Below are 57,671 nucleotides of genomic sequence, written 5' to 3'. Positions count from 1 at the left end.
CAGATCGCCGGTGGCGACATCTATCCGGCGCTGGAGAAGGGCACGATCGACGCCGCCGAATGGGTTGGCCCGTATGACGACGAGAAGCTCGGCTTCTTCAAGGTCGCGCCGTTCTACTACTACCCGGGCTGGTGGGAAGGCAGCGCGCAGCTGTCGTTCTACGCCTCGGCAAGCGAGTTCGAGAAGCTGCCGGCGCTGTACAAGCGCGCGCTGGAGACCGCGACCTTCGAGGCGCACACCACGATGATGGCCAAGTACGACACCGTCAATCCGCAGGCGCTGGCGCGCCTGCTGGAGAACGGCGTCAAGCTGCGCCCGTTCTCGCGCGAGATCATGGAGGCGTGCTTCAAGGCGACCCAGGACGCCTATGCCGAGGAAAGCGGCAAGAACCCGTCGTTCAAGAAGATCTACGACGACTGGCGCGTGTTCCGCAACAACCAGGCCGCGTGGTTCAATGTCGCCGAGCAGGCCTTCGCGCAGTTCAGCTTCGCCCGCAAGCTGTAAGCGCCCCACGGCGGCTTCGCGCCGCCTGCAAGGCTCGGTCCGCACCGGTAGAATCCTCGGCTTCTGAGAGGATTCTCCGATGCAGACCGGCATACTCTACGCCCTGCTGGCGTACATCATCTGGGGCCTGTTGCCCCTGTACATCAAGTCCCTCCACGGCATCGCGCCCCTCGAGATCCTGCTGCACCGGATGGTGTGGTCGCTGGTCTTCCTCGGCGCCATCCTGGCCATCCGCCGGCACTGTGGCTGGCTGCGCGGGGTCTGGTCCGACCGCCGCCTGCTGCTCGGCTTCGTCGCCAGCGCGGCGCTGCTGTGCGGCAACTGGTTCCTCTATATCTGGGCGGTGTCCAACGATCGCGTCGTCGATGCGAGCCTGGGCTACTTCATCAATCCGCTGTTCAGCGTGCTGCTCGGCGTGGTGTTCCTGCGCGAGCGGCTGCGGCCGGCGCAGTGGGTCTCGATCGCGCTGGCGGCCGCCGGCGTGGTGTGGCTGACCTTCGCCGCCGGGCAGCTGCCGTGGATCGCGCTGGCGCTGGCCGGCACCTTCGGCGGCTACGGGCTGCTGCGCAAGACCGCAGCGCTGGGTGCGCTCGAGGGGCTGTCGCTGGAAACGCTGCTGCTGTTCCCCTTCGCCGTCGCCGCGCTGGGCTGGATGTTCTCGACCGGCGAGGCCGGCTTTGCCCATGCGAGCCTGGGCGTGCAGTTCCTGGTGGCGATGGCCGGGCCGGTCACCGCGGTGCCGCTGCTGTTCTTTGCCGCGGCGGCGCGCCGCATCCCGCTGTCGCTGCTCGGGCTGTTGCAGTACACCGGTCCGACGCTGCAGCTGCTGCTGGGCGTCTGGCTGTACCACGAGCCGTTCCCCGCCGACAAGCAACTGGGCTACGCGATGATCTGGGTATCGCTGGCGCTCTATGCGCTGGAGGGGTTCTGGATGTCGCGGCGGCGCCCGCCGGCGGTGGCGGTCGACTGACCCATTATTGACAGCATCGATGAAACACCTTGCCAATCGCGCATTCCCATTCATCGGCAACATGATCGTGCCCTTCCCGTGCGTGACGAATCGGATCGCCATGCCGGCCCCGGGAGAGAATCGTCGCGATTTCATCGACGCGACGGATGAGAGCGACGATCCGTCTGCGGTGTTCGATTATTGGCGCGAATAGCCTGAGCTGAATAGTCGGCACCGAATCGTCGAACGCCGAACGCCCATGTCCAGCACGCCGGTCCCGCCGCTGCGCAAGATCATCCATTGCGACTGCGACGCCTTCTACGCCTCGGTCGAGATGCGCGACGACCCGTCGCTGCGCGGCCGGCCGATGGCGGTCGGCGGCTCGCCGGACCGGCGCGGCGTGATCGCGACCTGCAACTACGAGGCGCGCGCCTATGGCGTGCGCTCGGCGATGTCATCGGCGCAGGCGGTCAAGCGCTGTCCCGAGCTGCTGATCCTGCGGCCGGCGATGGACAAGTACAAGGAAGCGTCGCGCCGGATCTTCGGCATCTATCGCGAATACACCGAACTGGTCGAGCCGCTGTCGCTCGACGAGGCCTATCTGGACGTCAGCGCGTGCACGCGGCACCAGGGCAGCGCGACGCGCATCGCCGAGGAGATCCGCCGGCGCGTGCGGGAGGAGGTCGGCGTCACGGTGTCGGCCGGCGTCGGGCCCAGCAAGTTCATCGCCAAGATCGCCAGCGACTGGAACAAGCCGGACGGCCTGTTCGTGGTGCGGCCCGAAGCGGTCGACGCCTTCGTCGCCGCCTTGCCGGTCGAGCGCATCCACGGCGTCGGCCGGGTCACGGCGGCCAAGCTGAACCGCCTCGGCGTCAAGACGTGCGCGGATCTGCGGGCGTGGACGCCGGACCTGTTCCATCGGCACTTCGGCAGCTTCGGCGGCCGCCTCTACAACCTGTGCCGCGGCATCGATGAACGGCGGGTATCGCCCGAGCGGGAGCGCAAGTCGATCAGCGTCGAGGAAACCTATGCCGACGATCTGCCCGACCTGACGGCGTGCCTGGCCGAGCTCGAGCCGCTGATCGCGCAGCTGCAGGCCCGCATCGCGCGCGCGGGCGCCCAGCACCTGATCCACAAGCTGACGGTCAAGCTGCGTTTCGCGGATTTTCGCCAGACCACAGTGGAATGCCGCGGCCAGATGCCGGACCGAGACGTCTACGCGCGGCTGCTGGCCGAGGGCCATGCGCGGCGGCGCTTGCCGGTACGGCTGCTGGGCGTCGGCGTGGCGACCAGCGATCCGGACACCGCGCAGCTGGACCTGTTCCGGGACCTGGCCGGGGCGGACGACGGCGAGGGCGATCCATACGAAGCGGCCTGAGCCCGTCCGCCGCCATCGTTACGGCAACTGGTTGCGCATCAGCACCAGCCAGGGCGCATGCGAATTGGTGAAGCCGTCCACCAGCCCGGAATCGCCCAACTCCACCAGCTCCATCGACACCGACTGCTGCAGATTGCCGCCGATGGTCTTGACCACGCGGGCGGTCGCATCTACCTCGACCACGATGTCGCAGTGCATCGGCGTGGTGCCGAAGCCGACCTCGTCGACGCCGCTCAGGTATTTGTCGCGGCCGCGGCCGGCGCACAGGATGTCGCCGGGGCGCGGCATCGCCGGCAGCGGCTCCAGGCGAAAGGCCGGCGCGGGCAGGATGCCGTCGCGCGCGTCGACCACATACATCGAATGCGATTGCCCGGTCAGGAACTGGCGCTCGTTGAGCCCCGCCTGGCGCAGCACCCAGGAAATGAACACCGCGGACCAGGCCCACCGCCCCTCGGTGATCTGCTGGCAATCGACCTGCTTGCCGACGATGGCCCAATAGCGCTGCGCCAGCGCGCAACCTTGCGGCGTCGCCTCCATGCCGGTGCCGTCCGGAAAACCGGCGCAGCCCGGCGCGGCGGTGGTGCCGAAGCTCTCGTCGGTGTCCGCCGACGAGGCATTGAGCGAACCGTTCTGGATCCGCTCCTCGATGCCGTCGGGCAGCGCCGGCGGCGGCGGTGGCAGCGGGCTGCTGACCACGCACGCGGTGTCGTCGCGCCCGATGCGGATGGTCTGGCCACCCCAGCGCTGCCATTCCTGCAGCGCGATCTGCACGATACGCTGGCGCGCCGTGGCGCCCGGCATCGCCGTCGGCGCCTGCGCCTGGGCCTGCGGCAACGGCGCCGCCTGGGGCCGCGCGGTGGGTGGCGGCGAGGGCGGCTGCACGGCGCAGGCGCTCAGCAGGCAGGCGGCAACCGTGCCGGCCAGCGCCGAAACACGACCGCGCAGCGCGGTCGACACAGCCCCCGGTAAACCTGCCAGGCGCTGTGGAAAATCATGTGAGAAACGATGTGAATAACGCTGTGGAAATCCGGGTGGCAAGGCGCGCATCGGCATGACCTGAAAACGGCGGGCTACGACGAGGGATGGGCGCGCAATGGCGCTGGAAGGCCCGCGGAAGGCGGAAAAAACGCGGAAAAACGCGGCAAGGAACGCCGAACCGGCATGCCGCACGAGGCATCGCGACGCCGCTTCGGACGCCGCACGGCCCGGGGGCCGATGCCGGTGGAAAAACGGGGAAAAGCCTGGCGGCTGCGCTGTGGATAACATTTCCCGCCCAGTGCCCCACGCTCGCCTTGCGGCGTCAGGCGGTGGCACGGCGGGACCATGTAGAACCGGGCTGGTCGGTACCGCCCGACAGCTTACTGATTGACGGCGTCCTTGAACTTCTGGCCGGCCTTGAACTTGACCGTCTTGGCGGCTTCGACCTTGATTTCTTCGCCGGTACGCGGGTTGCGGGCCATGCGTTCGCCACGCTCGCCCTGGCTGAACGTGCCAAAGCCGATCAGGCTCAGCGTGTCGCCCTTGGCGACGGCGTCCATGATGGCGTTCAGCGTCACGTTCAGTGCCTGCTCGGCCTTGGCCTTGGTCAGACCATCCACACCCGCTGCGATCGCGTCGATCAGTTCGGTTTTCGTCATGCTTCACTCCGTATCGAGTTGAAAAAACACATTGCCTCCCGCCCGCCCGGTGTGCCGGACGTGGCCCCGGAAAAGGCGCTGCGGGCCACATCATACCGTGTCACGCCAGCCGGTCCCCGCGCGACATTGTTACAGCAACCCTTGACTGGACAAGGCCTGCGGGGGTGGGAGCGGGGATCGGAACGGTTTACGTGCGGTATACGCGGCCATGCAGGCAGCCGTATACCCGGTCGTTTGCGCGGCCGGTTGCGCGCCGGTTGCGCGCCGATTGCGCGGCCGTATACGCCCCGTGGCGGCCGCGGCCTGCCAGGAAGGTGCCATGTGCCGTCCAGAGCGTTCACCGGCCTCTGGGCGGCTCCCAGGGGCTCTGAGGCGCTCTGGTCGCGTTGCGGGCGCGTCCCGGGTGGCGTTCCGCCCGTATACGCGGGTTTGTCGGCAATCGGCTTTCAAGGTTCAGGCGTATACCACGACTCGAACCCTGGTCTTGCCCGGCGGTATACGCCTCGCGGGTATACGCCTTCCGATGCAGGTAAACGCAGCCGGCAGGGTTTACGTCGTTTTTCCCGTTTTTCTTCGCAGCCGACAGGGGGACGTAGTCCCTTTGGTTTAGATAGTTCTTTTGATGTATACGGATAGTAGTAGTAGGTAAACCCACCCCTCTTCTGTGGACAAGTCGGTATACGTCAGTCGAATCAATGGTTTACCGAATGCAGAACCATCGGGACGAAATCCCGGGGCTGGTGGATGACTCCGCCGTTTGGTGAAGGGCCCGCCGAACAGGCTAGGACTTATGCCTGAGGCATCCCCATGCCAGCCCCAGGCGGCCCACATCAAACCCGCGTGCTTATCCACAGAAGTAGGCGGGGTTGTCCACAGAACGGGCCCCGTCGCGACCCCTGTCGAGTGGTATACCTCGGGGAATGGCGTGCGTCCGATGGACCGCTTCTTGCACGTTGCTGCGTTAACCGATCGCCCGCCCCTGCCAGGCGGGTTCAGGCGGAGCCGGGGCGCGCCAGGTATACGCCACGCACCGTCACGCGGCGCGGGTATCATCCCGCATCGCCGGCCGGCAATGCGCCGGCATCGGGCACACGACCAGCAGACAGACCGAACGACGGTAAACAGGATGGATATGGCCGAACAGTCGAAGCGCAAGCAGGACAGCAAGGGGGAAAAGAGCGGCAAGGCGGGCAAGGCCCCGAAGGCGCAAAAGGCGGAGAAGGTCGAGAAGGCCGAAAAAGAGAAGAAGCCCAGGACCGCCAAGGACCGCATCGAGGTCCGCCAGTCCGGCGTGCACGGCAAGGGCGTCTATGCGATCGCGCCGATCGCCGCCGGCGAACGGATCATCGAATACAAGGGCGAGCGGATCTCGTGGGAGACCGCGCTGGACCGGCACCCGCACGACCCGAACGATCCGAACCACACGTTCTATTTCAGCCTCGAGGGCGGCGACGTGCTCGACGCCAAGTTTGGCGGCAACCGTTCGCGGTGGATCAACCATGCCTGCGAACCGAACTGCGAGGCGCGCGAGAAGAAGGGCCGCGTGTTCATCCACGCGCTGCGCGATATCGAACTGGGCGAGGAACTGTTCTACGACTACGGGCTGGTGATCGACGCCCGCTATACGAAGAAGCTGAAGAAGGAGTTCGAGTGCCGCTGCGGCAGCCCGAACTGCCGCGGCACCATGCTGGCGCCCAAGGACCGGCGCTGACGTCTTGCCACCGGGCGGGCCAGCGCCCTTAGCCTGCGCCCGGCGCCTCGCACGGGATCCGGATCACGAAGCGCATGTTGGCGCGTGCCGTGCCGTCGGCGCGCTGGGATTCGAGTTGGGTTTCGCGCTGGGATTCGGTATCGGGCACGTCCTCGATGCTGATGCTGCCGTGATGCAGGCTGATGATCTCGTGCACGATCGCCAGCCCCAGCCCGGCGCCGCCCGGCGTGGCCTCGGGACTGCGTCCGGGAACATGGTCGCCGCGGAAGAAGCGCTTGAACACCTCCTCGCGCCGCGCCGGCGCAATGCCGGGCCCGTTGTCCTCGACCATCACCACCGCCATGCCCCGATGGCCGATCGCCTCGCCGCCGGCGCGCACGGTGATCCGGCCGCCGGCCGGCACGTACTTGACCGCGTTGTCGATCAGATTGTTCAGCGCCTCGCGCAGCAGCAGCCGGTTGCCGCGCACCATCGACGGCGCGGTGCCGGTAAAGGTCGGCCCCGGCAGCGTTTCGAAGCCCAGGTCGATATGGCGCGCCAGCGCCTGCGGCACCCATTCGGCGCCGGTCTCGAAGGCCAGCGTGGCCAGGTCGAAATGCTCGATCGGTCCGAGCCGCTCCAGCGACAGGCCGGGCTCGGCGCGCGCCAGCGACAGCAGCTGATTCGACAGCCGCACCGCCCGGTCCGCGGCCGATTGCAGCTCGCGCAGCGCGTGGCGGGCCACCTCGGCGTTGTCGGCCTCGACCGCCCGGTCGGCATGCAGCTTGACCGCGGTCAGCGGCGTGCGCAGCTGGTGGGCGGCGTCGGCGATGAACTTGCGCTGGGCGTCGAGCGCGTCGCGCAGCCGTGCCAATAGCGCATTGAGCGCGCGGATCAGCGGCTCGACCTCGGCCGGTACCTGGGTCTCGTCGAGCGAGGCCAGCGAGCGCGCGGTCTGCCGGTTCAGCTTGTCGGTCAGGATCTGCAGCGGCACCAGCTCTTCCTTCAGCACGTGCGACAGGATCAGGCTGCCGACCAGCAGCAGCAGGATCAGCGGCACCGACACCGACAGCAGGATTTCGTTGGCCGCGGTCTCGCGCCGGTCCAGCAGTTCCGCGACCTCGACGACGATCGGGCCGCGCGAGGGGGCGGCGGCGGCCTGCGGCACACTGGCCGCGCCGTTCGCCGCGCTGGCGGCCACGCTGTTTGTGATGCTCGCGGCAACGTCCGCGGCAACGTCGATGTCGCCATCGGCCGGCGCGGCCGGCACCGGATCGAGATGCACCGGCAGCCGCACCGCCCGTACCTGCCGCCCGCTGAACCAGGCGTAGAACAGCCGCGCGTCGTGCAGCGTGGTCTGGCCGGTACCGTAGCCAAGCCAGGTGTCCATGCCGCCGATCAGCCCGTCGGGTCCATGGATGCGCCAGTAGATGCGGTCGCTGCCCTCGGCCTCGACCAGGGTCTGCGCGATCGCGGGGATATCGTGTTCGAGCCGGGGACCGGCGATGCGGATCTGCTGCGCGATATTGTTGGCGACGCCGTACAGCGCGCGGTCGAACACCTGCGTGGTGTAGTGGGCCGCGAGCCAGTAGGACAGCGAGCCGCTGGCGAGCACCAGCGCGAACAGCGGCGTGGCCAGCGCGCGCAGCAGGTGGATGCGCAGGCTTTGCGTGGAAGCGAGGCGCACCTGCTGGGGGCCGCCGCTCGGGCCTGTCCCTCCGGTACCGCCCGGGCCGCTCGCGCCGCCGGATGGGCCCTCGCCGCGCGCGCTCCGCAGAGGCGCCTGGAGCCGCCGCACGCCGTGCCTCGCGCTAGGCCTGGCCGCGGCTTTGCAGCAGGTAGCCGAAGCCGCGTACCGTCACGATCTCGACGTCGCTGTCCTCGAGCTTCTTGCGCACGCGATGGACGTAGACCTCGATCGCGGTATCGCCGACGGTGTCGCCGCCATCGCCGGCCGGATGGGCGAAGGTGGCCAGGTGGTCCTGCAGCTGGGCCTTGCTGACGACGCGCCCCTGCCGCTGCAGCAGCAGCTCGAGCACCGCGAACTCGCGCGGCGACAGCTCCAGTGGCTTGCCGTCGAGGAACATGCGCCGGTCGCTGCCCGACAGCCGCAGCCGGCCCAGCCGCACGTCGCGGTCGGGCGCCGCCTCGCCGTGCTGGCTGCGGCGCAGCAGCACGCGCACGCGCGCCTCCAGTTCGGGAAAGGCGAAGGGTTTGACCAGATAGTCGTCGGCGCCGGCGTTCAGGCCGGACAGCTTGTCCTCGAGTTCGTCGCGCGCGGTCAGGATCAGCACCGGGGTGGTGCGGTTGCGCGCGCGGTAGCGCGACAGCAGCGTCATGCCGTCGATGCCGGGCAGGCCCAGGTCGAGGATCACCAGGTCGTGCTGCTCCTTGAGCAGATGCTCGGTGGCATAGACCCCGTCATGGACGACGCGCACCTGGTGGCCCGCCTGGAACAGGCCGGCTTCGACGCCGCTGGCGATCTGGCGGTCGTCTTCGATCAACAGGATGCGCATGGGCGAAAGGTTCGGCTACGGTTCGGCAGGGAATGCTGTGGCGGGCGCCGGAGGGAGCGCGGCTGGCGTCGCGCTTCGGGTGCCGGGGCCCCGCCTGGCCGCCGATTGTACCGCGCGTGGCGCGGGCCTTCCTTTCGATTGGCTTGCGATCCGGGACCACGGCGGGTCCCGGGGGACAACGGGATCGGCGTTGCGGTACGCCGGCGGTTCAGCGCCTGGCGAGTGTCGCCGCGGCCTGCTCGATGAAGCGGGCCAGGTCGATATCGCGCTGGGTCAGACCGTTGGCATCATGGGTCGACAGCGTGATGTCGACGCGGTTGTACACGTTGAACCATTCGGGATGGTGGTCGGCCTTCTCGGCCTGCATCGCCACGCGGGTCATGAAGGCGAAGGCGGCGTTGAAGTCGGCGAAGGTGAAGCGCTTGTGGATCGCGTCGCGGTCGGCGACCGCGCTCCACCCGGGCAGCGACGCCAGCAGCGGCGCGCGTTCCTGTTCGGACAAGGGGGAAAGAGCGGGTGAGGTCATGATGGCAAGGCCCGTAAATGAGGGAATCGGAACAAGGCAGAGCCGGCCCGCCCGACCATCGCGGTCGGACATGCCGGCATTGTTTCATAAAGCGGGAAACGCGGCGGCGTCAGATATCGTCGCTGTCGCCCCAGCCCTCGCGATTGCCCGCCTGCAGCACCAGGTCGCCATCGGCGATGTCGCCCGCGCCCAGCGTCGGCTGCTGGCGCAGCTCGGCGTACAGAGGCGTGAAGTCCGGACGGGTCGCCTCGAACAGCTGTTCGAAGCTGTCGATGACGAAGTAGGTCTTCTGGAAGGTGTCGATGCGGTAGCGGGTCCGCATGATGCGGCGCACGTCGAAGCCGATCCGGTTCGGGCTGGCCGAGTCCAGGCTGTAGATCGACTCGCCCTGGCTCGAGACGATGCCGGCGCCGTAGATGCGCAGGCCCTCGGGCGTACGGATCAGGCCGAACTCGACGGTGTACCAGTACAGCCGCGCCAGCATGTCCAGCGCGCCCATGCCGGCAGCCTTCAGGCCGCCCTGGCCGTAGGCCTGCATGTAGTCGGCGAACACCGGATTGATCAGTAGCGGTACATGGCCGAACACGTCGTGGAAGCAGTCCGGCTCCTGCAGGTAGTCCAGCTGCTCGGGCTTGCGCATCCACCAGCTGGCCGGGAAGCGCCGGTTGGCCAGATGCTCGAAGAAGACCTCGTCGGGCACCAGGCCCGGCACCGCGACCACCTGCCAGCCGGTGGCGGCCATCAGCTTGTCGTTCAGCCGGGCGAAGTCGGGCACGCGGTCGGCGTCCATGCCCAGCGTGTCCAGGCCGCGCAGGAACTCGTCGCAGACCCGGCCGCGCAGCATCGACGCCTGGCGCGCATACAGCTGGCGCCAGACGGCGTGGTCGGCGTCGGTGTAGCGGTGCAGCGGCTGCGCGATCGTGAAGTCGGGGTTCAGGTCCGGGTCGGACAGCAGCCCGGCTTCGAACTGTTCCTTCAGCTTGTCGGTCAGCGTGCCGGTGAAGGCGGGGCTGGCCGCGGCTTGCTGCTCTGGGGTCTGGTCGAGGATCGCTTCCATCTGCTTGTCTCCGGCGATTCGGTGCGGGTCGGGCCCGGTGTCGTTTGCGGTATTGCCGCACGCGGTTGGTCGTGCATGCGGGATTTCTGCAAAGTCTACCGAGATGGCGCTGCAAAGAGCCCGCAAAAACGGCTTGGATTGCCGTTCCGATGCGGGTAATCTGCATAAAACGCAAAACCGATGCAGGATCTTTGTATGCTGAGTCTGGACAACTTCGATCTCGCCCTGCTGGCCGCGCTGCAGACCGACGGCCGCAGCACCCACCAGCAGCTGGCCGAGCAGGTCCATCTGTCGCCCAGCCAGGTGGGCCGGCGCATTGCGCGGCTGGAGGCCGAGGGCGTGATCGCCGGCTACCGCGTGGTGCTGTCGCCGCACGCGCTGGGACTGGGCGTGCTGGTCTTCACCAGCGTCAAGCTGGCCCACCACGGCGACACCGCGATCGAGCGCTTCAAGGAGGAGATCCTGCTGCTCGAGGAGGTGCAGGAGTGCTACTCGGTCGCCGGCGAGGCGGACTACCTGCTGCGTATCGTCGTCACCGACCTGCCCGCGCTGGCCGATTTCACCATGCGCAAGCTGATGCGGGTGCCGGGCGTCGAAAGCGTGCGCTCGAATATCGTGCTGACCGCGCTCAAACGCGAAGGCGCGCTGCCGCTGTCCCATCTGCGCTAGGCCCGTGCGTGCGGCCCGTGCGCCGACCCGTCGGTTGGCTTGCGCGCGGACGTCTCGCATGTCACTCTCGCCAGGTGCCCGCTGATGCACCGCAGCGGGGCCGACCATGCGGAGAGGGACGAGAGATGCGAGACCGGGCCACGGGCTTTGGCGGGGAAGGCGAACAGGACGTCGTGGGCAAAACGGGGATGGAAGACCCGCCGAACAGGGCGAGGACCGATGCCCGCGGACCGGCCCGCCGGCGCCTGTTTCCGCATGTCGTGGCGGCCTGTTCGCTGGCGCTGGGCGCCCACGCCGCGCTGGCGACGCAACTTACCCGCGTTTCGCCGGAAGGCCAGGTCTCCAAGGTCCGCCAGGTCACGCTGCGCTTCGACCAGTCGATGGTGCCGCTGGGTGACCTGCGCGCGACCGCACCGGCCGCCGTCCAATGTACCGGCGCCGCGCCGGCGGATCTGGGCGGCGAAGGCCGCTGGGTCGACGACCGCAACTGGGTGTTCGATTTCGTCCGCGACCTGCCGCCCGGCGTCTCGTGCACGGTCCGGTTGCGCGCGGGCCTGAAGAGCCAGGCCGGCCAGGACTATCGCGGCAAGTCCGAATACCGCTTCGAGACCGGCGGTCCGATCGTGGTGTCCAGCCGCCCCTCCGGCGGCGAGATCGAGGAGGACCAGGTCTTCGCGCTGCGCTTCAACGGCCCGGCCACTCCAGACTCGGTGCGTCAGCATGCGTTCTGCCAGGCGCAGGGCGTCGGCGAAATGATTCCGGTGCGGCTGGTGACCGGTGCGGACCGCGACGCGGTGCTCAAGGCGCTGGGCTGGAAGCCGCGCGGCGCGGACAGCGTGCATCTGCTGGCCTGCCAGCAGCGGCTGCCGGCAGGCGCGAAGATGGAATTGCTGCTGGCGCCGGGCATTGCGACGCCGTCGGGCCTGGCCAGCAAGGAAGGGCGCCGCTTCGAATATCGGGTGCGCGAGCCGTTTACCGCCAGCTTCAGCTGCGAGCGCGAAAACGCGCAGGCGCCATGCACGCCGCTGCGGCCGATCACGCTGGAGTTCTCGGCGCCGATCGCGCGCCGCGCGGCCGAAGCCGTGGTGCTGCGCACGCCGTCGGGGGCCGTGGCGCCGAAGCTGGAGGCCAACCTGGCTGCCGATGCCACGGTCACCTCGCTGCGCTTCGAGCCGCCGTTTGCCGAGAATGCGAACCTGACGCTCGAGCTGCCGTCGTCCCTGAAGGACGAGAGCGGCCGCCCTTTGAGCAACGCCGATCTGTTTCCGCTGCGGGTGGCGACCGCAGCGATGCCGCCGCTCGCGAAGTTCGCCGCGGCGCCGTTCGGCGTGATCGAGCGCTTCGGCGAGCTGCCCAGGAGCCGGACCGACAAGCCGGCCGACGGGTTGGCCGACGGGTTGGCCAATTACCCGCCGCTGCTGCCGGTCACGCTGCGCCATGTCGAGCGTGAACTGAAAGTGCTCGGCGTGCGCGCCGAGGCCGGTATGGTCAGCCGGGTACGGGTCGACGACGATGCCGCGGTGCTGCGCTGGCTGGCGCTGGTGCGGCGCATGCACGAGACCAGCTGGACCCGCGCCGAGCTCGACGCGATCCTCGCCGGCAAGCCGCCGTCGGCGGCCCGCATTCCGCGCAACGCGCCCCAGGTCGAGACGCGTGCCGTGTCGCTGCTGGCCGGGGTGCCGGGCGTGCGCAAGCTGGCCGTGCCGGCCTCCGTCGGCGATGGCGCCAGCCGGCCGTTCGAGGTGGTCGGCATTCCGCTGCCGGAAGCGGGCTTTCATGTGGTCGAGATCGCCTCGCCGAGCCTGGGCGCGGCGCTGCTGGGCAAGCCGGCGCCGATGTATGTGCGGACCGCGGCGCTGGTGACCAATCTGGGCGTCCACTTCAAGGCCGGGCGCGACAACGCGATGGCCTGGGTCACCACGCTCGACGGCGGCAAGCCGGTGCGCGAGGCCAATGTCGCGGTGCGCGATTGCAGCGGCAAGCTGATCGCCACCGCGCGCACCGACGATGCCGGCGTGGCGCGCTTCGGCCGGCTCGGCGCTGACGGCGCCGACGGCGCCAGCGGTTCCGGCCGCTATTGCGAGGACACCGGGCTATCGGGCTACTTCGTGTCGGCCCGCATCGTCGCCGCGCACCCGCAGGCGCGCGGCCAGGCCGACATGGCCTTCGTGATGTCGGACTGGAACCGCGGCATCGAGAGCTGGCGCTTCCATGTGCCGACCGATACCAGCCCCACGCCGACCGTTCGTGCGCATACGGTGTTCGACCGCACGCTGCTGTCGGCGGGCGAGACCGTCTCGATGAAGCACTACCTGCGCGTCGAGACCTCGAACGGCTTCGCACTGCCGCCGGGCGGGGAGTCCGGACAGTTGCCCGACAAGCTGGTGATCCGCCACGAGGGCAGCGGCCAGACTTACGAGCAGCCGCTGCAATGGCGTACCACGGCCACCGGCGGGCGCAGCGCCGAGAGCCGCTTCGCGTTGCCGCCGGCCGCCAGGCTGGGCCGCTATACGGTCGAGCTGGCCGACGCGCGCCAGCGCAGCCATGACAGCGGCGCCTTCCGCGTCGAGGCCTTCCGCCTGCCGGTGCTGACCGGCACGGTGCGCGCCGCGGCCACGGGCGGCGCCCAGGCGCTGGTCGCGCCGAAGTCGCTGCCGCTGGACGTCGAGGTCCACTACGTGTCCGGCGGCGCCGCGGCGGGTTTGCCGGTGCGGGTGTCCGCGCTGCTGCGCGACCGTGTGCCGCGCTTTGCCGATGCCGCCGGCTACAGCTTTGATGCGCCGCGCGCGCCGGACGAGCAGCGCGACGAATCCGACGAGGTAGAGGACCAGGACGCCGGCCAGACCGCCCCGCACGACGGCCAGACGCTGATCGCCGACAAGCGCGCGCTGACGCTGGACGCCAACGGCGGCGGCCGCCTGACGCTGGACACGCTGCCGCCGGTCACCGCGCCGCGCGATCTGCTGGTCGAGGCGGCCTTCGCCGACCCCAATGGCGAGATCCAGACGCTGCGGCAGACGCTGCCACTGTGGCCGGCCGCGGTGGTGGCCGGCATTCGCGCCGACGACTGGGTCGCGGTCAAGCGCCAGGCCACGGTGCAGGGCATCGCGCTCGATATCGACGGCAAGCCGCGCGCCGGCGTGCCGATGGAGGTCCATGCGCGCGCCCGCATCACGACGTCGGCGCGCAAGCGCGTGGTCGGCGGCTTCTATCGTTACGACAACCGTACCGAGGTGCGCGACCTGGGCAAGGTCTGCGAGGCCAGGACCGATACGCGCGGCCGCATGCAGTGCGCGGTGACGCTGGAACAGACCGGCGAGGTCGAACTGGTCGCCCGCGCCCGCGACGATGCGGGGCGCGTCTCCGAGGCGGCCACCAGCGTCTGGGTCACCGGCCAGGGCGAGCTGTGGTTCGGCGGCGAGAACCACGACCGCATCGACCTGCTGCCCGAGCGGCCGTCCTATGCGCCCGGCGATACCGCGCGCTTCCAGGTGCGGATGCCGTTCCGCCAGGCCACTGCGCTGGTGGCGGTCGAGCGCGAAGGCATCCTCGAGACCAGCGTGGTGACGCTGGCCGGCAAGGACCCGACCGTCAGCGTCAAGGTCAAGCCCGAGTGGGGACCGAACGTCTACGTGTCGGTGCTGGCGCTGCGCGGACGCCTGCACGAGGTGCCCTGGTATTCCTTCTTCACCTGGGGCTGGCGCGAGCCGCGCGAATGGTGGCGCGCCTTCCGCAGCGAGGGGCGCGAATACGTCGCGCCGACGCCGCTGGTCGATCTGTCCAGGCCGGCGTTCCGGCTGGGACTCGCCGAGATCCGCGTCGGCAACGAGGCGCACCGGCTCGACGTCAAGGTCGCCACCGACCGCGCCAGCTACCCGGTGCGCGGCCAGGCCAGGGTGACGGTGCAGGTCACGCTGCCGGACGGCAAGCCGGCGGCCAACGGCGAAGTCGCGCTCGCCGCGGTCGACGAGGCGCTGCTCGAGCTGATGCCGAACACCAGCTGGAACCTGCTCGAGGCGATGCTGCAGCGGCGCAGCTACGGCGTCGAGACCGCGACCGCGCAGATGGAGATCGTCGGGCGGCGCCACTATGGCCGCAAGGCGGTGCCGGCCGGTGGCGGCGGCGGCAAGAATCCGACGCGCGAGCTGTTCGACACGCTGCTGCTGTGGAATCCGCGCGTGCAGCTCGACGCGGCCGGCAAGGCGGCGCTGACGGTGCCGCTGAACGATGCGCTGACGCGCTTTCGCATCGTCGCGGTCGCCGATCTCGGGGTCGCCCGCTTCGGCACCGGCAGCGCCACCGTGGCGGCGACGCAGGACCTGCAGCTGATTTCCGGCCTGCCGCCGCTGGTGCGCGAGGGCGACCGCTATCGCGCGATGTTTACGCTGCGCAATACCACGGCGCGCGCGATGACGGTGGAGGTTGGCGCGCGCAGCGTGGCGGCCGGCGCCGCCGGTGGTGCCGCCTCCGGCGCCGTGGCCGGCGATCCGGCAGCCGGCGCGGGGACGGCAACGCTGCCCACGCAGACCGTATCGGTACCGGCCGGACAGGCGCGCGAGATCGGCTGGGACGTGGTCGCACCGCTGCTGGCGCAGGCGAGCGGCCAGCCCACGGTCACCGAGAGCGAGCTGCAGTGGGAAATCGCGGCCACCGAACAACGCAAGGGCGACGGCAAGAGCGAGGACAGCGCACCCGCGTCGGACCGCATCCGCATCGGCCAGCGGCTGGCCGCGGCGGTCCCGCTGACCGTGCAGCAGGGCACGCTGGCGCAACTGGCGCCGGGCCTGTCGGTGCCGGTCCGCGCGCCCGCGGCCGCGCTGCGCGATCCCGCCGGTGCGCCGCGCGGCGGCCTGCAGATCGGCCTGCAGTCGTCGCTGGCGGGGGGCCTGCCAGGCGTGCGCGACTGGTTCGCCCGCTATCCGTATACCTGCCTGGAGCAGCGCGCGTCGAAGGCGGTCGGCCTGGGCGACGCCGCGCTCTGGCAGTCGCTGATGGCGCAGCTGCCCGCCTATCAGGACGACGACGGGCTGGTGGCGTACTTCCCGATGCAGGGCGAGGCGATGCGCGACGGCGGCAGCGAGGTGCTGACCGCCTATCTGCTGGCGCTGGCCGACGAGGCCCACCGCGCCGGGCTGCCGTTGCAATTGCCGGCGCAGGCGCGCGAGCGGATGGAGCAGGCGCTGGCCGCCTTCGTCGAGGGCCGGCTGCAGCGCCGCGCCTGGGCGCCGTCCTCCGACCTGGAGATCCGCAAGCTGGCAGCGCTGGAGGCGCTGTCGCGCGGTGGCAAGGCGCAGGCCCGCATGCTCGGTTCGATCCAGATCGCGCCGCAGCAGTGGCCGACCTCGGCGCTGCTCGACTGGACCGCGCTGCTGCAGCGCCTGCCCGATGTGCCGCAGCGCGAGGCCCGGCTGGCCGAGGCGCAGCGGCTGCTGCGCGCGCGGCTGGACCTGCAGGGCACGCGGCTGGCGTTCTCGACCGAGCGTGACGACCACTGGTGGTGGCTGATGGCCGGCGGCGACATCAACGCCGCGCGGCTGCTGACGCTGGCGCTGGAGCTGCCCGAGTGGCGCGAGGATGCGCCGCGGCTGGCGAGCGGCCTGCTGGGCCGCCAGAGCGCCGGCGCGTGGAGCACCACCAATGCCAATGCGTGGGGCGTGCTGGCGGTGCGCCGCTTCGCGCAGATCTTCGAGCGCGAGCCGGTCGGCGGCGCGACCCGCGTGACGCTGGGCGACGCTTCGCGCAGCTTCGACTGGCGCTCGGCCGCGACCGGCAAGGACGGCGTGGCGGCGGGCGCCCTGATGCTGCCGTGGCCGTCGCAGCCTCTTCAGCCTTCACAGCCGCCACAGCCGGGCCCGCCCGCCGCGCCCGCCACGCTGCAGCTGCAGCACGACGGCGCCGGCCGGCCGTGGGCGACGGTGCGCGCGCTGGCGGCGGTGCCGCTGGCCGAGCCGATCGCCGCGGGCTACCGCATCCGCCGCAGCGTCAGCGCGGTCGAGCAGGCCACGCCGGGACGCTGGTCGCGCGGCGACATCTATCGCGTCAAGCTGGAGATCGACGCGCAGGCTGACATGACGTGGGTGGTGGTCAGCGATCCGGTGCCCGCGGGCGCCACCATCCTGGGCAGCGGCCTGGGCCGCGACTCGCAGATCGCCACGCGCGGCGAGCGCCGCACCGGGGCCTGGCCTGCCTTCAGCGAGCGCACGCCGCAGGCCTACCGCGAGTACTACGCGCATCTGCCCAAGGGCACGGCGACCATCGAGTACACCGTGCGGCTGAACAACGCCGGCGAGTTCGCGCTGCCACCGACCCGGGTCGAGGCGATGTATGCGCCCGAGGTGTTCGGCGCCGCGCCCAATGCGCGCCTGACTGTGGGGCCGCGTTCGTGAGCGATGTCCTCGAACGGCGCGGATGGACGATGCCGCCGCGCGTGCGCGAATGGTGGATGGCCGGCGCCGTCGCCGGCGCCATCTATGGCGCGCTGCTGCTGAGCGCCGCGCTGGAGCTGCCGCCCGGCACGCCGCTGACGGGCAGCTTCGCCTGGCAGCCGGCGTGGAAGACGGCGATGGCGCTGCTGCTGGCGCGGGCGGCGTGGTTCCATCCGGTGCGCCGCGAGCGCCGCTGGCTGGTCGCCGCGCTGCTGTTCTCCGCGGTGGGCGATCTGCTGCTGGCGCTGCCGTGGCTGCCGTTCTCCTTCTCCGGCGGGCTCGGCTTCTTCCTGCTGGCGCATCTGGCCTATCTCGCGCTGCTGCTGCCGCTGGTCGGCGAAGACCGGCCGCACCGGCTGCTCGCCTGCGGCGCGGTGATCGGCACGGTCGGCACGCTGCTGGGGCGCTTCTGGCCCAACCTCGGCACGCTGCGCGTCGAGGTCTGCGCCTATGTCGTCGCGCTGACCGCGATGGCGTGCGCGGCGCTGCTGGCGCGGCTGCCGACGCCGCTGGCCGCGCTCGGCGCGCTGTGCTTCGTCGTGTCCGACGCGCTGATCGGCATCGCGCGCTTCCTGTCGCCGTTCGACCGTTTCGAGCTGGGCATCTGGTGGACCTATGCCGCGGCCCAGGTATTGCTGGTCGCCGGCATCGTCGCGGGACGGCGGCCATGACGCGGGCCACGCGATGGCCCGGCATCCGGCGCGCGGCCTTCGCGCTGGCGCTGCCTGGTGCGCTGCTGTCGGCGATACCGCCGGCGCCGGCGATCGCCGACACGCTGCCCGGCTTCGACCAGGTACGCGACAGCTACCGCAGCGCCGACGTGATCGTGCGCGACCGCCATGGCGAGCCGGTCGCCACGGTCCGGACCGATTTCAGCGCGCGGCGCGGGCAATGGGTGGCGCTCGACGAGATCTCGCCGGCGGTACGCACCGCGATCGTGCTGTCGGAGGACCGGCGCTTCTACCGGCACAGCGGCGTCGACTGGCAGGGCGTGGCCGGCGCGGCCTGGGCCAATCTGTGGAACACGCGCACACGCGGCGCGTCGACGCTGACGATGCAGCTGGCCGCGCTGCTCGACGACGAGCTGCGCCGCGGCGCCGGCGGACGCAGCGCCGCACAGAAGATGAGCCAGGCCTGGCGCGCGGCGCGGCTCGAACGCGGCTGGAGCAAGAGCCAGATCCTCGAGGCCTATCTGAACCTGGTACCGCTGCGCGGCGAGCTGGTCGGCCTGTCGGCGCTGTCGCAGGGGCTGTTCGGCAAGCTGCCGAGCGGGCTCGACGCGCGCGAGGCGGCGCTGGCGGTGGCGCTGGTGCGCGCGCCCAATGCCGCGCCGGCGCGCGTGGCGCAGCGCGCCTGCCAGATCCTGCGCGAGATGGCGCAGCCGGACGGCTGCAACGGGCTGGACGGCTTTACGCAACTGGCGCTGGCGCGCGCCGCGATGCCGCCGGCCGGACCGGGCCGCGCGCAACTGGCGCCGCACCTGGGCCGGCTGCTGGTCGAGCGGGCCGCGCAGGGGGCGAGTCGCACCGCGCCGGCCGCGATCGACTCGACGCTCGATGCCGGCGTGCAGCGCCTGGCGACGGCCAGCCTGCAGCGGCATCTGCGCGAGCTGGCCGGACGCCATGTCGAGGACGGCGCGGTGGTCGTGCTCGATAACGCCAGCGGCGACGTGCTGGCCTATGTGGGCTCGTCGGGCACGCTGTCCGCGGCGGCGCAGGTCGACCATGCGGCCGCGCTGCGCCAGGCCGGCTCGACGCTGAAGCCTTTCCTCTATGCGCAGGCGCTCGAGGAGCGGCGTCTGACCGCGGCCTCGCTGCTGGACGACCGGCCGGTCAACCTGCCGACCGGCGGCGGCCTCTATATCCCGCGCAACTACGATGGCCGCTACGGCGGCTGGGTCAGCATGCGCGCCGCGCTGGCCGGATCGCTCAATGTGCCGGCGGTGCGCACGCTGGTGATGGTGACCCCGCACCGATTCCATCGGCGCCTGGTCGCGCTCGGGCTGCCGCTGACCGAGGCCGGCGACTACTACGGCTACAGCCTGGCGCTGGGCAGCGCCGACGTGTCGCTGCTGACGCTGACCAATGCCTACCGCACGCTGGCCAACCAGGGCCGCCAGGCCCCGGTGCGGATGCGGCTGGCCGAACCGGCGCCGCGGCCGCTGGCGGTGATGTCGGCGGCGGCAACGCATGTGATCGGCGACGTCCTGTCCGACCGGCATGCGCGCGCGCGCACCTTCGGCCTCGACAGTCCGCTGACCACGCGCTTCTGGACCGCGGTCAAGACCGGCACCAGCAAGGACATGCGCGACAACTGGTGCATCGGCTGGTCGCAGCACTACACGGTCGGCGTCTGGGTCGGCAACGCCAGCGGCGCGGCGATGCGCGATGTGTCAGGCGTATCGGGCGCGGCGCCGGTCTGGCACGAGGTGATGGCGTACCTGCATCGCGACCGCGCGAGCCGGCCGCCTGCCATGCCCGCGGGTGTCGAGCGCGTGCCGGTGCGGTTCGAAGGCGTACCCGAGCCTGCGCGCGACGAGGTGTTCCTGGCCGGTACCGCGGTGCCGGTCGTCGCGGTCGGCAGCCACCACGAGGGCACGCCGGTGGCTCGGTTGGCGGCGGAGCGCGGCCGCGGCGCGGCGATCGCCAGCCCGGCCGATGGCACCGTGTTCGCGCTCGATCCCGATATTCCGCCGCAGGCGCAGCGCGTCTGGCTGCACGCCGAGGATGTCGCCGGCCGGACCGCGCGCGCGGTGGCGTGGCGGCTCGACGGCAAGCGGCTCGGCCGTGGCGGCAAGCTGGCCTGGCTGCCCTGGCCCGGCCGGCATCGGCTCGAACTGGTCGATGCCGGCGGCACGGTGCTCGATACGGTCCGCATCGAGGTGCGCGGCGCGACCGTGCGGGAAGGGCGCGACGGTCCGCCGCCGCGGGGCAGGACGGCGGTGAGGCAGGGCGCCGCGGCCGAGCGCGGATGATCGCCGCCTCGCCGCCTCGCCGCCGTCGGCCGCTACTCTCAGATTCCCAGCGTTCCCAGGAGCTCGATCCCATGCCTACCGAACCGATTGCCTCGCCGACCGCCTCACAGACCGCCTCACAGACTGCCTCGCCGATGCTGCTCGATGCCGTCCAGACCGCGGCGCGGCTGCCGTATCCGGATCTGGCCGTCGCCATTGCCGACATGCTGGGCGAACTGCGCGCCGGCACCGCGATGGCGCCGCCGCGGCTGGCGCTGCCGGTCGGCGACGTGAGCGCCGCGGCCCCGCAGGGCGAGGGAACGCTGCTGGTGATGCCGGCACGCAATGCCGACCTGGTGATGACCAAGAACATCACCGTCCATCCGGGCAATCCGGCGCGCGGGCTGCCCAATATCCTCGGCGAAGTGGTGGTGGCCGACGCGCATACCGGCGTGCGGCTGGCGCTGCTGGACGGACCGACGGTGACCGGACGACGCACGGCCGCGGTGTCGCTGCTGGCGGCGCAGCGCTTCGCCGCGCGGCCCGACGGCGAGCTGCTGATCGTCGGCGCCGGCGTGCAGGCCACCACGCATCTCGAGGCCTTCGCCGCCGGGCTGCCGCTGCGGCGGGTCTGGCTGCATTCGCGCACGGCGGACAAGGCCCATGCGCTGGCGGCGCATGCGCGGCGGCTTGGCCTGGAGGCCGAGGTCATCGAATCGGCCGGCGACATCGACACGGTGCTCGCGCGCGTGTCGATGGTGGTCACCGTGACGTCGAGCCGCACGCCGGTGCTGCCGGACCTGGCCGCCGGCTGCTGGCGCGACGACCACTTCATCGCCGCGGTCGGGGCGTTCCGGCCCGACATGTGCGAGCTGCCGCCGGCGCTGTGCCGCGGCGCCGCGCAGGCGGGACGGTTGCTGGCCGATACGCTGTTCGGCATCGAGGACGAGGCCGGCGACCTGCTGCAGGCCGGCATCGACTGGGCCGCGGTGCAGCCGTTCGAGACGGCGATCCTGGCCGCCGACGCGATCCGCGCACGCAGCGGCAGTCCGCTGGTGTTCAAGAGCGTCGGCTATGCGCTTTGGGATCTGGCGGCCTGCGCGCTGGCGGTCCGAAGCGCCGGCGCATGACGGCGCCGACGGTGTCGAAGGCGCCGATGGGGCCGATGGGGCCGATGGGGCCGATGGGGCCGATGGGGCCGATGGGGCCGATGGCGCCGATGGCGCCGGTCGCATCCGGCCGCCGGTCGCTGTCACATTCCTGAGACACTTCTGCCGCCTCTCTCCCGGCTGTGGTGGCCCTTTGGATACCGCGGATTGCGGTAAACCCTCGATTTAGTGGCGCGCCTCTACAAAATGTCTCTAGATTGAAACGATGACGGCATCGGCAGCGGGATAATGCTGCCCTTGCAGTTGAAAACCACGAAGGAGAGAGGATGTCGCACAACAAGAAAATCCTGGTGGCTGTCGCGGCCATGGTAGTGGGCGGAGCCGCCCAGGCACAGTCGGCCGGCAGCACCGTCGTCAGCGCGGGCTGGTTCCGCGTGATGCCGAACAGCTCGGCCGATCCGCTGACCATCGACAGCGTCGGTGGCCGCCCGGTGAACATGCAGCGTCCCAATACCGGCGCCGACATCAAGGCGGCCAATACGCTGGGCCTGTCGATCGACCACTTCGTCACCGACCACATCTCGGCCGAGTTCGTCGTCGGTATCCCCCCGGAGCACGATGTCGAGGGCGACAAGGGCTACGGCAGGTACGGCAAGCTCGGTACGGTGCGCCAGTGGAGCCCGGCGGTGCTGGTCAAGTACCACTTCCTCGAGCCCGCCTCGCGCTTCCGCCCCTATGTAGGCCTGGGCGTCAACTACACCTGGTTTACCGACGAGACGATCACCAACCAGCAGTTCGTGCGCCAGGAGTTCGGCCCGAACGCCACGATGACCGCGAGCGCCAAGTCGTCGTGGAATCCGGTCTTCAACATCGGCGCGAACTACAAGATCAACGAGCGCTGGCATGTGGGCCTGTCGGTGTCCTACCTGCCGCTGGATACCCGCGCGACCTTCGTCACGCGCAATTCCGCGCAGGGCGGCGCCACCGTGGTGTCGCATACCAAGATCAAGATCGATCCGATCGTGACCTTCCTGAACGTCGGCTACCGCTTCTGAGCGTCGCCGCTATGACGTCATTCCCGCGCGCGCGGCAATCCAGCGTCTTTTGAAGCCACTGGGTCCCCGCCTGCGCGGGGACGACAACCCAAGGCCGGCTCAGCCCTTGACCGGATAGCCCGCCGCTTCGATCGCCTCCCGCACCTCCTGCACATCGGCGTCCGCTTCCACGCTGACCGCCTGCGCCGCAATATCGGCCGACACGCGCGCGTCGGGATCGACCTGCTTCACCGCACGCGTGATCGCACCCACGCAGTGATTGCAGGACATGCCTTCCACTTGAAACTGCATCATCGTTGAACTCCTCGGTATGGGTGATGAATCCGGGCCACTCGTCGTCCCCGCGAAAGCGGGGACCCAGCGGCTTCAGCAGGCGGTGGATTCCCGCGTGCGCGGAAATGACGCGACGGCATTCCGGTACAACGGCGCCATTCTGAACCTTCCCATCATGTCAACCGCAAGCGCCGCCGCCGCATCGCGAAAACTGGCGCATCGGCCTTGACCTTCCTAGCATGGTAAGGTCCAGCATCCAGTGACAGGCTATGTCAACGAGGATGTCAACCGCCATGTCCACTTCTTCACTTCCGCTGTCGCCGGCCCCGGCCGGTGCCGATACCACGCCCGCCGCGCCCGAATGGCGCCTGCCGATCGAGGGGATGACCTGCGCCTCCTGCGTGCGCCGGGTCGAGAACGCGCTGGCCAAGGTGCCGGGCGTGCGTTCCGTCGCTGTCAACCTGGCCACCGAGGAGGCCACCGTGCAGGCCGACAGCGCCGCCGTGCTGCCGGCGGCCGCCGACGCCGTCGCCGCCGCCGGCTACGCGGTGCCACGTACCGAGCTGGAGCTGACGGTGCGCGAGATGACCTGCGCCTCCTGCGTGGGCCGGGTCGAACGCGCGCTGCGCGCGGTGCCCGGCGTGGTCGACGCGCAGGTCAATCTGGCGACCGAGCGCGCCCTTGTGACACTGGTTGGCGGCAACGCGGCCGACATGCTGCCGGTGCTGACAGAGGCCGTGTCCCGCGCCGGCTACGCCGCCGAACCGGTGGTCGAGGCGGCGACGGGCGGCCAGGCCGCGGCCGCGCGCGCCGCCGACTTCTGGTCCGGACCGTGGGCCGTGGCGATCCCGGCCGCGCTGTCGCTGCCGCTGGTCGCGCCGATGGTGCTCGGCTGGTTCGGCGTCGCCTGGAACGTGCCGGCGCTGTGGCAATGGCTGCTGGCCACGCCGGTGCAGTTCGTGTTCGGCTGGCGTTTCTATCGCGCGGGCTGGAAGGCGGCGCGCGCCGGCACCGGCAATATGGATCTGCTGGTCGCGCTCGGCACCTCGGCGGCCTACGGCCTGTCGCTGTGGCTGATCTGGCGCGGTGCCGCCGCCCATGGCGAGGGCCACCCGCATCTGTATTTCGAAAGCGCGGCGGTGGTGATCACGCTGGTCCGGCTCGGCAAATGGCTCGAGGTCCGCGCCAAGCGGCAGACCGCGGACGCGATCCGCGCGCTGGCCGCGCTGCGGCCGGATACCGCGCGCGTGCGCCGCGACGGCGTCGACACCACGGTGCCGCTGGCACAGGTGCGCGTCGGCGACGAAGTGATCGTGCTGCCGGGCGAGCGCATTCCGGTCGACGGCGTGGTGATCGACGGCGACAGCCATGCCGACGAATCGATGCTGACCGGCGAAAGCCTGCCGGTGCCCAAGCATGTCGACGACCGCGTGACCGGCGGCGCCATCAACGGCGAGGGCCGGCTGGTGCTGCGTACCGCCGCGGTCGGCGCGGAAACGGTGCTGGCCCGGATCATCCGCATGGTCGAGCATGCGCAGGCGGCCAAGGCACCGATCCAGCGCCTGGTCGACCGCGTCAGCGCGGTGTTCGTGCCGGTGGTGCTGGCGATCGCGCTGGTCACGCTGCTGGGCTGGGGGTTGGCGCTGGGCGACTGGCAGTCGGCGTTGCTGAACGCGGTGGCGGTGCTGGTGATCGCGTGCCCGTGCGCGCTGGGCCTGGCCACGCCGACCGCGATCATCGCCGGCACCGGCGCGGGCGCGCGCGCCGGCATCCTGGTCAAGGACGCCGAGGCGCTGGAGACCGCGCATCGCGTCAATGTGGTCGCGTTCGACAAGACCGGCACGCTGACCGTCGGACAGCCCGAGGTGGTGGCGCTGCTGCCGGCGGGCGCAACGGCGGACGCAACGGCCGACGACGGCTCGTCGCTGCTGCTGCAGCGGCTGGCCGCGCTGCAGGCCGGCAGCGAACATCCGCTGGCCCGTGCGGTGCTGCACGCCGCCGAGCAGCGGGAGTTGACGGTGCCGGTCGCCAGCGAACTGCGCGCGCTGCCGGGCCGCGGCATCAGCGGGCGCATCGACGGCGTCGCCTGGGCCCTTGGCAGCGAGCGGCTGCGCAAGGAACTGGGCGCGTCGCTGGACGAAGGCGCCGCGCTGCAGCGTGAAGCCGATGCGCTGCGCCAGGCCGGCCGCACGGTGTCGTGGCTCATCGCGATCGATGCGCGCCGCGTCGAAGGGCTGGTCGCGTTCGGCGATGCGATCAAGCCGGGCGCGCGCGAAGCGGTGGCGCGCCTGCATGCGGCCGGCGTGCGTACCGTGATGCTGTCCGGCGACAGCCAGGGCGCCGCGGCGCAGGTCGCCGACGCGCTCGGCATCGACGACGTGCAGGCCGAGGTGCTGCCCGAGGACAAGGCCGCGCGCGTGGCGGCGCTCAAGCGCGGCGGCGCGGTGGTCGCGATGGTCGGCGACGGCGTCAACGATGCGCCGGCGCTGGCCGCGGCCGACGTCGGCATCGCGATGTCCACCGGCACCGACGTGGCGATGCACGCGGCCGGCATCACGCTGATGCGCGGCGACCCGGGCCTGGTTGCCGATGCGCTGGCGATGTCGCACCGGACCGTACGCAAGATCCGGCAGAACCTGTTCTGGGCCTTCATCTACAACGTGATCGGCATCCCGCTGGCGGCGGCCGGCCTGCTCAGCCCGGTGGTGGCGGGCGCGGCGATGGCCTTCTCGAGCGTCAGCGTGGTCGGCAACGCGCTGCTGCTGCGGCGCTGGCGGCCCGAAGCGGGCACGCAGTCGGCCGGCACGCAGGCAGCAGGCCAGCCGGCAGCGCAGCGCTGAAACATGAAGGAAGCAAGGCGATGAATATCGGCGAAGCGGCGGCCGCCTCGGGCGTGTCCGCCAAGATGATCCGGCACTACGAATCGATCGGGCTGCTGCCCGTGCCGCCGCGCAGCGAAGGGGGCTATCGGCGCTACGACGAGCGCGCGCTGCATACCTTGCGCTTCGTACGGCGCGCCCGTAATCTCGGGTTCTCGCTGGACGAGATCCGCAATCTGCTGCTGCTGTGGCAGGACCGCGGGCGCGCCAGCGCGGACGTCAAGGCGCTGACGCTGCGCCATGTCGCCGAACTGGAAACGCGCATCGCGGAACTGGTGGCGATGCGCGACACGCTGCGCTCGCTGGCCGAGGCGTGCAGCGGCGACGAGCGGCCGGACTGCCCGATCCTGGCCGACTTCGCCGAGCCCGGGCGCGCGCCGTGCTCCGGCGATGCGCCAGACGGCAAGGCGCCCAACGGCAATGCGGGCCACGCCTGCCACTCTTGAACGCTGACCTGCGCGCGGCCGCGCCGCGTGCCGGGAAGGAGAGCGATCGCATGGATGCATTCCAGGCCACCGCCATCGCGCCGGCCGAAAGCCGCCAGCGGATGCGCGACGGCACCGAGCTGCTGCTGCGCACCTGGCTGCCCGATTCGCGGCTGTGGCCCGAACCGTCGGGCACGCTGCTGCTGGTGCACGGGCTGGCCGAGCACTGCGGGCGCTACGCGCACGTGGCGGCGCGGCTGTGCGCGCTGGGTCTGCGCGTGCTGGCCTACGACCAGCGCGGCCACGGGGCGAGCGGCGGCGCGCGCATGGTGGCCGAGCGGCCCGATGTGTTCCTCGAGGACCTGGTGGAGATCTACGACGGCGCGGTGCAGCGTTGGCCCGAACTGCCGATCGTGCTCGGCCACAGCATGGGCGGGCTGGTCGCCGCGCGGCTGGCGACCTCGCGCGTGCGGCCGGTGCGCGCGCTGGTGCTGTCTTCGCCCGCACTGGCGCTGCGCATCGACGGCGCGATGCTGACGCTGCAGCGGATGCTGCTGACGCTGGCGCCGAACCTGCGCGTACCCAGTCCGATCCGTCCGTCCGACCTCAGCCACGATCCCGCCGAAGTCGCCAGCTATCGCAGCGATCCGCTGGTGCAGCGCACGCTGACGGCCGGCATCCTGCACAGCATGATGCTCGGCATCGAACGCGCGCAGGCCGATGCGCCGCTGCTCGAGGCGCCGACGCTGCTGCTGGTGGCGGGGGCCGATCGCGTGGTCGATCCGGCGGGCAGCCGGCGCTTCTGCGACAATGCGCCGGCCGACCTGCGCGAATGCGTCTGGTTCGAGCACGCCTACCACGAGATCTTCAACGAGCAGGCGGCGCTGCGGACCGAGGTGCTCGACGCGCTGAGCGACTGGCTGCGCCGCCATCTGCAGCCGGTGGCGGACGCGGACCGCTGAAGCGCACGACGACGCGATCGCCGGTATCGATCCCGCACCGGACGCCCGGCACCGAAGACACGAGGCACCACGCACCACGCACCACGCAAAACGCACGACGCACGACGCACCACGCACAATGCCTCGGCTTGCCGGCCGTCCTCCCGCGGCGGACGACCGCATCTTGATCGACTTTCCTACCAGAAGAAGAGCATGGAGACCTACGACTACATCATCGTCGGCGGCGGCACCGCGGGCTGCGTGCTGGCCAACCGGCTGACGCAGGACGCCGACGTCAGCGTGCTGCTGCTCGAGGCGGGCGGCAAGGACGACTACCACTGGATCCATATTCCGGTGGGCTACCTGTACTGCATCGGCAATCCGCGCACCGACTGGATGTACCGCACCGTCGCCGAGCCCGGACTGAACGGGCGCTCGCTGATCTATCCGCGCGGCCGCGTGCTGGGCGGCTGCTCGTCGATCAACGGCATGATCTACATGCGCGGGCAGCGCGAGGACTACGACGAGTGGGCCCGCATCACCGGCGACGACGGCTGGCGCTGGGACAACGTGCTGCCGCTGTTCAAGCGCAGCGAGGACCATCATCGCGGCGCCAACGACTTTCACGGCGCCGGCGGCGAATGGCGCGTCGAGCCGCAGCGCCTGCGCTGGGACATCCTGGAGCGCTTCATCGACGCGGCCGAGCAGACCGGCATTCCGCGCACCGACGACTTCAACCGCGGCGACAACTTCGGCGTCGGCTACTTCGAGGTCAACCAGCGCCGCGGCATCCGCTGGAACACGTCGAAGGCCTTCCTGCGGCGCGCCTCCGAACGGCCGAACCTGACCATCGTCACCGGCGCGCAGGTCAGCGAGCTGACCTTCGACGGACGCCGCTGCAGCGGCCTGCACTATGTCGGCGGCGGACAGCCCCATACGGTGGCGGCGCGGCGCGAGGTGATCCTCGCCGCGGGCGCGGTCAACACGCCGCAGCTGCTCGAGCTGTCCGGCATCGGCCAGCCCGAGCGGCTGCAGGCGCTCGGTATCGCCGTGCGGCAGGCGCTGCCCGGCGTCGGCGAGAACCTGCAGGACCATCTGCAACTGCGCATGATCGTCAAGGTCGAGGGCGTGCGCACGCTGAACACGCGCGTCGGCAACTGGTGGGGCAAGCTCGGCATCGGGCTGCAATATGCATGGAACCAGAGCGGGCCGATGAGCATGGCGCCGTCGCAGCTCGGCGCGTTCGCGCGCTCGGATCCGGACCAGGCGCGGCCCAATGTCGAGTACCACGTGCAACCGCTGTCGCTCGACAAGTTCGGCGAGCCGCTGCACACCTTCAACGCCTTCACCGCCAGCGTCTGCAATCTGCGGCCGACCTCGCGCGGCAGCGTGCATATCGACAGCCCGGACTTCCGCCAGGCGCCGGTGATCGCGCCCAACTACCTGTCGACCGACGAGGACCGCAAGGTCGCGGCGGACTCGCTTCGGCTGACCCGCCGCATCGTCGCCGCGCCGGCGCTGGCACCGTACCGGCCTCAGGAATGGCTGCCGGGCCCGCATGTCGAGGACGACGAGTCGCTGGCGCGCGCGGCCGGCGATATCGGCACGACGATCTTCCATCCGGTCGGCACCTGCCGCATGGGCAGGTCCGACGATCCGCAGGCGGTGGTGGACCAGCGCCTGCGCGTGATCGGCGTGCAGGGCCTGCGCGTGGTCGACGCCTCGGTGATGCCGCTGATCACCTCGGGCAATACCAACTCGCCGACGATCATGATCGCCGAGCGCGCCAGCGACATGATCCGCGAGGACTGGCGCAGCGGCGCGCGCGGCTGACACGCCGGCGCAGCATGACGGTCGGCGCCGCCACGTGCGGCGCCTTACCGCTTCCCTTTGGCAGTTCTCCCCGGCGACACGTCCGCACTGCCTGACAAACATGACAGCTGGTTCATGTTTCAGGCTCAGTGCAAACCCGGATGTTTTGCGACGCAACAGGTGCCCACAATAGACGCCGGACAGTCGTGATGCCGCGCTCACATCCGCGCGGGCTTGCGCGCTTGCATCCGACCGCGCCGCCGCTGCCACCCAGCGCGCTGCCACATACAAAACAAGACATTGCAGACAAGGCGATCCCCACGCGCGCCGCTTTCACGCAGCGCCGGCAGGGGTCGCGGGTCGAATCCGGGCACGACGGGCCAGAAGCCATGCGTCGGGCCGAACGAGGACGGGCAGGAGACATGAACCAGCAGGAAACCATCCTGGAGACGCGCAACCTCACCAAGGAGTTCAAGGGGTTCACCGCGGTCAGCGACGTCAATCTGCGGGTCAGGCGCGGGTCCATCCATGCGCTGATTGGCCCCAACGGAGCGGGCAAGACGACCTGCTTCAATCTGCTGACGAAATTCCTGGTGCCGACCACCGGCACCATCCTGTTCAACGGCACCGACATCACCGGCGAGAAGCCCGCGCAGATCGCGCGCCGCGGCGTGATCCGTTCGTTCCAGATCTCGGCGGTGTTTCCGCACCTGACCGTGCGCGAGAACGTGCGCATCGGGCTGCAGCGCAAGCTCGGCACGCATTTCCACTTCTGGCGCAGCGAACGCACGCTGTCGGTGCTCGACGACGAGGCGATGGCGCTGCTCGAGCAGGTCGGCCTGACCGAGTTCGCCGACACCGTGACCGTCAACCTGCCGTACGGCCGCAAGCGCGCGCTGGAGATCGCCACCACGCTGGCGATGGAACCGGAGCTGATGCTGCTCGACGAGCCGACCCAGGGCATGGGCCACGAGGACGTCGACCGCGTCACGCAACTGATCAAGAAGGTCTCGGCGGGGCGCACCATCCTGATGGTGGAACACAACATGAACGTGGTGTCGTCGATCGCGGACACGATCACCGTGCTGCAGCGGGGCGCGATCCTGGCCGAAGGGCCATACGAGCAGGTCTCGAAGGATCCGCGCGTGATGGAAGCCTACATGGGCACGGCCGACGCCGAGCTGCAGGGCGCGCACTGAGAGCAAGCGGGAACGAAGACATGGCAACCGACAATACCCCCGCCCTCGAGATCCGCGGCCTGCAGGCGTGGTACGGCGAATCGCACATCCTGCACGGGGTCGACCTGACCGTGAACCGCGGCGAGGTGGTCACGCTGCTGGGCCGCAACGGCGCCGGCCGCACCACCACGCTGCGCGCGATCATGGGCCTGACCGGCACGCGCAAGGGCTCGATCAGGATCGACGGCCACGAGACGATCCATCTGCCGACGCACAAGATCGCGCATTACGGCATCGGCTACTGCCCCGAGGAGCGCGGCATCTTCGCCAGCCTGTCCTGCGAGGAGAACCTGCTGCTGCCGCCGCAGCTCAAGGGCAACGGCGCCAAGCAGGGCATGAGCGAGGCCGAGATCTACGAGATGTTCCCGAATCTGGCCGAGCGCCGGCAGAGCCAGGGCACGCGCCTGTCGGGCGGCGAGCAGCAGATGCTGGCGGTCGGCCGCATCCTGCGCACCGGCGCCAACCTGCTGCTGCTCGACGAGATTTCGGAAGGACTGGCACCGGTGATCGTGCAGGCGCTGGCCCGCATGATCCGGATGCTGAAGCAGAAGGGGTACACGGTGGTGATGGTGGAGCAGAACTTCCGCTTCGCCGCGCCGCTGGCGGACCGCTTCTATGTGATGGAGCACGGCACCATCGTCGAGCGCTTCGGCGCCGGCGAGCTCGAACAGAAGATGCCGGTGTTGCACGAACTGCTTGGGGTCTGATCCCTTCGGGGTCGCACGCATGACCGCAGTCAGGGGTCGCAGGTACGGTGTAGGAACGGGCGGCGCGAGGCCGCCGAAACACAGGAGACAAGCAATGAAGATCAAACGGCTCGCAGCCGCGATGGCGGCCTTGGTGACGGGCATGGCGGCCGGAGCGGCCTCCGCGCAGGTATCGGGTGATTCGGTCAAGATCGGCTTCATCACCGACATGTCGAGCTTGTACGCCGACATCGACGGCAAGTCGGGCGTCGAGGCCGTCAAGATGGCGATCGAGGACGCCGGCGGCAAGGTGCTCGGCAAGCCGATCGAGCTGCTGTCGGCCGACCACCAGAACAAGGCCGACATCGCCGCGTCGAAGGCGCGCGAATGGATGGACCAGCAGGGCCTGGACATGCTGCTGGGCGGCACCAACTCCGGTACCGCGCTGGCGATGAACAAGGTCGCGCAGGAAAAGAAGAAGGTCTACATCAACATCGGCGCGGGCACGGCCCGCCTGACCAACGAAGAGTGCTCGCCGTACACGGTGCACTACGCCTACGACACGGTGGCGCTGGCCAAGGGCACCGGCAGCGCGGTGGTCAAGCAGGGCGGCAAGTCGTGGTTCTTCCTGACCGCGGACTACGCCTTCGGCCATTCGCTGGAGAACGACACCTCGGCGGTGGTCAAGGCCAATGGCGGCACGGTGGTCGGCTCGGTGCGCCACCCGCTGTCGGCGTCGGACTTCTCGTCGTTCCTGCTGCAGGCGCAGTCGTCGAAGGCGCAGATCCTGGGCCTGGCCAACGCCGGTGGCGACACGATCAACTCGATCAAGGCGGCCAAGGAATTTGGCATCACCAAGAACATGAAGATCGCCGGCCTGCTGATGTTCATCAACGATGTGCACAGCCTCGGACTGAAGAACACCGAAGGGCTGTTGATGACCGACAGCTGGTACTGGGACATGAACGACGAGACCCGCAAGTTCGCCAACCGCTTCTTCGCCAAGAACAAGAAGATGCCGAGCAGCCTGCAGGCGGCCGACTACTCCGCGGTGCGTACCTACCTGAAGGCGGTCGAGGCGGCCAAGACCGACGATCCGGACAAGGTGATGGCCGAGCTGAAGAAGGCGAAGATCGACGACTTCTACACCAAGGGCTATATCCGTGCCGATGGCCGCGCCATCCACGACATGTACCTGATGCAGGTCAAGAGCCCCGCCGAGTCGAAGAAGCCGTGGGACTACCTGAAGGTCGTGGCGACGATTCCGGGCGACCAGGCCTTCACGACGCCCGCCGAGTCGAAGTGCGCGCTGCTGAAGAAGTAAGCGAAGGTGGCCCGGCGTTGCGCGCGTTGCGCATCGCCGCGGCCCGATGAACGACCGGCGCCGCGTGCGCGTTCGCTGCCGCCGGCCCATGCCTTCCTCGATGGAGGGCGGGCCGGCGCGGAACGGGCCCGCGGCGCCGCATAGCTGAAGCCTGCGATGGACATCTTCGGTATTCCCTTGCCCGCCATGTTGTCCCAGCTGCTGCTCGGGCTGGTCAACGGGGCGTTCTATGCGATGTTGAGCCTTGGCCTGGCGGTGATCTTCGGCCTGCTCAACGTCATCAATTTCGCGCACGGCGCGCTCTTCATGCTCGGCGCGGTGCTGGCCTGGATGGGCATGGAGTACGCCGGGCTCAACTACTGGGTGATGCTGCTGCTCGCTCCGGTGGTGGTCGGCGTGCTCGGCGTGGTCATCGAGAAGACGATGCTGCGCTGGATCTACAAGCTGGACCATATCTATGGCCTGCTGCTGACGCTGGGCATCACGCTGGTGATCGAGGGCGTGTTCCGCTCGATCTACGGCGTGTCGGGCCTGCCGTATTCGACGCCGGAACTGCTGTCGGGCGCGACCGACCTCGGCTTCATGATCCTGCCGAACTACCGCGCCTGGGTCGTCGTGGCCTCGCTGGCGGTGTGCCTGGCGACCTGGTACATGATCGAGAAGACCAAGCTCGGCGCCTATCTGCGCGCCGGCACCGAGAACCCGAAGCTGGTCGAGGCCTTCGGCGTCAACGTGCCGCTGATGGTCACGCTGACCTACGGCTTTGGCGTCGCGCTGGCCGCCTTCGCCGGCGTGCTGGCCGCGCCGGTGATCCAGATCTCGCCGCTGATGGGGCAGAACCTGATCATCGTGGTGTTCGCGGTGGTCGTGATCGGCGGCATGGGCTCGATCCTCGGCTCCATCGTCACCGGCCTCGGGCTGGGCGTGATCGAGGGGCTGACCAAGGTGTTCTATCCGGAAGCGTCGTCGACCGTGGTGTTCCTGATCATGGTGATCGTATTGCTGCTGCGGCCGGCCGGGCTGTTCGGGAGGGAGAAGTGATGGACGGACAAAGCGCATCGCGCGCACAGGGACCCCAGGGCACGCAAGCCTCGACGCCGGCGCAGGCCGGCGCCGCGCGCGGCGGCGTGCCGCGTACCGTGCCGCTGTTGTTCTATGGCCTGCTGCTGGCCGCGCTGATCGCCGCGCCGATGGCCGGCGCCTATCCGGTGTTCGTGCTGAAGGTGCTGTGCTTCGCGCTGTTTGCCTGCGCGTTCAATCTGCTGATCGGCTACACCGGCCTGCTGTCGTTCGGCCACGCGGCCTTCTTCGGCGGCGCCGGTTATGTGGCGGGCCATGCGATGAAGGTGTGGGGCGTGACGCCGGAAGTCGGGCTGGTGCTCGGCACGCTGGCCGGCGCGGCGATCGGCTATGTGGTCGGCGCGCTGGCGATCCGGCGCCAGGGCATCTATTTCTCGATGATCACGCTGGCGCTGGCGCAGATGCTGTTCTTCTTCTGCCTGCAGGCGCCGTTCACCGGCGGCGAGGACGGGCTGCAGGGCATTCCGCGCGGCAAGCTGTTCGGCGTGCTGTCGCTGTCGGACGACCTGACGCTGTACTACGTCGCGCTGCTGATCCTGGTGCTGGCCTTCGCGCTGATCGTCCGCACCGTGCATTCGCCGTTCGGCCAGATCCTGAAGGCGATCAAGGAGAACGAGCCGCGCGCGATCTCGCTGGGCTACGACACCGACCGCTTCAAGCTGATGGCCTTCGTGCTGTCGGCGGCGCTGTCGGGGCTGGCCGGCGCGATCAAGGCGCTGGTGCTGGGCTTCGAGACGCTGACCGACGTGCACTGGTCGATGTCCGGCACGGTGATCCTGATGACGCTGGTCGGCGGCCTCGGCACGCTGTCGGGTCCGATCGTCGGCGCCTTCGTGATCGTCGCGCTGGAGAACAAGCTGGGCGACATCGGCAGCTTCCTGGCCTCGGCCACCGGCGTCGAATGGTTCAACTCGCTGGGCGAGTCGGTGACGATGGTGACCGGCGTGATCTTCGTGATCTGCGTGCTGCTGTTCCGCCGCGGCATCATGGGCGAGCTGCAGGCGCTGTTCTCCCGCAGCCGCCATTAGCCACATTGCCGTCGTCCCGGCGGGGCAGGGCGGTCGAATTGGGCAGTGGTTGGGGAGTGGTTGGGGAGTGGCCGCCGGGATACATGCCCGTTTTTAGGGCTAGGGTTTTTTCTAGCTTGTTCGATACGCACCGCTTCGTTACATTGCAGTCACGGTTTTCGCAGGTTAAATGGAGGCGGAAGCGAGGAGACGACAGGCGCGCACCCACGATGAGCATTCCGTGAGGAAGCAGCGTTAAATAAGGAAAGGGCGTTGACGGGTGATCCTCGGCAACGCCCTTTTTAATTTGTGCCGTGCTCCGTGAGACAATGCGCGCCTTGCCCGCGACCGCCATGCCGTCTCCGTCCGACCCCACCTCTTCAGCCAATTCTGGCCGTTCTGGCCCCTCCGGCGCCCCGACGCCGACTCCCAACTATCTGATTCGACAGGCTTTTCCGGCCGACCAGCCAATGCTGGCGGACTGGCTGCAGGCGTGCGCGCCGGCGCCGGTGCTGCTGCAGCGGGGCCGCGCCGCGATGCTCGAGCGGCTGCTGCAGCGACCCGAGCTGGGCCTGTGCCTGCTGGCGTCGCGCGACGGCCCGCTGGTCGGCTGCCTGCCGGTCCAGCTGGTGCCGCGCCTCGATCTGGGCGGCCTGGCGGCGCTGGCGGCCGAAGCCTGGTGCTTGCCCGGTGCGCACGAAAGTGGTGCAATCCTCGCTTCCTGCCGGGACTGGCTCGCCGGCTGGTGCCGCGCGCATGGCGTGCGCCATCTGCTGTGGGCGCCGGGGCTGCCCGGTGCCGGTGATCCGGACGGCGATCCAGACGGCGATCCGGACCGTGATCCGGGCGGTGGGCTGAGCCGGCTGCCGTGCGGCCTGTGGCACCGCGACCTGGCCCCGGCCGCCAAGCAGCTGGGCTGATCCGACCGCCCCCCGGCCCGTACCAGTCTCGTTGCCGGCCCCGGACCACGGGCTCCATGCCGGCCGCTGCCTGCGCTTTCCTTTCTCGTCGTTCCCGCATTCCCGGATATTCGAATGGAGTTTGCCTTCCTGTTTGCCGCCGCCTTGCTGGCCGGCCTGATCGATGCGGTCGCCGGCGGCGGCGGCCTGATACAGATTCCCGCCATCTTCAGCGCGTACCCGAGCCACGCGCCGGCGACGCTGATCGGCACCACCAAAGTCGCCTCGATGGCCGGCACCTTCAACGCCGCGGTGCGTTACGCCCGCAGCGTGCGGATCTACTGGGGCGCCACCGGGCCCGCCGTCATCGCCGCCTTCCTGTGCTCGATGGCCGGCGCCTACACGCTGACGCTGGTGCCGGCCGAACCGCTGCGCAAGCTGCTGCCGTTCGTGCTGGCGATCCTGCTGACCTATACGCTGGCGAGGAAGGATCTCGGCGCCGAACATGCGCCGACGCTGTCCGGCGCGCGCGAGCGCTGGGTCGCGCTGGTGGGCGGCGCCGCGATCGGCTTCTACGACGGCATCTTCGGGCCGGGTACCGGCAGCTTCCTGATGATCATGTTCGTGCGGCTGTTCGGCTACGACTTCCTGCACGCGGCGGCATCGACCAAGCTGGTCAACCTCGCCACCAATGTCGCCGCGCTGATGCTGCTCGGCTTCAAGGGCCATGTCTGGTGGGAACTCGGTCTGGTGATGGCGGTGGGCAACGTGATTGGCAGCCAGCTCGGCAGCCGGCTTGCGCTGAAACACGGCAGCGGATTCGTGCGCAAGGTCTTCCTGCTGGTGGTCAGCGCGCTGATCCTGAAGACCGCCTGGGATGCCTTCGCCGGCTGACGGTCCGCACCGCCGGAAGCCGCGCCGATGCTGGCGATGCGGGTTAATCCTGCCTTGGCGGCAAGGGGCGCTGTGTTAGACTCGGTGCCAATTCCCGACCGCTCGGTCGGCGAATCGAAGCCGGCGTCGGCCGAGCTCGTCGCGAACCTGTATTGACCGCAGACGAACGGCCGCGACCCTCGCAAGAGGGCACGCGCGGACGGGATCGGGCACGACGGCCAAAAGGCGGCGACAAGCACCGCCGGATCCGTCGGAACAACAAGCCAGGCGCGGATCGGCGCAAGCCGTGGCGATGCCGGACGGTTTGAGAGAAGAAGGAGACACGATGAATTTCAAGCGCGCCAGCATGCTGGCCTTCGCCGCCGCCTGTCTGTGCGCCGGCGCCGCCCAGGCCCAGATCAAGATCGGGGTCACGGTATCGGCGACCGGTCCGGCGGCTTCGCTGGGCATTCCGGAGAAGAACACCTTCACGCTGCTGCCGAAGGAGATCGCCGGCAAGAAGGTCGAATACATCGTGCTCGACGACGCCTCCGACAGCACCACCGCCGTCAAGAACACCCGCAAGCTGATCAGCGAGGACAAGGTCGATGCCGTGGTCGGCTCGACCGTGACGCCGAACTCGCTGGCGATGGTCGACGTGGTCGCCGAGAGCGGCACGCCGATGATCACGATGGCGGCGTCGGCGCGCATCATCGAACCGATGGACGCCAAGCGCGCCTGGGTCTTCAAGACCCCGCAGAACGACTCGCACATGGCGACCGCGATCTCCGAGCACATGGGCAACAACAACGTGAAGACGGTGGCCTTCATCGGCTTCGCGGATGCCTATGGCGAGAGCTGGTCGCAGGAGTTCGCCAAGGTGGCGGACATCCGCAAGATCAAGGTGGTGGCCACCGAGCGCTTCGCCCGCACCGATACCTCGGTCACCGGGCAGGTGCTGAAGATCATGGCCAGCAATCCGGACGCGGTGCTGATCGCCGGTTCGGGCACCCCGTCGGCGCTGCCCGCCAAGGCGCTGAAGGAGCGCGGCTACAAGGGCAAGATCTACCAGACCCACGGCGTCGCCAACCCCGACTTCCTGCGCGTCTGCGGCAAGGACTGCGAAGGCGCGCTGCTGCCGGCCGGCCCGCTGCTGGTCGCGGAACAGCTGCCCGACAGCAATCCGGTCAAGAAGCCGGCGCTGACCTACAAGACCGCCTACGAGAAGGCCTTCGGCGGCCAGGTGTCGACCTTCGGCGGCCACGCCTGGGATGCCGGCCTGCTGCTCGAGCGCGCGATTCCGGTCGCGCTGAAGAAGGCGCAGCCGGGCACGCCGGAGTTCCGCAAGGCGCTGCGCGATGCGCTGGAGCAGACCAAGGAGCTGCCGGTCTCGCACGGCATCATGACGATGAGCCCGACCGACCATCTGGGCCTGGACCAGCGCTCGCGCGTGATGGTGCAGATCGTCGACGGCAAGTGGAAGCTGCAGAAGTAGCAACGCCCGGCAGCTTCGCCGCGCGGCAGGGCGCATGGACGCACCATGCGCCTTTTTTGTTTTGACGGGCGCGCGCTTTCCGTTTGCCGTGGGACGCTCCCCTCTCCCGCGCGCGGGAGAGGGGAGAAGACCCACAGACAGATACCGGCGCTAGGGTTCGCGCGGATTTCCTCGTAGCGTAAGACCTTTACTATTTCGTAATTCGCTGCATCGCGGCAACTCCTCGGGGAGATCATGGACCTCTCGATTGCGGCCATCCTGGCTCAGGACGGCATCACCTCCGGCGCGATCTACGCGCTGTTGGCGCTGGCCCTGGTGCTGGTGTTTTCGGTGACCCGCGTCATCTTCATCCCGCAAGGGGAGTTCGTCGCCTACGGCGCGCTGACGCTGGCGGTGATGCAGGCCGGCCATGCGCCGCAGACCTCGTGGCTGCTGGTGGCGATGGGCGTGCTGACCTTCGTCTACGAGGGCGCCACCGTGCTGCGCAGCGCCGAACTGCGCCGCAGCGCCGGCAGCCGGCTGGCGGTGCTGGCGGGCAAGTACCTGGTCTTTCCGTTCGCGGTGCACTGGCTGACGCAGGCCTATGGCGCGCAGCCGCTGCCGATGCTGGCGCAGATCGCGCTGACGCTGCTGATCGTGGTGCCGATGGGCCCGATGCTGTACCGGATCGCCTACCAGCCGCTGGCCGAGGCCAGCACGCTGGTGCTGCTGATCGTCTCGGTCGGCGTGCACTTCGCGCTGGTCGGACTGGGGCTGGTGATGTTCGGCGCCGAGGGTTCGCGCACCACCGCGTTCTCCGACGCGCGCTTCGACGTCGGCGCGCTGTCGGTGTCCGGCCAGAGCCTGTGGGTGATCGGCGTGTCCGGCCTGTTGATCGCCGGCCTGTACTTCTATTTCGACCGCACGCTGACCGGCAAGGCGCTGCGCGCCACCGCGGTCAACCGGCTGGGCGCGCGCCTGGTCGGCATCGGCACCACGCAGGCCGGCCGGCTGTCGTTCACGCTGGCGGCCGCGATGGGTGCGCTGTGCGGCATCCTGATCGCGCCGCTGACCACGGTCTACTACGAGTCCGGCTTCCTGATCGGCCTGAAGGGCTTCGTCGGCGCGATCGTCGGCGGACTGGTCAGCTATCCGGTGGCGGCCGCCGGCGCGCTGCTGGTCGGGCTGCTCGAATCCTATTCGTCCTTCTGGGCCAGTGCGTTCAAGGAGGTCATCGTGTTCACGCTGATCATTCCGGTGCTGCTGTGGCGCTCGCTGACCAGCAAACATGTGGAAGACGAGGAATGATGCAACGGCAAGCCACACGCACCACGGGGACGCAGCAGGCGTCCGACACGGCGGCGGCCGCGACGCAGCCGATCCCGGCTCCGAGCGCGATCTCCGGCGGCGCGAACCTGCGCAACCGGCTGCTCCTGATCGCGTTCGCGGCGATCCTGGCGTTGCTGCCGGTCCTGCCGACGCCCGAGTTCTGGATCACGCTCGGCAACTACATCGGCCTGTACAGCATCGTCGCGATCGGCCTGGTGCTGCTGACCGGCGTCGGCGGCATGACCTCGTTCGGCCAGGCGGCCTTCGTCGGCCTGGGCGCCTACAGCACCGCCTACCTGACCACGCAGTACGGGCTGTCGCCCTGGTTCGGCCTGCTGGTCGGATTGGTGATCACGATGGCGTCGGCCTATGTGATCGGCCTGATCACGATGCGGATGTCGGGGCATTACTTGCCGCTGGCGACGATCGCCTGGGGGCTGTCGCTGTTCTTCCTGTTCGGCAATCTCGAATTCCTCGGCAAGTACGACGGCCTGAACGGCATCCCGGTGCTGTCGCTGCTGGGCTTCGAGCTGCAGTCCGGCCGCTCGATGTTCTATCTGATCTGGGTCGTGGTGCTGCTGGCGGTCCTGGCGATGCAGAACCTGCTCGATTCGCGTCCGGGCCGCGCCATTCGCGCGCTGAAGGGCGGTGGCGTGATGGCCGAGGCGATGGGCGTCAATACCGCATGGATGAAGGTCGTGGTGTTCGTCGTCGCCGCGGTGCTGGCCTGCATCTCCGGCTTCCTGTACGCGCACTTGCAGCGGGCGGTGAACCCGACGCCGTTCGGCCTGAACTACGGCATCGAGTACCTGTTCATGGCGGTGGTCGGCGGCGTCGGCCATGTCTGGGGCGCGGTGCTCGGCGCCGGGATCCTGACCATCCTGAAGGACATGCTGCAGGGCGTGCTACCGAAGCTGCTGGGCGCCAACGGCAACTTCGAGATCATCGTGTTCGGCGTGCTGCTGGTGCTGCTGCTGCAGTATGCGCGCGAGGGGCTCTGGCCGTTCGTGCGCAAGGTGTGGCCGAGTGGGCCGCCGGTGCGCGCGCCCGAGCAGGCCGCCGCGCTGCCGGTGCGGCAGAAACCGCAGGCCGGCGAACTGATCCTCGACGTGCGCGCCGCACGCAAGGAGTTCGGCGGGCTGGTGGCGGTCAATGACGTCAGCTTCCAGGTGCGCGCCGGCGAGATCGTCGGGCTGATCGGGCCCAATGGCGCGGGCAAGTCGACCACCTTCAATCTGGTCACCGGCGTGCTGCCGCTGACCCGCGGCGAGGTGCGGTATCGCGGCGAGGCGATCACCAACCTGCCGTCGCGCGAGATCGTCAAGCGCGGCATCGGCCGTACCTTCCAGCACGTGCATCTGCTGCCGACGATGACGGTGCTCGAGAACGTCGCGATCGGCGCGCACCTGCGCGGCGACTACCGGCCCCAGGGCGGCGTGTCCGCGGCGATCCTGCGGATGAATCGCGGCGAAGAAGCCAAGCTGCTGTTCGAGGCGAAGCGCCAGCTCGAGCGCGTGGGCCTGGCCGACTGCATGTATATGGAAGCGGGCAGCCTGGCGCTGGGCCAGCAGCGCATTCTCGAGATTGCCCGTGCGCTGTGCTGCGATCCCGCGCTGCTGCTGCTCGACGAGCCGGCCGCGGGCCTGCGCTACAAGGAGAAGCAGGCGCTGGCCGAACTGCTGCGCAAGCTCAAGGGCGAAGGCATGAGCGTGCTGCTGGTCGAGCACGACATGGACTTCGTGATGAACCTGACCGACCGGCTGGTGGTGATGGAGTTCGGTACGCGCATCGCCGAAGGCGTGCCCGACGAAGTGCAGAAGAACCCCGCGGTGCTCGAGGCCTATCTGGGCGGCGTGGAATAAGGATCAGGAAGGGATCAGGAGCGAGCGGTGAGCGTGATTCTCGAAGTCAACGACCTGCATGTCCGCTACGGCAAGGTCGAGGCGGTACACGGGGCCAGCCTGTCGGTCGAGGCCGGCAGGATCGTCACGGTGATCGGACCCAACGGCGCCGGCAAATCGACGATGCTGAACGCCATCATGGGCGCGCTGCCGCCGACCGGTTCGGCCAGCGGCACGGTGTCCTACCTGGGCCACGACATGGCCGGCATTCCCGTCGAGGGCCGGGTCGCGCGCGGCATGTGCCTGGTGCCGGAGAAGCGCGAGCTGTTCGGCTCGATGAGCGTCGAGGACAACCTGCGGCTCGGCGCCTTCCGCCGCAAGCGCGCCGGCGAGAAGAACTTCCTGGACCAGATGGACGTGGTCTACGAACTGTTCCCGCGGCTGCGCGAGCGCGCGCGCCAGGATGCCGGCACGCTGTCCGGTGGCGAGCGCCAGATGCTGGCGGTCGGCCGCGCGCTGATGGCAAAGCCGGAACTGCTGATGCTGGACGAGCCGAGCCTCGGTCTCGCGCCGCTGATCGTCAAGGAGATCTTCCACATCATCAACGACCTGCGCCGCACCGGCGTGGCGACGCTGTTGATCGAACAGAATGCGCGCGCGGCATTGCAGGTGGCCGACTACGGCTATGTGATCGAGACGGGAGAGATTGCGATGGCCGGGCCGGCCGACGAACTGGCGGCCGACCCGCGCGTCATCGAGACCTATCTGGGGTTGGCGAAGAAGGCGGCTTGACGGTGATTTGAGACCGCCCGGGGCTGTGTTGGGCGGGTCTTCATCTGAGCGAAGAATAACGGCGTGCTGTGGCACGCCGTTATTATTTCTCGTGGTTATGCTTTGGGCGGACTCATAATTGGAAAAAATGTTCTCGGCTTGAATATCCGAAGAATCATCGATCTCGTGAATCATTGTCCCGGATCCGCGCCACGTCCGGATCCTGCGCAGCCGTCTCCAGCAACCACTGCCTGAAGCGATTCAGCGCCGGATGGTCGCGCCGCTCCCGCGGCGCGCACAGGAAATAGCCGCGCGTCAGCCGGATCGGCAGGTCGAACGGCGCCACCACGCGGCCGGCCGCGATCTCGTCGCGTACCAGGCAGCGCTGCAACACCGCGATGCCGATATCGGCCTTGACCGCCTGCACCAGGATCGACACCTGGTCGAAACCGGTGGCCAGCGTCGGCGCAGCGTTGGGTACGCCCGCCGCGTGGAACCAGTGCTGCCAGTTTGCCGGCGCGCCGGTGTGGAACAGCAGCGGCTCCTGCAGCAGGTCCGCCGGCGTTTGCCACTGGCCGGCCTGGTGCCGCAGCCGCGCGCGCTCGGGATGGCAGACCGGCACCATCTCGCTGCCGATCACATAGTCGACCTGCAGATTGGGCCAGCTGGCGGCGGTACCCGCCAGCAGCGCCGCATCGGGCGCCGGACCCGAGAAGTCTTCGTCGCGCCGGTAGGGCACGAAGTCCAGCCGGATATCGGGATGGCGCCGATGGAAGTCGGGCAGCCGTGGCACCAGCCAGACGCTGGCCAGCGTGGGCAGGGCGGACAGCGTCAGATGGTGCTGGCGGTCGCCGGCCAGCAGTGCGGCGCTGGCCGATTCGATTGCCGCCAGCGGTCCCGCCACCGCCTCGAGAAACCCTCGGCCGGCGGCGGTCAGTACCAGCCGGTGCGCGTTGCGCTGGACCAGCGGCTGGCCGAAGTGCGCCTCCAGCCTGGCGATGGCCCGGCTGATTGCGCCCTGCGTCACGCACAGTTCCTCCGCGGCGCGGGTGAAGCTGCCCAGCCGCGCCGCGGTGGCGAAGGCGTGCAGCTCGGACATCGACGGCGATCGCAGGCGCATGCGGGCCTTTTTCGTTCACCGGCACGCGCGGTGCCGCGAGAATGAACTTTGGTAATGGAAGCGTGCAATATAGTCGTTTGTGCACGCTCGGTAAACTGCCCGACACTTGACGCGTCGCGGGGCGTCGTTGGTCCCTGGATCCGCCCCCCGCACCCTCTGCCGCATAGAACACAAGGCAATTCCAAGGAGAACATCGCCATGAACCGAGCCGTGACCACGCGTCGTCGCTTTGTGCTGTCCGCCATGACCACCGCCATCGCCGCTGCCGTGTTGTTGCCCGCCGCGGCCAGCGCCGCGCCGGCCAACTATCCCAGCCGCCCGATCCGCCTGATCGTGCCGTTCGCCGCTGGCGGGTCGACCGATTTGTCGGCGCGCCTGGTCGCCGAATTTGCCGGCCGCGAGCTGGGCCAGACCATCGTGGTCGAGAACAAGGGTGGGGCAGGCGGTTCGCTGGGCATGGGGGAAGTCGCCCGCTCGGCACCGGATGGCTACACGATCGGCATGGCCACGGTCAGCACGCATGGCTCGAACCCGGCCGTCTATCCGAAGCTCAGCTACGACCCGATCAAGGACTTCGTGCCGGTGACCAACGTGGTGGCGATCCCCAGCGTGTTCGCGGTCCATCCGAGCGTGCCGGCCAAGACCATGAAGGAATTCATCGCGCTGGCCAAGGCCAACCCGGGCAAATACAGCTTTGCCTCGCCGGGCACCGGTTCCCTGGGTCACGTGAATATCGAGAACTTCATGATGCTGTCCGGCATCGATCTGCTGCATGTGCCGTACAAGGGCGCTGGCGTGGCGTTGAACGACGCGGTGGCGGGGCAGGTCAACGCGATCACCGACAACCTGTCGTCGACGCTGCCGCACGTCAAGGGCGGCCGCTTGCGCGCGCTGGCCGTGCTGGGCGGCAGCCGCTCGGCGCAGCTGCCGGATGTGCCGACCTACGCCGAACTCGGCTTCAAGGACATGGGCGAGGGCGGCTGGTTCGGCATCGTCGCGCCGGCCGGCACGCCGGCCCCGGTGGTGGCCAAGCTGAACGCCGCGATCCACAAGGCGATGCAGAACCCGGACTTCAAGCGCAAGGTCGAGGAATCGGGCGGCACGCTGGTGCCGACCACGCCCGAGCAGTTCAAGGTGCAGATCGAGCAGGCGATGGCTCGCTACGCGCGCGTGGCCAAGGCCGCCAAGATCGAGCTGAACTGATGGCAGCGGCGTTCGAACCGATCGTCCGCCGGCTGCCCGAGGGCGAACCGCTGCCGCTGGTCTGCGATTCGCCCCACAGCGGCACGCGCTATCCGGAAGACTTTGGCGCCGCCGTGCCGATGGCGCGGCTGCGCGAAGGGGAGGATACCCACGTCGACGCGCTGTGGGAGGCGGTACCGGCGGTCGGCGGCACGCTGATCGCCGCGAACTTCCCGCGCGTCTATATCGACCCGAACCGGATGCCGGACGATCTCGACCCGGCGCTGCTGGACGCGCCGTGGCCCGAGCCGCTGGCACCGGGCGAGAAGACGCGGCTGGGCTTCGGCCTGGTGTGGCGCAACATCGACGCCAGTACGCCGATCTACGCGCGCAAGCTCGGCGTGGCCGAGGTACGCAACCGGATCGAGCACTACTACCGGCCCTACCATGCGGCGCTGGCGGAAGCGGTGGACGCGACCTACCGCCGCTTCGGCGCGGTGTGGCATCTGAACCTGCACTCGATGCCGAACAATGCCTACGAGCGCTTGAAGAAGGTCAGCCCGCATCCGCTGGCTGATTTCGTGCTGGGCGACCGCGACGGTACCACCTGCGACCCGGAGTTCGTCGGGCTGATCGAGCTGGGGCTGCGCGACATGGGCTACACCGTCGCGCGCAACGACCCGTACAAGGGCGTGCAACTGATCGCGCAGATCGGCAGGCCGGCGGAGCGCCGCCACAGCCTGCAAATCGAGATCCGGCGTCCGCTCTATATGGACGAGCGCACCCGTGAGCGCAATGCCAACTTCGGCAAGGTGCAGCGGGATATGGGGCGGCTGCTGGAGCGGGTGGCGGCATACCTGCGGCAGCAGCGGTGATTCGTTGACGTTGCGAGAAGGCGAGTAATCCAAGGCCGGGCGATTGCCCGGCTTTTTTGTTTCACGTGGAACACCCGAACTGGCCGGGATTGGGCCTGTTTCACGTGAAACAACGGCCGCGACTACCTAGGATAATCCGGAGGTTCCACGTGAAACATGGCGGCGCCGAAGCACAATGTTTCACGTGGAACGGACCCGTGTCCGGAATGCCCCAATGAATGCCGGTATAATTCGGCATCCCGTTTTTCCCTCTCCAGCCTCCCGGAGGAGGTGCCCCCATGCTTTACCCGAAAGAATTCGATGTCATTGTCGTCGGCGGTGGCCATGCCGGCACCGAAGCGGCCTTGGCCGCGGCCCGTATGGGCTGCCAGACGCTGCTGCTGACCCATAGCATCGAGACGCTCGGGCAGATGAGCTGCAATCCGTCGATCGGCGGCATCGGCAAGGGGCATCTGGTCAAGGAAGTCGACGCCCTTGGCGGCGCCATGGCGGCCGCCACCGACGAGGCCGGCATCCAGTTCCGCATCCTGAATTCCAGCAAGGGCCCGGCCGTGCGTGCGACGCGCGCCCAGGCCGATCGTGTCTTGTACCGCAAGGCGATCCGCACCCGGCTGGAGAACCAGCCCAATCTGATGCTGTTCCAGCAGGCCGTCGACGACCTGATGGTCGAAGGCGACCGCGTGGTTGGCGCAGTGACGCAGGTTGGTGTCCGCTTCCGTGCCCGCGCGGTGGTGCTGACGGCAGGCACCTTCCTGGACGGCAAGATCCACGTGGGCCTGGACAACTACACCGGAGGCCGCGCCGGCGATCCCGCCGCGGTGACGCTGTCGGCCCGCCTCAAGGAGCTGAGGCTGCCGCAGGGCCGGCTGAAGACCGGCACGCCGCCGCGCATCGATGGCCGTACCATCGACTTCTCGGTGATGGAAGAACAGCCCGGCGACCTCGATCCGGTGCCGGTGTTCTCGTTCCTGGGCCGTCCTGAGCAGCATCCGCAGCAGCTGCCGTGCTGGATCACCCACACCAATGCCCGTACCCACGAGATCATCCGTGGCGGGCTGGACCGCTCGCCGATGTACACCGGCGTGATCGAAGGCGTGGGGCCGCGTTACTGCCCGAGCATCGAGGACAAGATCCATCGCTTTGCCAGCAAGGAAAGCCACCAGATCTTCCTGGAGCCGGAAGGGCTGACCACGAACGAGTTCTATCCCAACGGCATATCGACCAGCCTGCCGTTCGATGTCCAGCTGGAACTGGTGCATTCGATCCGTGGCCTCGAGAACGCCCATATCTTGCGTCCCGGCTATGCAATCGAGTACGACTACTTCGATCCGCGCGCGCTGAAGGCCTCGCTGGAGAGCAAGGCGATCGGCGGGCTGTTCTTCGCCGGCCAGATCAATGGCACCACCGGCTACGAAGAAGCGGCGGCCCAAGGGCTGCTGGCAGGCATCAACGCCGGCCGCTATGCGCAGCAGCGCGAGGCCTGGGCGCCGCGCCGCGACCAGGCGTACCTGGGCGTGCTGGTGGACGACCTGATCACGCGTGGCGTGACCGAGCCGTACCGGATGTTCACCAGCCGGGCCGAGTTCCGCCTGAGCCTGCGCGAGGACAACGCCGACATGCGGCTGACCGAGATCGGCCGCGAGCTCGGCGTGGTCGACGACGCGCGCTGGGACGCCTTCAACCGAAAGCGCGACGCTGTTTCACGTGAAACAGAGCGCCTGAAGAGCACTTGGGTCAACCCGGCCAGCCTGCCGGCCGAGGATGCCGTGCCGCTGCTCGGCAAGGCGATCGAGCGCGAATATAGCCTGGCGGACCTGCTGCGGCGTCCGGGCGTCGGCTACGAGGCACTGATGGCGCTCCAGGACGGCCGCCATGCGCCGGCTGCTCCGCTGGCCGACGACCCGCTGCAGGCCGAACAGATCCGCGAGCAGATCGAGATCGGCATCAAGTACCACGGCTATATCGCCCGCCAGGCCGCCGAGGTCGACAAGCTGGAAGCCAACGAATCGACCCGGCTGCCGGACGACTTCGACTACACCGAAGTGCGCGGCCTCGGCTTCGAGGTCAGCCAGAAGCTGAACCAGCACCGTCCGCAGACGCTTGGCCAGGCCTCGCGCATCTCGGGCGTCACCCCGGCGGCCATCTCGCTGCTGTTGGTACATCTGAAGAAGAAGGGCATGGGGCGCGGCAAGACGGCCGGCTCGGGCCGCGAGGCGGCCTGAGTGAGCGGTCTGCAAGCATCCCGGGCGCGGCGCCACGGCGCGGTCGACGAGGCCGCCCAGCGCCGCCGCCTCGAGGCCGGCCTGGCCGCGATCGGCCTGCCGCTGGACGGTGCCCGTATCGAGACGCTGCTCGCCTATCTGGCGCTGCTGCGCAAATGGAACGCCACCTATAACCTGACGGCAATCCGCCATCCGGACGAGATGCTGACGCATCATCTGCTGGACTCGCTGGCCGCGGTGCCGGCGCTGGCCGAAGCGGCGCGCCGGCCCGAGGTGGCGCCGGGCGCGCGGGGCAGGGTGCTCGACGTCGGCTCGGGCGGTGGCATGCCGGGCCTGCCGCTGGCGATCGCCTGTCCCGACGTGTCGGTACTGATGGTCGACATCGTGCAGAAGAAAACCGCCTTCCTGACCCAGTGCCGTGCGCAGCTCCGGCTGGGCAATGCGGCGGCGCATTGGGGGCCGGTGGAAAAGCTGGCGGATGCCGACGGCTTCGCCGTGATCACGTCGCGAGCCTTCGCCGAACTGGCCGATTTCGTCATGCTCGCCGGCCATCTGCTGGCGCCCGGCGGCCGTCTGATCGCGATGAAGGGTATCTACCCGCAGGCGGAACTGGAGCGGATGGAGCAGGCCGGACTGATGTCGGCCTGGCAGGTCGAAGCGGTGCCGCAGCTGGCGGTGCCCGAACTGGACGCGCAGCGCCACCTGGTGGTGCTATCGCGCCGTGGCGAGCGCAGCGATGCGCGCGCCGACTGAATACAAGCGAGGAGCTGCAGAACCCATGGCAAAGGTATTCGTGATCGCAAACCAGAAGGGCGGGGTGGGCAAGACGACCACCACGGTGAACCTCGCCGCTGGCCTTGCCGCGCAAGGGCAGCGCGTGCTGCTGGTCGATCTCGATCCGCAAGGCAATGCGTCGATGGGTTCTGGCATCGACAAGCAGGGGCTGCAGCACAGCGTCTATCAGGTGCTGGTCGGCTTTGCCACGATCCCGCAGGCGCGCCAGCGTTCGGAGTCCGGCAAGTACGACGTGCTGCCGGCGAACCGCGAGCTGGCCGGTGCCGAAGTCGAACTGGTCGAGCTCGAACACCGCGAGCGCCGGCTGCGCCAGGCGCTGGCCGAGGTCGAGGGCGAGTACGATTTCGTGCTGATCGACTGCCCGCCGTCGCTGTCGCTGCTGACGCTGAACGGCCTGTGCGCCGCGCATGGCGTGATCGTGCCGATGCAGTGCGAGTACTTCGCGCTGGAGGGGCTGTCCGATCTGGTCAATACGATCAAGCAGGTACACGCGAACCTGAACAAGGACCTGAAGGTCATCGGGCTGCTGCGTGTGATGTTCGATCCGCGCGTGACGCTGCAGCAGCAGGTGTCCGCCCAGCTGGAAGCCCACTTCGGCGACAAGGTGTTCAAGACGATGATCCCGCGCAATGTCCGTCTGGCCGAGGCGCCGTCGTACGGCATGCCGGGCGTGGCCTTCGATCCCGCGTCGAAGGGCGCCAAGGCCTACCTCGATTTCGGCGCCGAGATGATCGCGCGCGTCAAGCAACTGGGCCAGATCGCCTGAGCCGGCGAACGGCAGCAAGCAAGGAGCCACCACCATGAGTACCGCGAAGAAGAAGGGCCTGGGCCGCGGGCTGGAAGCCCTGCTGGGCGGCCCGGCGGAGATCGTCGAGGCGGCGCGCCAGGACGGTTCTCCCACCGTGCTGCGCGTCGACCAGCTGCAGCCCGGCAAGTACCAGCCGCGCACGCGGATGGACGAGGGGGCGTTGCAGGAGCTTGCCGCGAGCATCCGCGCACAGGGGCTGATGCAGCCGATCCTGGTGCGGCGCGTGGCCGAGCCGGACCGCTACGAGATCATCGCGGGCGAGCGGCGCTTTCGCGCGTCGAAGCTGGCGGGCCTGGACAAGGTGCCGGTGCTGATCAAGGACGTGGCCGACGAGGCCGCCGCGGCGATGGCCCTGATCGAGAACATCCAGCGCGAGGATCTGAACCCGCTGGAAGAGGCGCAGGGCATCATGCGCTTGATCCGCGAATTCAAGTTCACCCACGAGCAGGCGGCCGAGTCGGTCGGCCGCTCGCGCAGCGCGGTGTCGAATCTGCTGCGTCTGCTGAACCTGGCGCAGCCGGTGCAGACGATGCTGATGGCCGGCGATCTCGACATGGGACATGCGCGCGCACTGCTCGCGGTGGACGGCGCGCATCAGATCACGCTGGCCAACCAGATCGTCAACAAGCGGCTGTCGGTGCGCGAGACCGAGAAGCTGGTGACCTCGACGCTGAAGCCGTTCGATCTGAAGTCGCTGAAGCAGAAGACCGGCCAGGGCGCGCGCGATGTGGCACGACTGGAGGAGGAGCTGTCCGACGCGCTCGGCATGCCGGTGCAGATCAAGCTCGGCGCCCGCGGCAAGGGCCAGCTGACCATCCAGTTTTCCAGCAACGACGCGCTCGACGGTGTACTTGCCCGTCTGCGCGAACCGGCCGCGGGGCGGCAGGTCGCATGAGGACAGTTGGGCGATGATCGCCCAATGGAGCAAAGCGAATGGCGCCGGGTTCTTCCCCCGGCGCCATTTTTTTGCTACGCAATCCGATTACGTGTCAGGTCATTGCCGCGCAATATCCGCGCAAGCATGATCAAGGCGAGATAGCAAGAGTTGTGGTGTTTTGCCTTGCAAGGCAACTGTAAGCAGATTGACTCGTTATCCGCATTCCCCGTAAAATCGTGCGGTTTGAATACTGGCCGAGGACGAAAAGTTCCTGGTCAGAACTGCAAGCAGGCAGACCGACAAGTTGTAGTGGCGACAGACCCCAAGCCGCCTCGCGCGGGATCGAATACCGACCGTACCGAGCGGAATTCCGTGCCTCAGCCGGATGACTGGGACCAGGACGACTGGCGCGACGACGATGAGCGCCCCGGGCCGATCCGGCCACTGTCGCACGACGATGCGGTGTCGCTGTTCGGCGAACGCGCATTGCGGCCGTCGCGGATGACGCCGGGCAAGGTGGTACTGGCGCAAGTCGCGGTGACGCTGTTGTCGGCGGTCGGCTGGGCGGTGTTCGGACCCGAAGCCGGACCGTATGGCTGGTCGGCGCTGTTCGGCGGCGCGGTGTGCTGCGTGCCGAGCGCGTTCTTCGCCTTCCGGCTGTGGCTCGCGCGGGACCGTGCGTCGATCGGCGGGCTGGTGATCGGCGAGGCGATCAAGGTGCTGGCCACCGTCGCGCTGTTCGTGCTGGTGGTGGTGCTGTACCGCGATCTGCGTTGGGTGCCGATGCTGGTCACGTTCCTGCTTGCGTTGAAGACGTACTGGGTGGCGCTGGCGATTCGATAGAGGGTTCGATCGATTTTCGATTCGTCGAATTGCGGAACGCCATGCCCCGAACCGGTGCCGCGTTGTTCTGATTCAGGGCAATTGAGGGCCGGTTTCGAGAAAACAAGGTTTGGATGTCGCACCGATCGGAATCGGGCGCGGCGTCGGGAAGTAACGAAGCGTCTTGCATTGCGGTGACCGGCCGACGAGCCGAAGGCGGTGCAAGAAGCATACCGAGTGTTCGCGATGGCGAATGCCGGTCAAACAGGTTTCGCAATATACGGTTCGATTCGACATGGCAACTGCTCAAGGCGCTGAAAACGCGCTCACCCCATCCGGCTATATCGCCGAACATTTGCAGAACCTGAATTCGATCGGCGGCAAGCAGGCCTCCGTGGTCGACTTCAGCGTGATCAATTACGACACCGTGATCTGGTCGGTGCTGTGCGGCGCGATCGCCGTGCTGTTCCTGTACATGGCCGCGCGCCGTGTCACCGCCGGCGTGCCGGGCCGCTTCCAGGCCTTCGTCGAGATGATCGTCGAGATGGTCGACGATCAGGCCAAGGGCATCATCCACGGCGACCGCTCGTGGATTGCGCCGCTGGCGCTGATGGTGTTCTGCTGGATCACCATGATGAACGCGATCGACCTGATCCCGGTTGACTGGGTCCACGGCCTGAACCACCTGCTGGGCGTGTTCGGCTTCCACCTGCCGCACCACAAGGCCGTCGCGACCGCCGACCTGAACGGCACGCTGGGCATGTCGTTCGCCGTGCTGATCCTGATGATCTACTACAGCTTCAAGATCAAGGGCGCGGGCGGCTTCGCGCACGAACTGCTGTCGGCCCCGTTCGGCGGCAAGTGGTACCTGGCCCCGTTCAACCTGGTGCTGAACATCATCGAATTCCTGGCCAAGGCCGTTTCGCTCGGCATGCGACTGTTCGGCAATATGTACGCCGGCGAACTGGTGTTCCTGCTGATCGCGCTGCTGGGCTCGATGTGGACCTTCGGCGCCGACCTGTCGGCTCTGGGCTTCGTCGGCCACGTGATTGCCGGCGCGGTCTGGGCGATCTTCCACATCCTGATCGTGCTGCTGCAGGCCTTCATTTTCATGATGCTGACGCTGGTGTATCTCGGCCAGGCACACGACAAGCACTGATTTCCGGTTTTTGGTTTTTGGTTTTTTTGGTTCTAAGTCTCTTCTCAAATTAAAGGAGTCGTCATGCAAGAATTTCTCGCCAACATCCAGGGTCTGACCGCCATCGGTATCGGCATCATCATCGGCCTGGGCGCGATCGGTGCCTGCCTGGGTATCGCTCTGATGGGTGGCAAGTACATCGAAGCCTGCGCGCGTCAGCCGGAACTGATGAACCCGCTGCAGACCAAGATGTTCCTGCTGGCCGGCCTGATCGACGCGGCATTCCTGATCGGTGTGGGCGTGGCCATGCTGTTCGCGTTCGCCAACCCGCTGCTGGCCGTCATTCAGTAAATCTTTTCGGTCTGCATGATGCTGACGGGCGGCGCAGGCCACTAGCCTGGCCGCCTTTGCGCATTTATCTGTAGTTTGTTTACCGAAAGGAACACACCATGAATCTGAACGCAACGTTTTTTGCGCAGATGGTCGTGTTCTTCATCCTGTGGTGGGTTGTCGCCAAATTCATTTGGCCGCCGCTGGTGAAGGCGCTCGACGAACGCGCAAAGAAAATCGCCGACGGTCTCGCGGCTGCCGAAAAGGGCAAGGCCGAACTCGAGCTGGCCAACAAGCGCGTGGACGTGGCCCTGGCCGAAGCCCGCGCCGAAGGTGCGCAACGCGTCGCCGACGCCGAGAAGCGCGCCCAGATGGTCGCCGAAGAGATCAAGCAAAACGCCCAGGCCGAAGCCGCACGCATCATCGCGCAAGCGAAGGCGGACGCCGAGCAGCAGGTCACCAAGGCACGCGAGCAGCTGCGCGACCAGGTCGCCGTGCTGGCCGTCAAGGGTGCAGAGCAGATCCTCAAGCGTGAAGTGAATGCGCAGGTCCACGCCGACCTGCTCAACCAACTGAAGGCCGAGCTCTAATCATGGCAGAAACCGCAACCATTGCCCGTCCCTACGCCGAGGCGCTGTTCCGCGTCGCCAGCGAGGCCAACGCCGGCAATCTGGGTGCATGGTCCGAGCTGGTTTCGGAAATGGGGCAGGTCGCGGCCACCCCGGAGATCAAGGCGCTGGCCGACGATCCGAACGTTCCCGGCGACAAGCTGGCCGAACTGTTCCTGTCGGTGCTGAAGTCTCCGGTCAACGACGAGGCGCGCCGCTTCGTGCAGTTGCTGGTGGACAACGACCGCCTGACCGTGCTGCCGGAGATTGCCGAGCAGTTCCATGCGCTGAAGAACGCCCAAGAAGGTTCGGCCGACGTCGAAATCACCAGCGCGTTCCCGCTCGACGGCGCGCCGCTGACCGATCTGGTCGCCTCGCTCGAACGCAAGTTCGGGCGCAAGCTGGTGCCGGCCGTGAGGGTCGACCCCTCGCTGATCGGCGGCGTTCGCGTCAAGGTGGGCGACGAAGTGCTGGACACCTCGGTGCGCGCGCGCCTGGCCGCCATGCAAGCCGCGCTGACCGCCTGATGTGCGGACAGCCGACGGATTGAAGAATTAGGAGCATTGTGATGCAACTGAACCCCTCAGAAATCAGCGAGCTGATCAAGTCCCGCATCTCGGGCCTTGGCGCCGAAGCTGAAGTGCGCAACACCGGCACGGTGATTTCCGTGACCGATGGCATCTGCCGCGTGCACGGCCTGTCCGGCGTGATGCAGGGCGAGATGCTGGAATTCCCCGGCAACACCTTCGGCCTGGCGCTGAACCTCGAGCGCGACTCTGTCGGCGCCGTGGTGCTGGGCGACTACGAGCACATCTCGGAAGGCGACCAGGTCAAGTGCACCGGCCGCATTCTGGAAGTGCCGGTGGGCAAGGAACTGCTGGGCCGCGTGGTCAACACGCTGGGCCAGCCGATCGATGGCAAGGGCCCGATCAACGCCAAGCAGACCGACGTGATCGAGAAGGTCGCCCCGGGCGTGATCGCACGCCAGTCGGTGAGCCAGCCGGTGCAGACCGGCCTGAAGTCGATCGACGCGATGGTGCCGATCGGCCGCGGCCAGCGCGAGCTGATCATCGGCGACCGCCAGACCGGCAAGACCGCCGTCGCCGTCGACGCGATCATCAACCAGAAGGGCAAGGGCGTCTTCTGCGTCTACGTGGCAATCGGCCAGAAGGCATCGACGATCGCCAACGTGGTGCGCAAGCTGGAAGAGACCGGCGCGATGGAATACACCGTCGTGGTGGCCGCCGCCGCTTCGGACTCGGCTGCCATGCAGTACCTGGCCGCCTACGCCGGCTGCACGATGGGCGAGTACTTCCGCGATCGCGGCGAAGACGCGCTGATCGTCTATGACGACCTGACCAAGCAGGCCTGGGCCTATCGCCAGGTGTCGCTGCTGCTGCGCCGCCCGCCGGGCCGCGAAGCGTACCCGGGCGACGTGTTCTACCTGCACTCGCGTCTGCTGGAGCGCGCCGCGCGCGTCAACGCCGACTACGTCGAGAAGTTCACCAATGGCGAAGTCAAGGGCAAGACCGGTTCGCTGACCGCGCTGCCCGTGATCGAAACGCAGGCCGGCGACGTGTCCGCGTTCGTGCCGACCAACGTGATCTCGATTACCGACGGCCAGATCTTCCTGGAAACCGACCTGTTCAACGCCGGTATCCGCCCCGCGATCAACGCCGGTATCTCGGTGTCGCGCGTCGGTGGCGCCGCCCAGACCAAGGTCATCAAGAAGCTGTCCGGCGGTATCCGTACCGACCTGGCCCAGTACCGTGAACTGGCTGCGTTCGCGCAGTTCGCCTCGGACCTGGACGATGCCACCCGCAAGCAGCTCGAGCGCGGCCGCCGCGTGATGGAACTGCTCAAGCAGCCGCAATACCAGCCGCTGCAGGTGTGGCAGCTGGCCGCGTCGCTGTACGCCGCCAACAATGGCTTCCTCGACAACGTGGAAGTGAAGGACATCCTGCCGTTCGAAAAGGGCCTGCACGACCACCTGAAGACCAAGTACGCCGATCTCGTCAACCGTATCGAAGACACCAAGGATCTGTCGAAGGACGACGAAGCCGCCCTGCGTGCCGCGATCGAGGATTTCAAGAAGTCCGCCGCGTTCTAACCGCGTGATTCCACGGACCGCGCAACCGGCCTGCGCCTGAAAGGGAAGGCAGCCGGCGGCGCGGCACGACTGGAGAGGAAGATATGGCCGGAACGAAAGAGATTCGAACCAAGATCAAGAGCGTGCAGAACACGCGCAAGATCACCAAGGCGATGGAAATGGTCGCCGCATCCAAGATGCGCAAGGCGCAGGAGCGGATGCGGGCTGCCCGTCCGTACGCCGAGAAGGTGCGCAACATTGCCGCGCACCTGGCCACGGCCAACCCGGAGTTCAAGCATCCGTTCCTGCAGGCGCGCGACGTCAAGCGCGCCGGCTTGATCGTGGTGACGACCGACAAGGGGCTGTGCGGCGGCCTGAACACCAACGTGCTGCGCGCCGTCACCAACGAGCTGCGCGAATGGCAGAACCGCGGTGTGCAGGTGCAAAGCACCGCGATCGGCACCAAGGGTATGCAGTTCCTGGGCCGCGTTGGCGCCAAGGTGGTCTCGCACGTGGTGCATCTGGGCGATACGCCGCATCTGGAAAAGCTGATCGGCGCGATCAAGGTCCAGCTCGACGCCTTCACCAATGGTGAGGTGGACGCCGTGTACCTGGCGTACACGAAGTTCGTCAACACCATGAAGCAGGAGCCGATGGTCGAGCAGCTGCTGCCGCTGTCCGCCGAGCGGATGGCGCAGACCGAAGAGGAAAAGCGCGCTTACTCGTGGGATTACATCTACGAGCCCGACGCCCAGACGGTGGTGGAAGACCTGCTGGTCCGCTACGTCGAAGCGCTGGTGTACCAAGCCGTGGCCGAGAACATGGCGTCCGAGCAATCGGCACGCATGGTGGCCATGAAGGCGGCGTCCGACAACGCCAAGAACGTGATTGCAGAACTGCAGCTGGACTACAACAAGACCCGCCAGGCAGCGATCACCAAGGAATTGTCGGAAATCGTCAGCGGTGCGGCAGCCGTGTAACTGACGAGACTGGGCGTCAAGAATTCAAGCTATCGGAGATACGAAATGAGTATCGGAAATATTGTGCAGTGTATTGGCGCCGTGGTGGACATCGAGTTCCCCCGCGACGCGCTGCCGAAGGTGTACGACGCGCTGGTGCTGGAAGAGAGCAACGAAGCGTCGTTCGCCGAGAAGGGCCTGACCTTCGAAGTGCAGCAGCAGCTCGGTGACGGCGTGGTCCGTACCATCGCGCTGGGCTCGTCCGACGGCCTGCGCCGCGGCATGGCGGTGAAGAACACCGGCGCGCCGATTTCGGTGCCCGTCGGTCACGGCACGCTGGGCCGCATCATGGACGTGCTGGGTCGTCCCATCGACGAAGCGGGCCCGATCGCCGCGGACGAAGTGCGCGCGATTCACCAGAAGGCCCCGCAGTTCGACGAGCTGTCGCCTTCGGTCGACCTGCTCGAAACCGGCATCAAGGTGATCGACCTGGTCTGCCCGTTCGCCAAGGGCGGCAAGGTTGGCCTGTTCGGCGGTGCCGGCGTCGGCAAGACCGTCAACATGATGGAGCTGATCAACAACATCGCCAAGCAGCACAGCGGCTTGTCGGTGTTCGCCGGCGTGGGCGAGCGTACCCGTGAAGGGAACGACTTCTACCACGAAATGAAGGACTCGAACGTGCTCGACAAGGTGGCCATGGTGTTCGGCCAGATGAACGAGCCGCCGGGCAACCGTCTGCGCGTGGCGCTGACCGGCCTGACCATGGCCGAGCGCTTCCGTGACGAAGGCCGCGACATCCTGTTCTTCGTCGACAACATCTACCGCTACACGCTGGCCGGTACCGAAGTGTCGGCACTGCTGGGCCGTATGCCTTCGGCCGTGGGCTATCAGCCGACGCTGGCCGAGGAAATGGGCAAGCTGCAGGAGCGCATCACGTCGACCAAGACCGGCTCGATCACCTCGATCCAGGCCGTCTACGTGCCCGCGGATGACTTGACCGACCCGTCGCCGGCCACCACCTTCCTGCACCTGGACTCGACCGTCGTGCTGTCGCGTGACATCGCCGCGCTGGGTATCTACCCGGCCGTCGACCCGCTCGACTCGACCTCGCGTCAGCTCGATCCGCAGATTGTTGGTACCGAGCACTACGAAGTGGCCCGCCGCGTCCAGCAGACGCTGCAGCGCTACAAGGAACTGCGCGACATCATCGCGATTCTGGGCATGGACGAACTGTCGCCGGAAGACAAGCTGGCGGTGGCGCGCGCACGGAAGATCCAGCGTTTCCTGTCGCAGCCCTTCCACGTTGCGGAAGTGTTCACGGGTTCGCCGGGCAAGTACGTGCCGCTGAAGGAAACCATCCGCGGCTTCAAGATGCTGGTGGACGGCGAGTGCGATCACCTGCCCGAGCAGGCGTTCTACATGGTCGGCTCGATCGACGAAGCCTTCGAGAAGGCCAAGAAGCTCCAGTAAGCCTCGCCAAGCGACGGCGCGCCGGCACGGTCTGCGTGCGCGGGCGCGCCGCCGTTGCAAGCGAAGCGACTGGACAAAGGAATTCACATGGCAACCATTCTTGTAGACGTCGTCAGCGCGGAAGCCTCGATCTTCTCCGGCCAGGCGAAGTTCGTGGCGCTGCCGGGCGAGTCGGGTGAGCTGGGCATCCTGCCCGGGCACACGCCGCTGATCACGCGCATCCATCCGGGTGCGGTGCGGATCGAGAAGGAAGACGGCAGCGAAGAGTTCGTGTTCGTCGCCGGCGGCATTCTGGAAGTCCAGCCCAAGCACGTCACCGTGCTGGCCGACACCGCGATCCGTGGCGCCGACCTCGACGAGGCCAAGGCGCAGGAAGCAAAGCGCGCGGCCGAGGAGCTGCTGCAGAACCAGAGCAGCGAGTTCGATCTGGCGCGTGCGCAGAGCGAGCTGGCGGTCGCCGCTGCCCAGCTGGCGGCCATCGCGCGCCTGCGCCGGAAGAAGTAAGCAGGGCCGGCTCAGGCGTTGCTTTTTCGTCAGCGCGAAGGAAAAAGGCAGCCGCGAGGCTGCCTTTTTTCATGATGCGAGCTATGCTGTTGGCTGAAGTCAGACAAACACTGACAAAAAACTAAAACGACAAAAAAAAGCGCGCGGGCCGGGGAGGCTCCGCGCGGACGGGAAAATCCCTTCGAGGGGTCAATTCGAAGGAACGGGTTCGGTCGGGCGATGTGTAGCGTGTCCTGTTGCATGGACAACCTGTCTTGCAGGCTTCGCTACCGTTCGCCGCACACCGGTATCCAACCAGGCGCTCGATCCACTACTATTCGCGCCGTTTATCGGGACACCGGCAGTACATTCTGCTGCTGGGCTTTCTTCAGGGCGCCTGGGGCTCTCTGGCTTGCGGCGCCGTCACAAAGTTCACATTGTGTCAAAGCATTGTGGGGGAAACTTCCCCTGATGGCAGTAACAAAGTGTATCGGTTTGCAAGTAGTTGAAAGCGAAAAGACGACAAATTCGCCGCAATAGCCACAAAAATCGGGCCACTTTGTTGGCTGCCGC

49 protein-coding genes (1 of these 49 only partly in view) are annotated in these 57,671 nt (G+C 68.3%); 41 read left to right on the top strand and 8 right to left on the bottom strand.

From position 1 onward, the window contains the following. The 4 genes from LRR16_RS14035 to dinB all read left to right on the top strand — a co-directional run. Positions 1-504, top strand: partial view of a TRAP transporter substrate-binding protein gene (locus tag LRR16_RS14035; RefSeq protein ID WP_023265089.1) — the 3' portion only. It extends 642 nt beyond the left edge of the window; only the last 504 of its 1,146 coding nucleotides appear in the window; its start codon lies beyond the left edge, outside the window; its stop codon occupies positions 502-504. Positions 505-583: 79 nt separating this feature from the next. Continuing rightward, positions 584-1,474, top strand: coding sequence for an EamA family transporter RarD (rarD, locus tag LRR16_RS14030; protein ID WP_232206282.1), 891 nt, complete (start codon positions 584-586; stop codon positions 1,472-1,474). A 19-nt stretch (positions 1,475-1,493) separates the two neighbouring features. Next, positions 1,494-1,667, top strand: coding sequence for a hypothetical protein (locus LRR16_RS14025; RefSeq protein WP_232206281.1), 174 nt, complete (start codon positions 1,494-1,496; stop codon positions 1,665-1,667). 45 nt (positions 1,668-1,712) lie between these two features. After that, positions 1,713-2,831 (top strand): DNA polymerase IV, encoded by a 1,119-nt coding sequence (dinB, locus tag LRR16_RS14020; protein WP_006579855.1) that lies wholly within the window; start codon positions 1,713-1,715, stop codon positions 2,829-2,831. A gap of 18 nt (positions 2,832-2,849) precedes the next feature. On the opposite strand, the gene LRR16_RS14015 is transcribed toward dinB, so the two are convergent. Then, positions 2,850-3,788, bottom strand: a complete 939-nt coding sequence (locus tag LRR16_RS14015) for a DUF2272 domain-containing protein (RefSeq protein ID WP_370646809.1) — start codon at positions 3,786-3,788, stop codon at positions 2,850-2,852. A gap of 401 nt (positions 3,789-4,189) precedes the next feature. Then, positions 4,190-4,468, bottom strand: a complete 279-nt coding sequence (locus tag LRR16_RS14010) for an HU family DNA-binding protein (protein ID WP_006579334.1) — start codon at positions 4,466-4,468, stop codon at positions 4,190-4,192. A gap of 1,132 nt (positions 4,469-5,600) precedes the next feature. Here LRR16_RS14010 and LRR16_RS14005 point away from each other — a divergent pair. Next, entirely contained in the window at positions 5,601-6,179 is a 579-nt protein-coding gene (locus LRR16_RS14005) for an SET domain-containing protein (RefSeq protein ID WP_232206279.1), read from the top strand. 28 nt (positions 6,180-6,207) lie between these two features. On the opposite strand, the gene LRR16_RS14000 is transcribed toward LRR16_RS14005, so the two are convergent. The 4 genes from LRR16_RS14000 to phhA all read right to left on the bottom strand — a co-directional run bounded on the left by LRR16_RS14000 (position 6,208) and on the right by phhA (position 10,257). Then, on the bottom strand, positions 6,208-7,935 hold the full coding sequence (locus tag LRR16_RS14000) for a sensor histidine kinase (protein ID WP_370646814.1): 1,728 nt from the start codon (positions 7,933-7,935) through the stop codon (positions 6,208-6,210). 34 nt (positions 7,936-7,969) lie between these two features. Next, the gene (locus LRR16_RS13995) at positions 7,970-8,674 is read right to left on the bottom strand and encodes a response regulator transcription factor (RefSeq protein WP_023263551.1); all 705 of its coding nucleotides are present in this window, start codon (positions 8,672-8,674) and stop codon (positions 7,970-7,972) included. A gap of 208 nt (positions 8,675-8,882) precedes the next feature. Then, positions 8,883-9,200: a 4a-hydroxytetrahydrobiopterin dehydratase gene (locus tag LRR16_RS13990; protein ID WP_053822858.1), complete on the bottom strand. Its 318-nt coding sequence runs from the start codon at positions 9,198-9,200 to the stop codon at positions 8,883-8,885. Positions 9,201-9,309: 109 nt separating this feature from the next. Beyond that, positions 9,310-10,257, bottom strand: a complete 948-nt coding sequence (gene phhA / locus LRR16_RS13985; RefSeq protein WP_232206277.1) for a phenylalanine 4-monooxygenase — start codon at positions 10,255-10,257, stop codon at positions 9,310-9,312. 195 nt (positions 10,258-10,452) lie between these two features. Between phhA and LRR16_RS13980 the strand changes: the two genes are divergently transcribed. The 6 genes from LRR16_RS13980 to LRR16_RS13955 all read left to right on the top strand — a co-directional run bounded on the left by LRR16_RS13980 (position 10,453) and on the right by LRR16_RS13955 (position 22,468). After that, the gene (locus tag LRR16_RS13980; RefSeq protein ID WP_232206276.1) at positions 10,453-10,926 is read left to right on the top strand and encodes an Lrp/AsnC family transcriptional regulator; all 474 of its coding nucleotides are present in this window, start codon (positions 10,453-10,455) and stop codon (positions 10,924-10,926) included. A gap of 188 nt (positions 10,927-11,114) precedes the next feature. Continuing rightward, on the top strand, positions 11,115-17,312 hold the full coding sequence (locus LRR16_RS13975) for an alpha-2-macroglobulin (protein ID WP_232206275.1): 6,198 nt from the start codon (positions 11,115-11,117) through the stop codon (positions 17,310-17,312). A 29-nt stretch (positions 17,313-17,341) separates the two neighbouring features. Beyond that, positions 17,342-18,022 carry a lysoplasmalogenase gene (locus LRR16_RS13970; protein WP_232206304.1) on the top strand — a complete coding sequence of 227 codons (681 nt, stop codon included), beginning with the start codon at positions 17,342-17,344 and terminating at the stop codon, positions 18,020-18,022. Further along, on the top strand, positions 18,019-20,325 hold the full coding sequence (gene pbpC / locus LRR16_RS13965) for a penicillin-binding protein 1C (protein WP_232206274.1): 2,307 nt from the start codon (positions 18,019-18,021) through the stop codon (positions 20,323-20,325). Before LRR16_RS13970 ends, pbpC begins: the two co-directional genes overlap by 4 nt. Before the next feature lie 134 nt (positions 20,326-20,459). Then, on the top strand, positions 20,460-21,434 hold the full coding sequence (locus tag LRR16_RS13960; RefSeq protein ID WP_370646813.1) for a delta(1)-pyrroline-2-carboxylate reductase family protein: 975 nt from the start codon (positions 20,460-20,462) through the stop codon (positions 21,432-21,434). Positions 21,435-21,739: 305 nt separating this feature from the next. Beyond that, complete coding sequence (locus LRR16_RS13955) at positions 21,740-22,468, top strand: OmpW family protein (RefSeq protein WP_006577910.1); 729 nt, start codon at positions 21,740-21,742, stop codon at positions 22,466-22,468. Between the two features lie 99 nt (positions 22,469-22,567). Here the strand turns inward: LRR16_RS13955 and LRR16_RS13950 are convergent, their stop codons facing one another. Beyond that, positions 22,568-22,762 carry a heavy-metal-associated domain-containing protein gene (locus tag LRR16_RS13950; RefSeq protein WP_006577909.1) on the bottom strand — a complete coding sequence of 65 codons (195 nt, stop codon included), beginning with the start codon at positions 22,760-22,762 and terminating at the stop codon, positions 22,568-22,570. 272 nt (positions 22,763-23,034) lie between these two features. Here LRR16_RS13950 and LRR16_RS13945 point away from each other — a divergent pair, with 272 nt between their 5' ends. The 15 genes from LRR16_RS13945 to LRR16_RS13875 all read left to right on the top strand — a co-directional run bounded on the left by LRR16_RS13945 (position 23,035) and on the right by LRR16_RS13875 (position 41,341). Then, on the top strand, positions 23,035-25,581 hold the full coding sequence (locus LRR16_RS13945; protein WP_255674130.1) for a heavy metal translocating P-type ATPase: 2,547 nt from the start codon (positions 23,035-23,037) through the stop codon (positions 25,579-25,581). Positions 25,582-25,601: 20 nt separating this feature from the next. Beyond that, positions 25,602-26,066, top strand: coding sequence for a Cu(I)-responsive transcriptional regulator (gene cueR / locus LRR16_RS13940; protein ID WP_023264081.1), 465 nt, complete (start codon positions 25,602-25,604; stop codon positions 26,064-26,066). A 50-nt stretch (positions 26,067-26,116) separates the two neighbouring features. Continuing rightward, a complete protein-coding gene (locus LRR16_RS13935) occupies positions 26,117-27,007 on the top strand; it encodes an alpha/beta hydrolase (protein ID WP_023264080.1) in 891 nt (296 codons plus the stop codon). 192 nt (positions 27,008-27,199) lie between these two features. Then, positions 27,200-28,819 (top strand): GMC family oxidoreductase, encoded by a 1,620-nt coding sequence (locus LRR16_RS13930; RefSeq protein ID WP_064574753.1) that lies wholly within the window; start codon positions 27,200-27,202, stop codon positions 28,817-28,819. 401 nt (positions 28,820-29,220) lie between these two features. Then, complete coding sequence (locus LRR16_RS13925) at positions 29,221-29,997, top strand: ABC transporter ATP-binding protein (protein WP_006577640.1); 777 nt, start codon at positions 29,221-29,223, stop codon at positions 29,995-29,997. Positions 29,998-30,017: 20 nt separating this feature from the next. Then, entirely contained in the window at positions 30,018-30,743 is a 726-nt protein-coding gene (locus LRR16_RS13920) for an ABC transporter ATP-binding protein (protein ID WP_006577641.1), read from the top strand. 94 nt (positions 30,744-30,837) lie between these two features. Beyond that, positions 30,838-32,046: an ABC transporter substrate-binding protein gene (locus LRR16_RS13915; protein WP_006577642.1), complete on the top strand. Its 1,209-nt coding sequence runs from the start codon at positions 30,838-30,840 to the stop codon at positions 32,044-32,046. A gap of 156 nt (positions 32,047-32,202) precedes the next feature. Beyond that, on the top strand, positions 32,203-33,087 hold the full coding sequence (locus LRR16_RS13910) for a branched-chain amino acid ABC transporter permease (protein ID WP_006577643.1): 885 nt from the start codon (positions 32,203-32,205) through the stop codon (positions 33,085-33,087). Positions 33,088-33,236: 149 nt separating this feature from the next. Then, complete coding sequence (locus tag LRR16_RS13905; RefSeq protein ID WP_226994916.1) at positions 33,237-34,154, top strand: branched-chain amino acid ABC transporter permease; 918 nt, start codon at positions 33,237-33,239, stop codon at positions 34,152-34,154. A 449-nt stretch (positions 34,155-34,603) separates the two neighbouring features. Then, positions 34,604-35,053, top strand: a complete 450-nt coding sequence (locus LRR16_RS13900; RefSeq protein WP_232206272.1) for a hypothetical protein — start codon at positions 34,604-34,606, stop codon at positions 35,051-35,053. Positions 35,054-35,167: 114 nt separating this feature from the next. After that, positions 35,168-35,926, top strand: coding sequence for a TSUP family transporter (locus tag LRR16_RS13895; RefSeq protein WP_232206271.1), 759 nt, complete (start codon positions 35,168-35,170; stop codon positions 35,924-35,926). A 325-nt stretch (positions 35,927-36,251) separates the two neighbouring features. Continuing rightward, positions 36,252-37,400 carry an ABC transporter substrate-binding protein gene (locus LRR16_RS13890; RefSeq protein WP_006577646.1) on the top strand — a complete coding sequence of 383 codons (1,149 nt, stop codon included), beginning with the start codon at positions 36,252-36,254 and terminating at the stop codon, positions 37,398-37,400. A 234-nt stretch (positions 37,401-37,634) separates the two neighbouring features. Beyond that, a complete protein-coding gene (locus LRR16_RS13885) occupies positions 37,635-38,687 on the top strand; it encodes a branched-chain amino acid ABC transporter permease (protein ID WP_006577647.1) in 1,053 nt (350 codons plus the stop codon). Continuing rightward, a complete protein-coding gene (locus tag LRR16_RS13880; RefSeq protein ID WP_231906344.1) occupies positions 38,687-40,570 on the top strand; it encodes an ATP-binding cassette domain-containing protein in 1,884 nt (627 codons plus the stop codon). The genes LRR16_RS13885 and LRR16_RS13880 overlap by 1 nt, the downstream gene beginning before the upstream one ends. Positions 40,571-40,597: 27 nt before the next feature. Beyond that, positions 40,598-41,341, top strand: a complete 744-nt coding sequence (locus LRR16_RS13875; RefSeq protein WP_006577649.1) for an ABC transporter ATP-binding protein — start codon at positions 40,598-40,600, stop codon at positions 41,339-41,341. A 154-nt stretch (positions 41,342-41,495) separates the two neighbouring features. On the opposite strand, the gene LRR16_RS13870 is transcribed toward LRR16_RS13875, so the two are convergent. Continuing rightward, positions 41,496-42,440 (bottom strand): LysR substrate-binding domain-containing protein, encoded by a 945-nt coding sequence (locus LRR16_RS13870; RefSeq protein ID WP_006577650.1) that lies wholly within the window; start codon positions 42,438-42,440, stop codon positions 41,496-41,498. A gap of 198 nt (positions 42,441-42,638) precedes the next feature. Between LRR16_RS13870 and LRR16_RS13865 the strand changes: the two genes are divergently transcribed. The 15 genes from LRR16_RS13865 to LRR16_RS13795 all read left to right on the top strand — a co-directional run bounded on the left by LRR16_RS13865 (position 42,639) and on the right by LRR16_RS13795 (position 57,119). Further along, complete coding sequence (locus LRR16_RS13865) at positions 42,639-43,643, top strand: tripartite tricarboxylate transporter substrate binding protein BugE (RefSeq protein ID WP_232206270.1); 1,005 nt, start codon at positions 42,639-42,641, stop codon at positions 43,641-43,643. Continuing rightward, positions 43,643-44,497, top strand: coding sequence for an N-formylglutamate amidohydrolase (locus tag LRR16_RS13860; RefSeq protein ID WP_006577652.1), 855 nt, complete (start codon positions 43,643-43,645; stop codon positions 44,495-44,497). The genes LRR16_RS13865 and LRR16_RS13860 overlap by 1 nt, the downstream gene beginning before the upstream one ends. Positions 44,498-44,775: 278 nt before the next feature. Then, the gene (gene mnmG, locus LRR16_RS13855; RefSeq protein ID WP_232206269.1) at positions 44,776-46,719 is read left to right on the top strand and encodes a tRNA uridine-5-carboxymethylaminomethyl(34) synthesis enzyme MnmG; all 1,944 of its coding nucleotides are present in this window, start codon (positions 44,776-44,778) and stop codon (positions 46,717-46,719) included. A 9-nt stretch (positions 46,720-46,728) separates the two neighbouring features. Further along, entirely contained in the window at positions 46,729-47,472 is a 744-nt protein-coding gene (rsmG, locus tag LRR16_RS13850) for a 16S rRNA (guanine(527)-N(7))-methyltransferase RsmG (protein ID WP_232206302.1), read from the top strand. Positions 47,473-47,497: 25 nt separating this feature from the next. After that, complete coding sequence (locus tag LRR16_RS13845) at positions 47,498-48,280, top strand: ParA family protein (RefSeq protein WP_006579397.1); 783 nt, start codon at positions 47,498-47,500, stop codon at positions 48,278-48,280. A gap of 34 nt (positions 48,281-48,314) precedes the next feature. After that, the gene (locus LRR16_RS13840) at positions 48,315-49,217 is read left to right on the top strand and encodes a ParB/RepB/Spo0J family partition protein (protein ID WP_023264074.1); all 903 of its coding nucleotides are present in this window, start codon (positions 48,315-48,317) and stop codon (positions 49,215-49,217) included. A gap of 354 nt (positions 49,218-49,571) precedes the next feature. Then, entirely contained in the window at positions 49,572-50,042 is a 471-nt protein-coding gene (locus tag LRR16_RS13835; protein ID WP_232206268.1) for an ATP synthase subunit I, read from the top strand. A 274-nt stretch (positions 50,043-50,316) separates the two neighbouring features. Continuing rightward, positions 50,317-51,180, top strand: coding sequence for a F0F1 ATP synthase subunit A (gene atpB / locus LRR16_RS13830; RefSeq protein ID WP_043438836.1), 864 nt, complete (start codon positions 50,317-50,319; stop codon positions 51,178-51,180). A gap of 63 nt (positions 51,181-51,243) precedes the next feature. Further along, positions 51,244-51,510, top strand: a complete 267-nt coding sequence (atpE, locus tag LRR16_RS13825; RefSeq protein WP_006579745.1) for a F0F1 ATP synthase subunit C — start codon at positions 51,244-51,246, stop codon at positions 51,508-51,510. A gap of 98 nt (positions 51,511-51,608) precedes the next feature. Then, a complete protein-coding gene (locus LRR16_RS13820; RefSeq protein ID WP_006579746.1) occupies positions 51,609-52,079 on the top strand; it encodes a F0F1 ATP synthase subunit B in 471 nt (156 codons plus the stop codon). Positions 52,080-52,081: 2 nt separating this feature from the next. Further along, positions 52,082-52,624 (top strand): F0F1 ATP synthase subunit delta, encoded by a 543-nt coding sequence (locus LRR16_RS13815; protein ID WP_232206267.1) that lies wholly within the window; start codon positions 52,082-52,084, stop codon positions 52,622-52,624. Between the two features lie 41 nt (positions 52,625-52,665). After that, a complete protein-coding gene (gene atpA / locus LRR16_RS13810) occupies positions 52,666-54,207 on the top strand; it encodes a F0F1 ATP synthase subunit alpha (protein ID WP_006579748.1) in 1,542 nt (513 codons plus the stop codon). An 83-nt stretch (positions 54,208-54,290) separates the two neighbouring features. Next, complete coding sequence (gene atpG / locus LRR16_RS13805) at positions 54,291-55,166, top strand: F0F1 ATP synthase subunit gamma (protein ID WP_006579749.1); 876 nt, start codon at positions 54,291-54,293, stop codon at positions 55,164-55,166. Positions 55,167-55,211: 45 nt separating this feature from the next. Then, complete coding sequence (atpD, locus tag LRR16_RS13800) at positions 55,212-56,615, top strand: F0F1 ATP synthase subunit beta (protein WP_023264072.1); 1,404 nt, start codon at positions 55,212-55,214, stop codon at positions 56,613-56,615. 87 nt (positions 56,616-56,702) lie between these two features. After that, positions 56,703-57,119 (top strand): F0F1 ATP synthase subunit epsilon, encoded by a 417-nt coding sequence (locus LRR16_RS13795; protein ID WP_006579588.1) that lies wholly within the window; start codon positions 56,703-56,705, stop codon positions 57,117-57,119. The last annotated feature ends 552 nt before the right edge of the window (positions 57,120-57,671 follow it).

The sequence above is a fragment of the Cupriavidus sp. UGS-1 genome, from assembly GCF_021213615.1.
Classification (GTDB): domain Bacteria; phylum Pseudomonadota; class Gammaproteobacteria; order Burkholderiales; family Burkholderiaceae; genus Cupriavidus.
The sequence above is the reverse complement of the archived record's forward strand: the minus strand, read 5'-3'. Positions and strand labels throughout refer to the sequence as shown.

Coding starts and splice junctions, on each gene's coding strand:
- atpB (WP_043438836.1), top strand. CDS start 50,317: ATGGCAACTGCTCAAGGCGCTGAAAACGCGCTCACCCCATCCGGCTAT.
- LRR16_RS13905 (WP_226994916.1), top strand. CDS start 33,237: ATGGCCGGCGCCTATCCGGTGTTCGTGCTGAAGGTGCTGTGCTTCGCG.
- rarD (WP_232206282.1), top strand. CDS start 584: ATGCAGACCGGCATACTCTACGCCCTGCTGGCGTACATCATCTGGGGC.
- LRR16_RS13900 (WP_232206272.1), top strand. CDS start 34,604: ATGCTGGCGGACTGGCTGCAGGCGTGCGCGCCGGCGCCGGTGCTGCTG.
- LRR16_RS13820 (WP_006579746.1), top strand. CDS start 51,609: ATGAATCTGAACGCAACGTTTTTTGCGCAGATGGTCGTGTTCTTCATC.
- LRR16_RS13915 (WP_006577642.1), top strand. CDS start 30,838: ATGAAGATCAAACGGCTCGCAGCCGCGATGGCGGCCTTGGTGACGGGC.
- LRR16_RS13955 (WP_006577910.1), top strand. CDS start 21,740: ATGTCGCACAACAAGAAAATCCTGGTGGCTGTCGCGGCCATGGTAGTG.
- LRR16_RS13870 (WP_006577650.1), bottom strand. CDS start 42,440: ATGCGCCTGCGATCGCCGTCGATGTCCGAGCTGCACGCCTTCGCCACC.
- LRR16_RS14005 (WP_232206279.1), top strand. CDS start 5,601: ATGGCCGAACAGTCGAAGCGCAAGCAGGACAGCAAGGGGGAAAAGAGC.
- atpD (WP_023264072.1), top strand. CDS start 55,212: ATGAGTATCGGAAATATTGTGCAGTGTATTGGCGCCGTGGTGGACATC.
- atpG (WP_006579749.1), top strand. CDS start 54,291: ATGGCCGGAACGAAAGAGATTCGAACCAAGATCAAGAGCGTGCAGAAC.
- LRR16_RS13885 (WP_006577647.1), top strand. CDS start 37,635: ATGGACCTCTCGATTGCGGCCATCCTGGCTCAGGACGGCATCACCTCC.
- LRR16_RS13920 (WP_006577641.1), top strand. CDS start 30,018: ATGGCAACCGACAATACCCCCGCCCTCGAGATCCGCGGCCTGCAGGCG.
- LRR16_RS13970 (WP_232206304.1), top strand. CDS start 17,342: ATGCCGCCGCGCGTGCGCGAATGGTGGATGGCCGGCGCCGTCGCCGGC.
- LRR16_RS13935 (WP_023264080.1), top strand. CDS start 26,117: ATGGATGCATTCCAGGCCACCGCCATCGCGCCGGCCGAAAGCCGCCAG.
- LRR16_RS13980 (WP_232206276.1), top strand. CDS start 10,453: ATGCTGAGTCTGGACAACTTCGATCTCGCCCTGCTGGCCGCGCTGCAG.
- atpE (WP_006579745.1), top strand. CDS start 51,244: ATGCAAGAATTTCTCGCCAACATCCAGGGTCTGACCGCCATCGGTATC.
- phhA (WP_232206277.1), bottom strand. CDS start 10,257: ATGGAAGCGATCCTCGACCAGACCCCAGAGCAGCAAGCCGCGGCCAGC.
- LRR16_RS13795 (WP_006579588.1), top strand. CDS start 56,703: ATGGCAACCATTCTTGTAGACGTCGTCAGCGCGGAAGCCTCGATCTTC.
- LRR16_RS13950 (WP_006577909.1), bottom strand. CDS start 22,762: ATGATGCAGTTTCAAGTGGAAGGCATGTCCTGCAATCACTGCGTGGGT.
- LRR16_RS13840 (WP_023264074.1), top strand. CDS start 48,315: ATGAGTACCGCGAAGAAGAAGGGCCTGGGCCGCGGGCTGGAAGCCCTG.
- LRR16_RS13895 (WP_232206271.1), top strand. CDS start 35,168: ATGGAGTTTGCCTTCCTGTTTGCCGCCGCCTTGCTGGCCGGCCTGATC.
- LRR16_RS13990 (WP_053822858.1), bottom strand. CDS start 9,200: ATGACCTCACCCGCTCTTTCCCCCTTGTCCGAACAGGAACGCGCGCCG.
- mnmG (WP_232206269.1), top strand. CDS start 44,776: ATGCTTTACCCGAAAGAATTCGATGTCATTGTCGTCGGCGGTGGCCAT.
- LRR16_RS13890 (WP_006577646.1), top strand. CDS start 36,252: ATGAATTTCAAGCGCGCCAGCATGCTGGCCTTCGCCGCCGCCTGTCTG.
- LRR16_RS13845 (WP_006579397.1), top strand. CDS start 47,498: ATGGCAAAGGTATTCGTGATCGCAAACCAGAAGGGCGGGGTGGGCAAG.
- LRR16_RS14025 (WP_232206281.1), top strand. CDS start 1,494: ATGAAACACCTTGCCAATCGCGCATTCCCATTCATCGGCAACATGATC.
- dinB (WP_006579855.1), top strand. CDS start 1,713: ATGTCCAGCACGCCGGTCCCGCCGCTGCGCAAGATCATCCATTGCGAC.
- LRR16_RS14010 (WP_006579334.1), bottom strand. CDS start 4,468: ATGACGAAAACCGAACTGATCGACGCGATCGCAGCGGGTGTGGATGGT.
- LRR16_RS13960 (WP_370646813.1), top strand. CDS start 20,460: ATGCTGCTCGATGCCGTCCAGACCGCGGCGCGGCTGCCGTATCCGGAT.
- pbpC (WP_232206274.1), top strand. CDS start 18,019: ATGACGCGGGCCACGCGATGGCCCGGCATCCGGCGCGCGGCCTTCGCG.
- LRR16_RS13865 (WP_232206270.1), top strand. CDS start 42,639: ATGAACCGAGCCGTGACCACGCGTCGTCGCTTTGTGCTGTCCGCCATG.
- LRR16_RS13995 (WP_023263551.1), bottom strand. CDS start 8,674: ATGCGCATCCTGTTGATCGAAGACGACCGCCAGATCGCCAGCGGCGTC.
- LRR16_RS13925 (WP_006577640.1), top strand. CDS start 29,221: ATGAACCAGCAGGAAACCATCCTGGAGACGCGCAACCTCACCAAGGAG.
- LRR16_RS13975 (WP_232206275.1), top strand. CDS start 11,115: ATGGAAGACCCGCCGAACAGGGCGAGGACCGATGCCCGCGGACCGGCC.
- LRR16_RS13880 (WP_231906344.1), top strand. CDS start 38,687: ATGCAACGGCAAGCCACACGCACCACGGGGACGCAGCAGGCGTCCGAC.
- LRR16_RS13910 (WP_006577643.1), top strand. CDS start 32,203: ATGGACATCTTCGGTATTCCCTTGCCCGCCATGTTGTCCCAGCTGCTG.
- LRR16_RS13860 (WP_006577652.1), top strand. CDS start 43,643: ATGGCAGCGGCGTTCGAACCGATCGTCCGCCGGCTGCCCGAGGGCGAA.
- LRR16_RS13815 (WP_232206267.1), top strand. CDS start 52,082: ATGGCAGAAACCGCAACCATTGCCCGTCCCTACGCCGAGGCGCTGTTC.
- LRR16_RS13930 (WP_064574753.1), top strand. CDS start 27,200: ATGGAGACCTACGACTACATCATCGTCGGCGGCGGCACCGCGGGCTGC.
- atpA (WP_006579748.1), top strand. CDS start 52,666: ATGCAACTGAACCCCTCAGAAATCAGCGAGCTGATCAAGTCCCGCATC.
- LRR16_RS13945 (WP_255674130.1), top strand. CDS start 23,035: ATGTCCACTTCTTCACTTCCGCTGTCGCCGGCCCCGGCCGGTGCCGAT.
- cueR (WP_023264081.1), top strand. CDS start 25,602: ATGAATATCGGCGAAGCGGCGGCCGCCTCGGGCGTGTCCGCCAAGATG.